The organism is Nonomuraea antimicrobica (assembly GCF_039536965.1).
GTDB lineage: Bacteria > Actinomycetota > Actinomycetes > Streptosporangiales > Streptosporangiaceae > Nonomuraea > Nonomuraea antimicrobica.
In genome coordinates this window covers 1-56,380 of sequence record NZ_BAAAZP010000100.1, presented here as the reverse complement: position 1 = coordinate 56,380, position 56,380 = coordinate 1, and the positions used below count along the sequence as shown (strand labels likewise).

The 56,380-nt window shown below is 70.9% G+C and carries 41 protein-coding genes, 1 tRNA gene and 3 pseudogenes; 22 read left to right on the top strand and 23 right to left on the bottom strand.

The features are described 5' to 3' along the window. Positions 1–769 precede the first annotated feature (769 nt). On the top strand, positions 770–1,420 hold the full coding sequence (locus ABD844_RS27790; protein WP_344884186.1) for a type VII secretion system-associated protein: 651 nt from the start codon (positions 770–772) through the stop codon (positions 1,418–1,420). Here the strand turns inward: ABD844_RS27790 and ABD844_RS27785 are convergent. Both ABD844_RS27785 and ABD844_RS27780 read right to left on the bottom strand, forming a co-directional pair. After that, entirely contained in the window at positions 1,408–2,646 is a 1,239-nt protein-coding gene (locus tag ABD844_RS27785; protein WP_344884183.1) for a CHAT domain-containing protein, read from the bottom strand. The two genes, ABD844_RS27790 and ABD844_RS27785, sit on opposite strands and share 13 nt — an antisense overlap. Positions 2,647–2,759: 113 nt before the next feature. Further along, complete coding sequence (locus ABD844_RS27780) at positions 2,760–3,812, bottom strand: integrase core domain-containing protein (protein ID WP_344884180.1); 1,053 nt, start codon at positions 3,810–3,812, stop codon at positions 2,760–2,762. A gap of 119 nt (positions 3,813–3,931) precedes the next feature. Here ABD844_RS27780 and ABD844_RS27775 point away from each other — a divergent pair, with 119 nt between their 5' ends. Together ABD844_RS27775 and ABD844_RS53275 are read left to right on the top strand one after the other, a co-directional pair. Continuing rightward, entirely contained in the window at positions 3,932–4,168 is a 237-nt protein-coding gene (locus tag ABD844_RS27775; RefSeq protein ID WP_344884189.1) for a DUF6444 domain-containing protein, read from the top strand. A 27-nt stretch (positions 4,169–4,195) separates the two neighbouring features. After that, positions 4,196–4,591: pseudogene (locus ABD844_RS53275) on the top strand (IS66 family transposase); the annotation flags it as partial. Here ABD844_RS53275 and ABD844_RS27770 read toward each other — a convergent pair. The 4 genes from ABD844_RS27770 to ABD844_RS27755 all read right to left on the bottom strand — a co-directional run bounded on the left by ABD844_RS27770 (position 4,484) and on the right by ABD844_RS27755 (position 10,552). Then, entirely contained in the window at positions 4,484–7,195 is a 2,712-nt protein-coding gene (locus ABD844_RS27770) for an ATP-binding protein (protein WP_344884177.1), read from the bottom strand. The pseudogene ABD844_RS53275 and the gene ABD844_RS27770 overlap by 108 nt on opposite strands. 916 nt (positions 7,196–8,111) lie before the next feature. Beyond that, positions 8,112–8,456, bottom strand: a complete 345-nt coding sequence (locus tag ABD844_RS27765; protein ID WP_344884174.1) for a DUF1801 domain-containing protein — start codon at positions 8,454–8,456, stop codon at positions 8,112–8,114. Positions 8,457–8,534: 78 nt separating this feature from the next. Next, positions 8,535–9,284 carry an SDR family NAD(P)-dependent oxidoreductase gene (locus tag ABD844_RS27760; protein WP_344884171.1) on the bottom strand — a complete coding sequence of 250 codons (750 nt, stop codon included), beginning with the start codon at positions 9,282–9,284 and terminating at the stop codon, positions 8,535–8,537. A gap of 665 nt (positions 9,285–9,949) precedes the next feature. Then, a complete protein-coding gene (locus ABD844_RS27755) occupies positions 9,950–10,552 on the bottom strand; it encodes a dihydrofolate reductase family protein (protein WP_344884168.1) in 603 nt (200 codons plus the stop codon). 172 nt (positions 10,553–10,724) lie between these two features. Here ABD844_RS27755 and ABD844_RS27750 point away from each other — a divergent pair, with 172 nt between their 5' ends. Next, positions 10,725–13,505 carry an ATP-binding protein gene (locus ABD844_RS27750; RefSeq protein WP_344884165.1) on the top strand — a complete coding sequence of 927 codons (2,781 nt, stop codon included), beginning with the start codon at positions 10,725–10,727 and terminating at the stop codon, positions 13,503–13,505. A 151-nt stretch (positions 13,506–13,656) separates the two neighbouring features. Here the strand turns inward: ABD844_RS27750 and ABD844_RS53270 are convergent. The 5 genes and pseudogenes from ABD844_RS53270 to ABD844_RS27730 form a co-directional block, all read right to left on the bottom strand. Continuing rightward, positions 13,657–13,824 (bottom strand): annotated as a pseudogene (locus ABD844_RS53270) (hypothetical protein); the annotation flags it as partial. A 97-nt stretch (positions 13,825–13,921) separates the two neighbouring features. Continuing rightward, positions 13,922–14,287 (bottom strand): annotated as a pseudogene (locus ABD844_RS53265) (recombinase family protein); the annotation flags it as partial. A 113-nt stretch (positions 14,288–14,400) separates the two neighbouring features. After that, positions 14,401–14,706 (bottom strand): hypothetical protein, encoded by a 306-nt coding sequence (locus ABD844_RS27740; protein ID WP_344884159.1) that lies wholly within the window; start codon positions 14,704–14,706, stop codon positions 14,401–14,403. A 21-nt stretch (positions 14,707–14,727) separates the two neighbouring features. Further along, the gene (locus tag ABD844_RS27735) at positions 14,728–15,276 is read right to left on the bottom strand and encodes a hypothetical protein (RefSeq protein WP_344884157.1); all 549 of its coding nucleotides are present in this window, start codon (positions 15,274–15,276) and stop codon (positions 14,728–14,730) included. 354 nt (positions 15,277–15,630) lie between these two features. Beyond that, the gene (locus tag ABD844_RS27730) at positions 15,631–16,656 is read right to left on the bottom strand and encodes a hypothetical protein (RefSeq protein WP_344884154.1); all 1,026 of its coding nucleotides are present in this window, start codon (positions 16,654–16,656) and stop codon (positions 15,631–15,633) included. Positions 16,657–16,757: 101 nt separating this feature from the next. On the opposite strand from ABD844_RS27730, the gene ABD844_RS27725 reads away from it, so the two are divergent. Both ABD844_RS27725 and ABD844_RS27720 read left to right on the top strand, forming a co-directional pair. Continuing rightward, positions 16,758–17,393 carry a TetR/AcrR family transcriptional regulator gene (locus ABD844_RS27725; RefSeq protein ID WP_344884151.1) on the top strand — a complete coding sequence of 212 codons (636 nt, stop codon included), beginning with the start codon at positions 16,758–16,760 and terminating at the stop codon, positions 17,391–17,393. A gap of 49 nt (positions 17,394–17,442) precedes the next feature. Further along, positions 17,443–17,922 carry a cupin domain-containing protein gene (locus ABD844_RS27720; RefSeq protein WP_344884148.1) on the top strand — a complete coding sequence of 160 codons (480 nt, stop codon included), beginning with the start codon at positions 17,443–17,445 and terminating at the stop codon, positions 17,920–17,922. A 21-nt stretch (positions 17,923–17,943) separates the two neighbouring features. Here ABD844_RS27720 and ABD844_RS27715 read toward each other — a convergent pair whose 3' ends face one another. Beyond that, complete coding sequence (locus ABD844_RS27715; protein ID WP_344884145.1) at positions 17,944–19,002, bottom strand: integrase core domain-containing protein; 1,059 nt, start codon at positions 19,000–19,002, stop codon at positions 17,944–17,946. 429 nt (positions 19,003–19,431) lie between these two features. Continuing rightward, positions 19,432–19,505 (bottom strand) — tRNA-Ile (locus tag ABD844_RS27710). A gap of 356 nt (positions 19,506–19,861) precedes the next feature. Between ABD844_RS27710 and ABD844_RS27705 the strand changes: the two genes are divergently transcribed. From ABD844_RS27705 to ABD844_RS27690, 4 genes are all read left to right on the top strand, one after another. Beyond that, a complete protein-coding gene (locus tag ABD844_RS27705) occupies positions 19,862–20,707 on the top strand; it encodes an endonuclease/exonuclease/phosphatase family protein (RefSeq protein ID WP_344884142.1) in 846 nt (281 codons plus the stop codon). Next, entirely contained in the window at positions 20,707–20,901 is a 195-nt protein-coding gene (locus tag ABD844_RS27700; RefSeq protein WP_344884139.1) for a hypothetical protein, read from the top strand. The genes ABD844_RS27705 and ABD844_RS27700 overlap by 1 nt, the downstream gene beginning before the upstream one ends. After that, positions 20,891–21,979: an exo-beta-N-acetylmuramidase NamZ family protein gene (locus tag ABD844_RS27695; RefSeq protein WP_344884137.1), complete on the top strand. Its 1,089-nt coding sequence runs from the start codon at positions 20,891–20,893 to the stop codon at positions 21,977–21,979. The genes ABD844_RS27700 and ABD844_RS27695 overlap by 11 nt, the downstream gene beginning before the upstream one ends. Positions 21,980–22,326: 347 nt before the next feature. Next, positions 22,327–22,704: a DUF2255 family protein gene (locus ABD844_RS27690; RefSeq protein WP_344884134.1), complete on the top strand. Its 378-nt coding sequence runs from the start codon at positions 22,327–22,329 to the stop codon at positions 22,702–22,704. Between the two features lie 723 nt (positions 22,705–23,427). On the opposite strand, the gene ABD844_RS27685 is transcribed toward ABD844_RS27690, so the two are convergent. From ABD844_RS27685 to ABD844_RS27675, 3 genes are all read right to left on the bottom strand, one after another. Beyond that, a complete protein-coding gene (locus tag ABD844_RS27685) occupies positions 23,428–26,388 on the bottom strand; it encodes an AfsR/SARP family transcriptional regulator (protein WP_344884131.1) in 2,961 nt (986 codons plus the stop codon). Positions 26,389–26,576: 188 nt separating this feature from the next. After that, complete coding sequence (locus ABD844_RS27680) at positions 26,577–27,875, bottom strand: hypothetical protein (RefSeq protein WP_344884127.1); 1,299 nt, start codon at positions 27,873–27,875, stop codon at positions 26,577–26,579. A 156-nt stretch (positions 27,876–28,031) separates the two neighbouring features. Beyond that, complete coding sequence (locus tag ABD844_RS27675; RefSeq protein WP_344884125.1) at positions 28,032–28,619, bottom strand: TetR/AcrR family transcriptional regulator; 588 nt, start codon at positions 28,617–28,619, stop codon at positions 28,032–28,034. Positions 28,620–28,768: 149 nt separating this feature from the next. Here ABD844_RS27675 and ABD844_RS27670 point away from each other — a divergent pair, with 149 nt between their 5' ends. The 12 genes from ABD844_RS27670 to ABD844_RS27615 all read left to right on the top strand — a co-directional run bounded on the left by ABD844_RS27670 (position 28,769) and on the right by ABD844_RS27615 (position 48,242). Further along, entirely contained in the window at positions 28,769–30,304 is a 1,536-nt protein-coding gene (locus tag ABD844_RS27670) for an MDR family MFS transporter (RefSeq protein ID WP_344884122.1), read from the top strand. Between the two features lie 166 nt (positions 30,305–30,470). Beyond that, the gene (locus ABD844_RS27665) at positions 30,471–32,165 is read left to right on the top strand and encodes an HAL/PAL/TAL family ammonia-lyase (protein ID WP_344884119.1); all 1,695 of its coding nucleotides are present in this window, start codon (positions 30,471–30,473) and stop codon (positions 32,163–32,165) included. Positions 32,166–32,170: 5 nt separating this feature from the next. After that, positions 32,171–32,797 (top strand): YoaK family protein, encoded by a 627-nt coding sequence (locus ABD844_RS27660; protein WP_344884115.1) that lies wholly within the window; start codon positions 32,171–32,173, stop codon positions 32,795–32,797. Between the two features lie 268 nt (positions 32,798–33,065). Then, positions 33,066–35,249, top strand: coding sequence for a VWA domain-containing protein (locus ABD844_RS27655; protein WP_344884112.1), 2,184 nt, complete (start codon positions 33,066–33,068; stop codon positions 35,247–35,249). 7 nt (positions 35,250–35,256) lie between these two features. Beyond that, positions 35,257–38,370: a tubulin-like doman-containing protein gene (locus ABD844_RS27650; protein WP_344884109.1), complete on the top strand. Its 3,114-nt coding sequence runs from the start codon at positions 35,257–35,259 to the stop codon at positions 38,368–38,370. After that, positions 38,363–40,267 carry a hypothetical protein gene (locus ABD844_RS27645; protein WP_344884107.1) on the top strand — a complete coding sequence of 635 codons (1,905 nt, stop codon included), beginning with the start codon at positions 38,363–38,365 and terminating at the stop codon, positions 40,265–40,267. Before ABD844_RS27650 ends, ABD844_RS27645 begins: the two co-directional genes overlap by 8 nt. Beyond that, a complete protein-coding gene (locus ABD844_RS27640; protein ID WP_344884103.1) occupies positions 40,257–41,243 on the top strand; it encodes a protein kinase family protein in 987 nt (328 codons plus the stop codon). Before ABD844_RS27645 ends, ABD844_RS27640 begins: the two co-directional genes overlap by 11 nt. Further along, positions 41,243–42,244, top strand: a complete 1,002-nt coding sequence (locus tag ABD844_RS27635; RefSeq protein WP_344884100.1) for a hypothetical protein — start codon at positions 41,243–41,245, stop codon at positions 42,242–42,244. Before ABD844_RS27640 ends, ABD844_RS27635 begins: the two co-directional genes overlap by 1 nt. After that, positions 42,244–43,977: a hypothetical protein gene (locus tag ABD844_RS27630; protein WP_344884097.1), complete on the top strand. Its 1,734-nt coding sequence runs from the start codon at positions 42,244–42,246 to the stop codon at positions 43,975–43,977. The genes ABD844_RS27635 and ABD844_RS27630 overlap by 1 nt, the downstream gene beginning before the upstream one ends. Before the next feature lie 290 nt (positions 43,978–44,267). Then, on the top strand, positions 44,268–47,243 hold the full coding sequence (locus ABD844_RS27625; RefSeq protein ID WP_344884094.1) for a nitrate- and nitrite sensing domain-containing protein: 2,976 nt from the start codon (positions 44,268–44,270) through the stop codon (positions 47,241–47,243). Beyond that, on the top strand, positions 47,240–47,590 hold the full coding sequence (locus ABD844_RS27620; RefSeq protein ID WP_344884091.1) for a DUF742 domain-containing protein: 351 nt from the start codon (positions 47,240–47,242) through the stop codon (positions 47,588–47,590). The genes ABD844_RS27625 and ABD844_RS27620 overlap by 4 nt, the downstream gene beginning before the upstream one ends. Continuing rightward, on the top strand, positions 47,571–48,242 hold the full coding sequence (locus tag ABD844_RS27615) for a GTP-binding protein (RefSeq protein ID WP_344884088.1): 672 nt from the start codon (positions 47,571–47,573) through the stop codon (positions 48,240–48,242). The genes ABD844_RS27620 and ABD844_RS27615 overlap by 20 nt, the downstream gene beginning before the upstream one ends. Here ABD844_RS27615 and ABD844_RS27610 read toward each other — a convergent pair. The 7 genes from ABD844_RS27610 to ABD844_RS27580 all read right to left on the bottom strand — a co-directional run. Further along, a complete protein-coding gene (locus ABD844_RS27610) occupies positions 48,232–49,161 on the bottom strand; it encodes a LysR family transcriptional regulator (protein ID WP_344884085.1) in 930 nt (309 codons plus the stop codon). The two genes, ABD844_RS27615 and ABD844_RS27610, sit on opposite strands and share 11 nt — an antisense overlap. Positions 49,162–49,239: 78 nt before the next feature. Beyond that, complete coding sequence (locus ABD844_RS27605) at positions 49,240–49,908, bottom strand: proteasome activator (protein WP_344884082.1); 669 nt, start codon at positions 49,906–49,908, stop codon at positions 49,240–49,242. 134 nt (positions 49,909–50,042) lie between these two features. Beyond that, positions 50,043–51,626: an ABC-F family ATP-binding cassette domain-containing protein gene (locus ABD844_RS27600; RefSeq protein WP_344884079.1), complete on the bottom strand. Its 1,584-nt coding sequence runs from the start codon at positions 51,624–51,626 to the stop codon at positions 50,043–50,045. Positions 51,627–51,772: 146 nt separating this feature from the next. Beyond that, a complete protein-coding gene (locus tag ABD844_RS27595) occupies positions 51,773–52,609 on the bottom strand; it encodes a hypothetical protein (protein ID WP_344884076.1) in 837 nt (278 codons plus the stop codon). 291 nt (positions 52,610–52,900) lie between these two features. Further along, on the bottom strand, positions 52,901–55,315 hold the full coding sequence (locus ABD844_RS27590) for a M4 family metallopeptidase (protein ID WP_344884073.1): 2,415 nt from the start codon (positions 55,313–55,315) through the stop codon (positions 52,901–52,903). A 190-nt stretch (positions 55,316–55,505) separates the two neighbouring features. Beyond that, complete coding sequence (locus tag ABD844_RS27585) at positions 55,506–56,045, bottom strand: hypothetical protein (RefSeq protein WP_344884070.1); 540 nt, start codon at positions 56,043–56,045, stop codon at positions 55,506–55,508. Positions 56,046–56,144: 99 nt separating this feature from the next. Beyond that, positions 56,145–56,380, bottom strand: a 236-nt coding sequence (locus ABD844_RS27580) for an aromatic-ring hydroxylase C-terminal domain-containing protein (RefSeq protein WP_486348544.1), incomplete at its 5' end; no start/stop codon positions are given.

Genomic DNA, 56,380 nt, shown 5'->3' with positions numbered 1-56,380 from the left:
TCAGCTACCGGGAGCCCGCTCCCGTTCACGGGTTAACAGCCCAACGATGACCACACCCCGCGGCTCTCCTGACTCACGCCCCCACACCAAATCCCTTTGTCAGCAGGCTCTTACGGGACTGAGACGGTCGTCGCCCCTAGCTTCGGAGAAGCACAGGATCCGGTGGTCGGGTGTGGCGGCAGCGCAAGACCGTGCTGGCCAGCCGGCATCTTGGCCGCGATTCCGGGGAGGGCGCCTGCCATGCAGATGCATCTCAGCACTGCCTCCGGGCCAGGTTGGGCCGAACCGGGACAGACAAGAGGTCAAAGGCTTATCATCAGGACGACGGGACGCCAGCGAATCCCACGTTCACGTGCTCGCCGCATGCTCTTCGGCTATTGGCACGCACGAACACTTCGTGGCATCTTTGGACATATTTGAGAGTGGCAAAACGCGCAGAGCAATACAATTGAATACGCTAAAGTCCGATCCGGCATAAGAGCTGCCGACTTTTAATCCGTAGGTTCCGGGTTCGAACCCCGGGCGCCCTGCCAGTCAACATCCTATCTGACCTGGGCCTTCTCGATTCTCGACCCTGTGGGGCTCATGACGCGGATCGTCGGCGATTGGATGGCGTCCGCCACGTCGCCTGGTAGCCGGAGGCGATCGTGATGTTCGGCTTTGGTTGGGCATTCTCATGGCTGGCGAATATCGACGATAATGAACCCGGTTTGCCGGAGCATGTCGGCTAACGAACTGGCCGTGGTTCGGCGCAGAGTGTGAGGGCGGGATGGCTGAAACAGCCGACAAGCCGGTGAACGCCGCCGGCGCGGAGATGTCGCTTGCCGGTTATCTGGTGCCGTCCAGGTTGCGCAAGGCGTGTCTCATGCCGGGGATGATCCGACAGTACAACGTTGGCGTCAGCGGGACCATGTGGTTCGCTCTGATTGATCCGGCTTGGCGGCCGAGCGCACCGGAGGACTCGCCGCCGAGCAGTCAGATGGTTGGCGGGTGGAGGTTAGACACCGAGGGGCGGCCTGGTCCGTTCGAGCCGAATCCCCAGTACCTGCCCGCGAACGGTGAGGGTCCTACCGATCCCATTGATTATGGGCTCCGCATGGCCGCTAGGGGTGAGCCGGTCGGCGACCAGTTGATCGCCATGGTCCGGGACTCTGTTGTGGAAATCGTCTGTGATGAGCAAGGCCGACCGCGGGTGGGGCCCGCGCCAGGCGAAGCGCCCTGCGTGCTGGTCGCCACCTCCCCCCTGCAGCGGGACCAGTCGCCGCTGGATTTCCACTGGGTGCGGGTGGTAGGTAGCAAGCTGCCGGACATCGTCCCTAGTGGCGTGGACATTCTGCTGAATCTCGGTGGCCCCGCCCCGTTGCGACTCTTCACCGACCCGTTGCGCGCAGGCGAGCAGGGCCGCACTCAAGAACCTTGATGATGGTGCGCTGCCCATCGGGTTGGCAGAGCGGGGTAGCGATCGCGCAGCCGGAGGGTGGCTTCGCTCAAGGCGAGGGCACTGTGCGCAACATCTGGTAGCTCTGTGCCGCCATTGGTGAGGTAGGCGTAGAAGTCAGTGGCGATGGCCGTTGCGGCGAGGTCGTTGACCGGCCACAGAGTGCCCACGACATGCCCGTAGCCCGCAAGATGGATCGCACCGGTGAGGTGGATCGCTTCATCGGCCAGATCGGGGCTGGTATGGGTCGTACTGCACGCGGAGAGGTAGGCCAGGCTTGCGTCAGCCAGGTGCAGCCGCGCCAGGGCGGCGACAGTGAAAGGGGCGGTGGCGTAGTCGTACAGGAGCAGTTCACTGGCTGCCGGGTCAATAAGGTTGGCCAAGCCGTGGCAGGAGAAGTGCGCGACCGGGTGTCGGGCGAGCGCTTCGGCCACAGCGTGATGCGTCGCGGCGGGACCAGTGATTATTCGCGTGTCCGGCAGGACGCCAGAGAGCGCATGGATTTCCTTATCCACCTGGGGTAGATCTGGGGCGTCCGGAGTGGTGGGCATGGCGATGATCGCCGCCGAGTCGGCGGGTGCGGCAGGTCGGGCGCGGGCATGTTCCAGAGCGCGGATGGTAGTCAAATACGAGGAGACGGTGCGGTCAAGTACGCTCCGCTGGCCGGCCTGGTTGTGATGCCCGGCGGCGTGGATCGGCAGGTAGGCCAGCACGCCGACGAGGCCCCACCAGACTCGTGGCCGCGGGCCGGATGGCTCGGCAATGCCCAGCTCGCGTAGGACAGGCCCGGTTATCGCGTCCCACAGCCAGCCCAGCAGCGCGTGCATCTCCTGCTGGGCGCGTGCACGGCCAGTGAAATCACCGTCCACGGCGCGGAGGGCATCCCACAAGCGGTTGACCTGCTGGGCGGCGGCCGTCGGGGTGAGATCCGGCAGGGGCACGACGCGCACGCGCTGCTCGGGATCGCCCGTCACGATCGAGGCACCACTGCCCCAGCGGCTGCTGTACACCATGATGATCGGGCCATCGGCCGCCTGCTCGTGAAGCCGGTCCATTCCCGGTGGGCGCAGGAACTGGTCGAAGCCCGCGGTGGCACGGATTCGACCGAGTAGCGAGGTCCATTGCTCAGCTAACATCCGACGTTGCTCGCCGACCTCGATTGTCTGGCGGTGTGCGGTTTCGCCAACGACGTGAGTACGACTGGCCACTGCCTCGGCTCCCGTCGAGGCAGTGGCATGCTCCCGGAAGTCCTCGAGTTCTCGTGCCAGTGCGGGCGCAGCCTGTACCGCTCGAATATGGCGTTACGTGCCCTGAGCTGCGGTTAAGCCGCGTGGTGGTACTCGCTGATCATTCCTGCAACTACGGGTTTTCGGCGGATGGATCGCAGGTTGTTGAGGTCGATCACGTCGCGGGCGGGCTGCGTTGCGACGTCCGGGGGACGTTGGTGTCGGGACTGGTGCGGCCTATGCCGGTTGTAATGGATCAGGTACTCGTGGAGTACGAACGCCAGGTGGCGTTCATTGAGGATCAGGACCCGGTCCAGGAGTTCACGGCGCAGGGTACCGATGACCCGCTCGCAGATACCGTTCATCCTCGGCGTCCGCGACATGGTAGTGACGACCCGCAGCCCTTCGGCGGCGAAGACCTCTCTGAAGGCGGAGGTGAAGAGCGGATCCCGATCGTGGATCATGAACCGCAGCCCGGCGAGACGGTCACCCAGATCCATCGCCAGGTTGCGGGCCTGCCGCACGGTCCATGCTCCGGTCGGGTGCGCGGTCACTCCGGCCAGGTGCAGTCGCCGGGTGCCGTGCTCGATGAAGACCAGCACATACAGCCGTTTGAGCAGCGCGGTCTCGACCACCAGGAAGTCGCACGCGATGATCGCGTGGGCTTGCGCGGTCAGGAACTGCCGCCAGGTCGGCCCAGCCCGGCGAGGTGCCGGATCGATACCGGCGGCGCGCAGGATCTCCCACACCGTGGAGGCCGCGATGCTGTAGCCCAGCCGAGCCAACTCGCCCTGGATCCGCCGATGCCCCCATGTCGGGTTATCCCGTGCCATCCGCACAATCAGTACCTTGACCGGCCGACGGGTACCGGGCCGTCCCGGGCGCCGCCTGTCGGTGAAGGTCCACTTCCGCGCCACGAAGCTACGATGCCAACGCAGGATCGTCGCCGGGGTGACCGGGAACACCTCCGCCCACCGGCAGCGATGGACCAGACGCGACAACGCCAGAAGCCAGAGCCGGTCGGCATGACCCCACCCCAGCCGGCCGCGGAGCTGACGGCGCAGGACCTGGTTCTCGTGACGGAGCACCAGCAGCTCAACATCCTTCGACAGATCAGCGCGCACCAGCACCGCCAGCAGGCCGAACAAGCCCCTCACCAACCCGTACACAAGCGACAACAACACCCCGCTATGATCGCAGTCGCCATCCTGATCGCGTAGCAAAACCCCAGCTCACAGCACGAAACCGTGTTTTCGAGCGGCACACGATCGAGGCCCAGCGCGAGACGATCGCGCGGCTGGAGGAGACGGTCGACCGGCTGACCGCTCGGGTTGGCGAGCTGGAGCGCAGGCTTGGCCGCAACTCCGGGAACTCGTCCTTGCCGCCATCCAGCGACACGTTCGTCCGGCCGGACAAGAAGCCGCCGGTCAACACCAGGAAGAAGCGTGGCCGCCAGCCGGGGGCACCCGGCGCGGGCTTGGCCATGGTCGAGACCCCGGACTAGGTCGAAGAGCACCTCCCGGACGCATGCGGTGGCTGCGGGAAGGCGCTGTCGGCCGCCGGTAGCGTCGGCTTCGCGCGTCGTCAGGTCCGCGACATTCCCCTGGTTACCGTGACGGTGACCGAGCATCGCACGCACCGGTGCCGGTGTGGGGGCTGCGGCCGGGTCACCGCAGCGGTCCTGCCCGAGCAGGTGGCGGGGTCCCCGTCGTCGTACGGCCCGAACCTGCGCGCGCTGGCCGCCTACCTGCTGGTCTTCCAGCACATCCCGGTAGAGCGCTGCGCTCAGCTGATCGCCGACGTCACCGGAGCCCGCGTGTCACCCGGCTGGGTGAGTTCGATCCTCGCCGAGGCCGCGATGCTCGTCACCGACAGTGTCAAGCTGATCCGTGCCCTTCTCACGCTCGCCCATGTGCTGCACGTCGATGAGACCACCACGAGGATCGCGACGACGCGGCGCCGGCTGCACGTGGCCTGCACCAGTCGGTTGACGCTGCTCGGCTTGGGCGAGCGCGGCGGTGAACAAAGCACGACCGGAGTCCAGGCGGCGTCCGTCGGCCTCCAGCCGCCCAGCCGACTTGACGGCGAGAGCCGCCCCTGCGGAGGGATCGGGCCCTAGCAGGGCGTGCGCCTGGGCCAGAGTCGCCAGGCCGAAGGAGACGGGCAGGTCATGATCGGCGAGGCGGGCCGCGTCCGCGGCGCGGGCCGCCGCCTTGTCGTTCCTGCCGCGCGAGGCCTCCACGCAGGCCACGAGTTCGCAGCCGGCCAGCATGGTACCGCGGTCCATACGGCGCGAGGTGAAGCCCTCACTCACCTCGATCACCGCCTGAACGCCTTCGTCCAGCATGCCGCGGTTGATCAACGCCACACCACGGGCGTACCTGGCCTGGTTGCTCCATACCTCCCCATCACCGACCCCGGTTCGCCGGGCCTCGTCGGCGGCGGCCATGGCAGCGTCGTGATTACCCGCCCAACTGGCCGCCAGGCACTGCTGGGTGAGCGCGAAGACGAGTTGCTGTCCTGACCGCAGCGAGCGCGCGTCAGCGACCGACTCCGCAGCGGTGGCCGCGGCCTCGGCCAGCCGGCCCAGGTGGATGAGCGTCCTGGCCTTTCCCGCGAGCAGGTGAGTCAGAATGTAGTTTTGCCCCGTCATACGGGCGATCGTCGCCGCGCGCTCGAACAGACCGAGCGCGCGGTCGTAGCGGCCCATGACTGTTTCTCCCCAGCACAGCCACGCGATCGAGTCCAGCCAGTCCACCAGGTGATCGTCTATGGTGTTGGCCAGCAGGCGGCCGGCCTCGTCGGCGTGGCGAAGGGCTTCGGCCGTGCGCCGGGCGGCGTAGGCGGGCATCGAGCGGAGCGCGGCCACCGCGGCGGGAAGCCCCGGGTGACCCGCGCCGTCGGGTTCGCCCACCTTAGCCAGCACGTCGTGGGCCATGCGGAAGTCCCCGCGCATCATGCTCTCAGCCACCAACCGCATCCGCAGGGGAACCGCCGCGGACGCGTGGGGCTCGGGAACACGACGCAGCTCGTCCAGAAGAAGGGCACGTGCCTCACAGGGCCGGTCGAGCTGGCGCTCCAGCAGGGCGCACAACGTGGCGGCCCTCGCCCGGCGCTCGTAGTCGTCGTAAGGCAGCAGCCGCAGCAGCTCCCGCACGGTGTCGCGGCCTTGCCGCAACTGCCCGCTGACGCCTTGTGCTCTGCCGAGCTCCATCAGCAGAGTGCAGCGGCGTTCTGCCGTGGAAGGCTCCTCGGGGAGCAGCGCCAGCGCCGTGCGCAGCCAGTGCGCCGCACTGGCGGGGGCCGTGGCGGCGACCGTACGTGCGGCGGCGACCAGAACCTCGATGGCCCGCTGGTCTGCGAAGCGGGCCGAACGTTCGACATGGGGAGCCGTCATCACCGCGGAGGCGCCTTTGCCGATCAGATGAGCGGCCAGCCGGGCATGAACGAGGACTCGCCAGCCCATCCCGGAGGATTGGTGGGCGGCATGCCGGACCAGGGGATGCCGGAAGCGGAATCGGTTGCCGGAGCCTTGCCGGATGATGTCGAGCCTGACGAGCTCGTCCAGCGCGTCGAGCACGCTCGGCTCGGACACCCGTGCGGCCACCGCGGCCGATTCGGGATCAAACTCGTCGGCGACGAGGGCCGCGCCCCGGGCGACCGTCATCGCCACGGGCGACAACTTGTCCAGCTCGTGTTGGATGGCCGCGCGCACGGTGGCGGGCAACTCGCCGATCTCCAGCCGGTTCATGTGGGCCAGGGCCTCCAGGTAGAACGGATTGCCCTGGCTGGCCTCCCATAACGCGGCGCGGCGGGCGCTGGGCACACCGGGCCCGAGGAACTCCTCCACCTCATTTTCGGTGAGCGGACCCACCTCGATCTCCGTGAGATGACCGGAAACGTCCCGTAGGAGGGCCGACAAGAGTACAGAGACCTGCGCCGGGCGGTAGGCGATGGCGATCAGCATCCCTCCGCGCGGCGGGTGACGGACAAGGTGGTGCAGGAACTCCATTGAGCTGTCATCGGCCCAATGCAGGTCGTCCAGGACGAGCGCGAGCCCAGGCCCCGTGAACTCGCCGATCAGCCGGCGCAACGCGCGGAAGAGCCGGTAACGAGCCATCACGCCCTGCTCGCCGCCGTTCTGCGGGTCGGCGGTGGCGGCCAACGCCGGGAACAGACCCGAGAGCACCTGGGGATCCACGCTGCCCGCGAACGGGCCACGGTGGAACCACCGTGTCTCCACCCGATCGTCCAGGGCATCGGCGAGCACGCTGAAGGGCACAATCCGCTCGTACTCAGCGGCCCTTCCCCACAGGGTGCTCACCTCGCGTTCGCGGGCGAGTGCGGTCAGTTCGTGCAGTAGCCTCGTCTTTCCCACGCCGGGATCGCCCGCCAGAGCGATGACGCGGAAACCCCCGTCGACAACGCTCTGGAGCACGCGACCGAAAGCCTGGATCGTGTGATGACGGCCGACCAAAGCAGCACCTTGATCGGCCAGTTCCCCGTCCCGTCGTGCTCCGCCGCTGTCCACGAGTGGCCCCCATACGTGACATCGCCGTGCTCACCCTCACACAACTACAACAACCATCCGCGATCAAGGCGGCGCGTGGGCGCCAGACGTCACGCCCATCGGCTGCACGCCTGCCGAGAACGCCCTTCAACGCCTTGGACGCCTATGTCTGGAGACTCATCTACCGGTGGGCATTACGCGGGCACCGCAACAAGTCAAAGTGGTGGGGTCGTTGGCCACTACTTCGACACCTTTCACCCGGCCAGGAAGGACAAATGGGTCTTCGGTGACCGCGTCAGCGGCACCTATCTGATCAAGTTCTCCTGGACCCGGATCGTCCGGCACCAGATGGTCAAAGGCGGGGCCTCACCCTACGACCCCGCTCTGGCCGAGTACTGGAACCAACGGCGTACCAAGAATCAGCTCCCGATGGGCCGATCCACGCTCCGGCTACTGCAGGCCCAGCAGGGCCGCTGCCCGCTCTGCGGGGACTACCTTCTCCACGCCGATCACCAGCCGAGATCCCCCATCGAATGGGAACGATGGCTGGCCGCCACCCGCAAAGCGATCACGAAACACGCGATCGCAACCGCCGAAGGCGACACGCTGGATCATCAAGTCCGTCTCATACACGCTCACTGCCAGCCGGACCGAACTCGACCCGACGGCCAGAGCCCCAGTTCGCTTCAATATGCCAGCTTGCCCTCGCGGCTTGCCTGAGCCGTGTGCGGCGACGAATCGCACGCACGGTTCTTAGGGGGACCGCCGCAGCAACGGCGGTCCTACCCGACCCGGAGGTGAGACCCCTCCGGGCAACCCGACTACGCTTGCCGGTCATCGGGCTGCGGCATCCGGGGGCGACTTATGTCGCTACGGACAGCTACTGATCCTTACCGACAAAGGCTCAGTGATCGCAGCCGCTGTTCGGGTTCCGTCCCTACAGGGCGATCGTGGTCTTCTGGAGAATCTCGGCAAGTGCTGCGTAGTCGGTCTCTTGCCCTTCTGCGATGTCAGCGCACTTGCGGTCCCCTTTGCCCATCGCTCGGATGAGGCCTTTGACCGTGGGGACGTCCGTGGCGTTGAACACCATGAAGGAGACCTTGCCCCGGGCAACCGCTATGACGGCCGCGTGATTCCCGTTCTTGAGGAAGTGCGGCTTGCCGTATTGAAGCTGCTCTTCGACGCCGGGAACGGTTTCATGGATCATCGAACGCAACTCCTCGCAAACCGCCTTCTGCCATGGTGCGGTGTCACTGATGTACTGGGTGACTTCGTCGTTCATACTGTTCTCCCAAATGTCGTTTCGTGAATCCTTGGCAGCGCATTGCCGCGCTTCCAGGGAGATCGGGGTTGTCCTGTGTCAGTCGACGAGGGCCCCGCCGGAGATGTTCACCTGCGTGGAGGTGATGCTCCGGGCCTGGCCGGAGGCCAGGAACGCGGCGACGCGGCCGACGTCGTCCAGGGTCGTCGCCCGCTGGAGCAGCGTGGCGTCGATCATCTTCTGCTTGTAGGGCACCGTCTCGGGAAGGTCGGGGAGAGTCTCGGGGATCCCGCCGGTCCGCATCGAGACGACGCGGACGGAGTGCGGGCCGAGCTCGCAGGCCCACTGGCGGCGCATCGCCTCGACCAGGTCGAAGCCGATCTGTACGGTGCCCAGGCCGGGCGTGGAGTTGGCCGGACCGGAGCCGCCGAAGTGCAAGATGACTCCCGAGCCCTGTTTGACCATGTGCCGTGCGGCGGCCTGGGCGGTCAGCAGGAACGAGCGCGCGACCTTGTCCATCGCATGGCCGAAGTCGGCGACGGGCATGTCGAGCAGCGGCACGAACAATGCGTCCTGGGAGATGACGTTCACCGAGATGTCGACGCTGCCGGTCTGCGCCGCGATGGAGTCGACCCAGCCGTTGACGGCCGTCTCGTCCAGGGCGTCCACGATCGCCGTCTCGGCCAGGCCGCCGGCGCGCCGGATGTCCGCGGCGACGGCGTCGAGCTTGCCGGGAGTGCGGCCGGCGAGGAAGACCCTCGCTCCCTCGGCGGTGAAGGCCCGCGCCATCGCACCGCCAATGGCGCCGCCACCCCCGTAGATCACCGCTGTCTTGTTTTCCAGAAGCATGGCTGTCTCCGTCCGTTGGTTGTCCGTCGGTTGATGGCTTGAATGCAGGAGCGGCACGGCAAGGCGGAATGGGTGGCGCGGTTGGGCGCCGAAGGCCGCACCGTGTCATCGGCCCCCCCGCTTGTTCGATCGGGCCTGATACGGCGGGCCGACCCGGTTCGGACGGCCACGTAGGCCAGCGTGAGCCCTCCGATGGCCGGCAGAGCAATCGCCTGCCGGCAGCAGGAAGCCGAAGCGAAGGCCCACCGAAGCGGATATGCCCACGCCTGGAGAGTCGTCGAGGCGCATCACCACGATGGGCCAGGCGCCGTACGTCGGCTTGTCCCATTCCAGTTCGCGGACACCCGACCCCGCGGACGCGGCGGCCCCGATCAGGACAGCTGAGGCAGCGTCATGATCGGCTTCATCCCACACTTATAGCACGGCCGTGCTACTTGAATGTCATAATAGTACGGCCGTGCTATAAAAGGGAAGTGTGCACGTTGGTGGATCGCACATGGTCATCGACCGGATCGAGAACCGGATCGCGGCCCTGCCCGCCGAACTCGATCCGATCCGATCCGCCGCGCCGCGAAGGTGCTGGTAGAACGGCTGCCTCTGAATGCCGAGCGTGCCATTGAGAACCGGGTGTGATGTACACAGCGATGTACACCGCAGCCCCGGTCTTATCCCTCGGCGTTCTCCGTCGCCGTGTGCCGCGCGGCCGCGGGGTCGATCAGCCCTTCGGCGGTCGGCTCGTAGGTCAGGGCCACGACTCCCGAGGAGAAGGCCTGTGATCCGGTCAAGCGGAGCACGGTGGTGTCCATCGACTCGTCGAACAGTCGCGCGCCCTTGCCGGCCACGACCGGGTAGGTGACTAGGCGCAGTTCGTCGATGAGCCGCTCGCGCAGCAGCCACCGGACGAGGGCGGCGCTGCCGAAGATCAGGATATCGCCCTCGATCTCTTCCTTGAGCTGCGCGATCCGCTCGGCCGGGTTGTCGCGGATGACGGTGGTGTTGTTCCACTCGCCCTTGTTCAGGGTCGTCGTGACGACGTACTTGGGCAGGGAGTTCATCCTGTCGGCGTAACCGGCCTCGTCGGTCATGCTCGGCCAGGCCGCGGCGAAGCCGTCGTAGGTGACCCGGCCGAGCAGCAGCGCGTCCGCGGCGCGAATCTGGTCCAGGCCGGTCTTCATGGCGTCCGGGCTGACGAACTGGAAGGTCCACTCGTGCGGGTTCTCGATGACGCCGTCGATGGTGGTGAAGACGGAGAGAACGACTCGTCCCATGGTGATGCTCCATTTTCCGGTGTTCTTGCTGATGTGCCCATCCTGGCGATACGGGACCATGCGGACATCGGTGGCCGGTACCTAGCTCGCCACCCAAAGGACCACGCAACGGATCACGCAGACCGGGGAGGCAGGGCATGATGGGGCGGTGTCTGTCGCGTATTCAGGGGCCGTGTCCAAGCGTGAGGCAGAGGTGCTGGCTTTGCTCGGCGCGCACTTGTCCAACGCGGAGATCGCCGCTCACCTGCACCTGTCGGTCCGTACCGTCGAGAACCACGTGTCGTCGCTGCTGCGCAAATGCGGGGTCGCCGACCGGCGGGAACTCGGCAAACTGGCCGGGCAGGGATCGGCCGAGCCTGACGGCATCGCCGCTCTGCCCGCGCCGCTGACCACGTTCATCGGCCGCACCGCCGAGCGCGAGCGGCTGCTGGAGGCGCTGCGGGCCGCCCGCCTGGTGACGCTGGTGGGTCCGGGCGGCGTCGGCAAAACGCGGTTGGCGGCCGAGGCGGCCGGCAGCGCCCAGGGCTCCTTTCCCTCAGGAGGGGCGTTTGTCGACCTGGTGCCCGTGAGCGAGGCGTATGTCGCCCAGGCAGTGGCCGCCGCGCTGGGCGTCACCGAACGCCCGGACCAGCACCTGCACGAGGCCATCGCCGAACGGCTCGGCGACGGCAGGGCGCTGCTGATCCTCGACAACTGCGAGCATGTGATCGACACCGTCGCCCGGTTCGCTGAGCAGACGCTCAGCCGCTGCCCCGGCACCCGGATCCTGGCCACCAGCAGGGAGCGCCTCGGCGTGCCCGGCGAACGCACTCTTGCCTTGCTCCCCTTCCCCCCGGCCTCGGCCACGGCGGCCCCCGTGCCGCTCACCACTCACGCTGAACTGCTCTTCCTCGACCGCGCCACCGCGGCGGATCCGGGCTTCACCGCCGACCCCGCCACGCTCAGGCTGCTGTGCGCCCGGCTCGACGGGATGCCGCTGGCCATCGAACTGGCCGCGGCCAGGGTGGCCGCTCTGGGGGCCGATGGTCTCCTCGCCGCACTGGACGACCGCCTGCGCCTGCTGGCGGGCGGCCGGGGCGCCGACGAGCGGCACCGCTCGCTGCGCGCGGTCATCGGATGGAGCCACGAGCTCCTGGACGGGGAGGAGCGGGCGCTGTTCCGGCGGCTGGCCGTCTTCGCGGGCCCCTTCGACCTGGACGCCGTCGTGGCCGTCAGCCCTGGCGTGGCCCGGAGCGCCGCGGCCGACGTGCTCGGCCGCCTGACGGACAAGAGCCTGGTCACCGTTCACCGCCGCTCCGGCGCGGACAGGTGGAGACTGCTGGAGACCGTGCGTGCGTACGCCGCCGAGCGGCTCGATACGGCGGGCGAGGCGGAAGCGGTCAGGGAGCTGCACCTCGAGTGGGCCGCGGGCATGGCGGCGAATCTGGAGACGGCGCTGGACGGCCGGGCGGCCGGCTCGTGGCGGGACGACTTCGACGCCGTGGCCGACAACCTGCGTGCCGCACTGGCTCGGGCACCGGACGTGCCCGGGGACGTGCCGCACCGGCTGGCCCGGGCGCTCGGGCACCTGATGTACGCGAGAAGGTTCCTCATGGAGGCGCTCGGCCACTACGAGACGGCTGCGCGGCGGGCGCCGACTCCGCTGGAGGCGGTTGCCGACCTGCGCGCGGCGTCCGACTGCACCTACGCGATCGGCGACGCCGGGCAGCAGCCGTTCGGAATGCTGCTCGAGGCCGCCGGCCGGGCACGCGAGGCGGGTGACAGCGACCTGACGGCCATCACGCTGGCCTCCGCCGTCAGCATCGCCTGCCGCCATCACGCCGGTTTCGAGGAGGAGATACCGCACGCCAGGAAGCTCGAACTCCTGGCAGAGGCACGAGCCGCCGGCGACACGGCCGACCCGGTGGTGGCCGCCCATCTGGCGGCCGCGGCAGCCTGGATAGCGAACGAGGACGGGTCCGCCACCGACGCCACGCCGGCGGCCACGGACGGGGATGGCGAGTGGGCAGATCCGGCGCCGGTCGCGGCCGCGGTGGAGGCGGCGCGGGCGAGCGGGGATCCTGTGCTTGTCAGCGCGGCACTGGACACCGCGGCTTTCGCCGCCCTCGGCGCGGGAAGGCGACGCCACGCCCGCCGCGTCGCCGGCGAGCGTCTGTCACTGCTGGAGAGCCTGCCACGGCACGCCCCCGATGCCTGCCCCGAGATCGTGGACATCTTCAGGATGGCGTTGTACAGCTCTCTCGGCGTGGGCGACCTGCCCGCCGCCCTGGACGTCGCACGCCAGGCCATGGACGACGACCTGGTGGGAGGCTCCTACCTGGCAGCCGCTCAGATGATCACACCGCTGGTACTCGCCGGCCGCTTCGACGAGGCGCTGACCCTGGAAGCGGCGGTATGGGAAGGCTGGCAACGGGTGGGCCGGCCGTTCGGCGCACAGCTCAGCGCTCCTGTCGGCGCCCTCTCGCTCGCCCACGGCCTGCGCGGCGACGACGACGCCTCGCGCCTGTGGCGCTCTCGCGCACTCAACCCACCTGACCGGCAACGGTACGGCCAGTTCATGGCGTTCGCCGACGTCAGGCTGGCGCTGCACCACGGGCGCTTCGACAACGCGGCCGAGCTCGTGGAGACCGCCCTGATCGGCCGCTCGAGCTCGGCGACAGCACCGTACCGGGAGGCGGTTGCGGCAGAGCTGGCGGTTGCCGCCGCTCTGCCGGGAGCGGCCGACCGGCTGACCGCCACCAGTATCGGCGAGAACAAGTGGGCCGCCGCCTGCCTGGCCCGCGCCAGGGGCCGCCTGTACGAGGACGAGGGCCAGTTGCACACGGCCGTGGTGGTCTGGGAGCGGATCGACGCCCGCTTCGAGCGCGCCTGCACTCTGCTCCTCCTGCCCACCCGGGCGGACGAGGGGATGCGCGAGCTGGCCGAGCTGGGCTGCATGCCGCCCAAGACCTGACCCGGCGGCCGCGCCACGCGTTCAGACGACTCCCTAGCCAGTCGTTGCTGTCACGGACGACCCGGCCGGTACTGGGCCGGCCCGGCTGCTTGTTACGCGGCTCGACCCGGCGCCGCCCGTAGGCGTGGTACCCGGCATAGATCGGATTGTGCAGCATGATCTGCAATGTTTCCCGGGTCGGGCGCCGCCACTCCAGCTCCCCCTTGGCCGGACCGCCACGCACCCGGACCGGCAGCTGGATCTGGTGGTCGACCAGATAGCGCAGCACCGCGTTCAGCGTGCCCAGCCGGGTGAAGGTGTCGAAGACCAGGCGAACCACCGTCTGGGCCTGCTCGTCGGGGGTCGAAGACGACCTCTCCCGAAGGGCGGCGCAGGTACCCGATCGGCAACTGGAAGGCCAGCTCCCCGAGTTCGGCCTTGGCAAGGCGACCCGACAGCATCCGCTGCCGGATCAGATACAGCTCGGCCTCGCTCATCGTGCCCTTCAACCCCAGCAGCAGTCGGTCGTTGTAGAAACCCGGGTCGTAGACGCCGTCGTTGTCGGCCAGCAGCGCCCCTGACAAGGAGCACAGCTCCAGCAGTTGGTGCCAGTCCCGGCCGGTGCGCGCCAGCCGGGACAACGCCGGCGTTGAGGGCGCGGATCTGTGCCCAGCGAGGGATGTCGATATCGGCAACCCCAGCGGACCCACCGGGCGGATGTTGATGACCGAGTCCTGATCCTCACGCGCCGTCAGCTGCACATCCGAATGTATGTCAGGGATGTCTTCATCGAACCGTTTCATGGCTGTCCGCTCTGTTCCGACGCCGCCTTGATTGTGCAGCAAAACCCCAGCTCACATTACGCAGCCGTGTTTCGAGCGGGACAGGCTCACTTTGAAGGCCCGCTCTCACGCGATCAAGGACGTGGAGATCCTGGCCCTGCGCCCTCAGGATTCGGGCGCGTGTTCCTGCGGGGTTGCAGCACGCGGATAGCGGCCCTGGGATCGTCAGCGAAGAAGCGGATCGTGCGGGTCTTGACGCGGCGGCCGAGAGGGCGGACGGCGGTGATCGGTTCAGTCAGTTCGAGGATCAGGTTGGTCTGGGAGGCCACCGCCACGGCCAGCCGGTCGTCCTCCACCTTGACCATGCCGTTCTCGTTGAAGTTCCGGATGTGTCGTACCTGGGCGATCTGCGTGTGCGGGACGCGCAGGTCGAAGAACACGCCGTAACGGATGCGTACCTCCTAAGCGGAGACGACGTGGGGCCGGGTAATGCAGGCCGCGATGACCGTTAGCACGATCAGGACGCTATAGGCGTCAGCCACCAGAATCACGGTGCGTAGGCCGACCGGTGCACCGAGCGCCCGCAGCAGGATCTCCGCGACCACCAACTCCACGACCATCGCGAACACGAATATCATCATTGCGGAGGTCTGTGCGCGTGAGTAGGAGATGGCGGTGGTGCCGTACGGCACGCCGTGGTGGCGCCGGGCGACCCACAGAGCCAGGCTGACCATGCCGTTCACGTCGAATCCCACGAGTCGGCGCACCTGATCGGGGACAAGTTGGCTGCAGCTCGCCCGCAACACCGTCCGTCGGTTCGCGCCGCCCCGGCGTTCGGCTCCGAACAGCCGGTACAGGGTCGCCGCCTCAAGGATGAGCACCGTGACGGCAGCCGCCCCGGCCATCGCGATCAGCGGGCTGGGAGGTGACGCGCCGGACACGAGCAGGACCGCAAGCATAAGCTCCACGGGAACCATGGCGAACAGCGCGGCGCGTGCGATCCTCAGCATCACCATCGCTCCTTCAGTATGATCACGATTGGCCGGGACACCTCGGGCGGGTGAAACCTCGGTGTACTTCGTGCTGAGCCGCTGCCTGCCGGCCGCGTTCTCCGCCCAGGCGGTGCATGGCGGGCCCATGTGATCGGGAGCCAGAGTCCAGGTTCGCAACCATCGCGGCCTCCATCTCGGGCGATGTCGTCGAGTTGGGATGCGAGTCCGCCTCCGCCGGCAGCGCGGCCGGCCGGTTCCGTCTGATGCCGATCGTCTCCTGCTGTCGGGCCAGGTCAGCGTCCGGTTCCACGAGCGCTTCCGGCGACTCCCGGCCCTGGTCGTCGGCCATGGCGGTGCGGTGGCCGGTGGCTTCTATTTGAGGTGGAAGACGTGGACCATGTGTGGTGCGTCGATGAGGGTGTGGGGCACTAGCGCGTGGTAGCCCCAGACGTGAACCCATGCGTTGCCGGTGCGCAACGTGAGTACCGTCTTGAACATGCCCGGCGCGAAGTAGGTCAGCAGCAGGAAGACGATTGACAGGGCGGTGTTGCCGGGCGAGGTGAACACCGTCCAGGCGTCCCAGATGTGCAACGCCGTGTAGGTGAGCCCGCCCAGGATCACTGTGGTGGCGGGCGATCCGGTGAGGCGGAGAAAGCGCGGCACCAGGATCGCGTAGATAAAGATCATGGCAGGTAGTACCGCGCCGGCGAGGTACAACGTGAAGGTCAGGGGAACCCCGAGCGCGAACTGGCCGGGGGCCAGCTCGAAGATCCTGGGGGCGAGCGCGGCGACCTGGACGAGCGACTCGATCAAGAGGACTGCGCCGATGAGGACGATGTCGGCCCGGCGATTGCTTGAGCGGAGGTTGAGCGCCTCGGCGGAGTAGCGCCGCCGAAAGAACAGCAGCGGGATCACCGCGTAGATGAGGAGGTTGTAGGCCGCCCACGCGATGGACTCGGCGGGGCTGACGTGTTCGTGCGTTCCGTAGATCGAGCCGGCGAGATGCAGCCCGAACGGATGCCATCCGGCGAGTCGGCCAAGGAGGAAGCCCAGCCCCAGCGCGCCGGCCCCGTACAGGAGCAGGAGCAGCGTCTCGCGGGCGGCCACCGAGCGTTCGGGCGCGCGGTCGGCCAGGTTGGGTAACGCTCGTTTGCGGGTGAGCCAAAGTGTCAGCGCGGTGAGCAGGAGCACCTCGGCCAGGGCCAGGTTAGCGTCCAGCAGGCGGCTGGCCGGCGTCTGGGTCGCAGCGGCCAGCCAGTCGAACGGGAGCGTGTCGCCCGCTATGGCGAGGACGACCGCGTTGCAGCCGAGCCATCCGAGGGCGGCGAGTTGGACGCTGCGATTGCGGAGCAGTGCGGTCGGGCCGCGCCGGGGTGGGCGTGGCCTGTGGTCGGTCATGCGGGAAAGCGTCACCGTCTGGCTCCAAAGTTTGTAGTACGACTGTGCTAACAGCCCGTACGGTAACACGACTGTGCTATAAAGGGGCAGTGCCCAAAGTGGTGGATCCGGCGGAGCGTCGACTGCTGCTGGCCGAGGCCGTGTTGCGGGTGATGCGCCGCGACGGCCTGGAGCAGGCCTCGGTCCGCAACGTCGCCCGCGAGGCGGGACTGTCGATGGGCTCGCTGCGGCACTACTTCGCCAGCCAGTCCGAGCTCATGGTGTTCGCGTTCCGGACGGTCATCGACCGGATCGAGTCTCGCCTCGCCGGATTGGAGCCCGAGCCCGACCCCCGGCGAAGAGCTCAGCGCGTACTGAACGAACTGCTCCCGCTCGACGACGAACGACGGGCAGAAAACGAAGTCTGGCTGGCCTTCACCTCCCGGGCCATGGTCGACCCCGCGCTTCGGGCCCTGCGCGATGAGGGATACGACGCCCTGCGGGCCGGCTGCCAAACGATAGTCGCCGACCTGTCCGCAGCCGGTCTGGCTCCGACCGACGTACCGGCCGAGGCCGAACGCCTGCATGCTCTGCTGGACGGCCTCGCCGTGCATGCGGCCATGCGCCCGGACATCCACACCGCCGAGTCGTTGACCGCCGCCATCGCGCGTCACCTCGACGCCCTCGCAACCGAACGCGCCTCACGAGACGCATCCGACCGAGGCGAACGAGCGGCCGCGCAAGGTGGCGCACCGTAGCCCACATTCGATCAAATGGCGACGATCAACCAGCTGGAAGGATCCGAGGTTGTCATATCCGCCCCCACACTACGAAGGCGACATCGGCGTGGTCAGCGCGACCTTCCGATCGGGAACGCAGCCAGCCGACCTGTCATATGGCGGCCGCAACATCCACTACCTCGCGACGGGACGTTCCACAGGCGGCGCTTTCGGGCTCTATCGCTGGAACTTCGGACCTGACGAGAGCGGTCCTGGACCGCATTTTCACCGGGTCATGTCCGAGTCCTTCTTTGTCCTGGAAGGCACGGTCAGCTTGTACGACGGTGAGCGTTGGCGCGAAGGCCGCGCCGGAGACTTCTTGCACGTCCCGCCCGGTGGTGTCCACGCCTTCCGGAACGTAATAGGAGCGCCGGCATCGATCTTGCTGCTCTTCACGCCTGGCGCGCCACGCGAAGCGTATTTCGAGACTCTGGCCGAACTCGCCGCGGGCAGGGAACTGGGCGAACAGGAGGCTTGTACCGCTTCAGAACTCGTGCACGTGGTTTGAGCTGGTGTTTCTTCAGGTTGGTCAGGCGACTCGGTGGTACTCGTTGACGGCTCCGCTGAGCACCTTTCGGCGCTGAATCCGGCCTTCCAGCGGCACGACGTGCTCATCTTGATCGGGAGTACGTTGTTGGCGGGACTGGTGCGGGCGATGGTTGTTGTAGTGCTCGGCGTATTCGTTCAGGACTGATCGCAAGTGGCGTTCGTCGTAGATCAGCATGCGGTCGGTGCATTCGGCTCGGACGGTTCGGACCCAGCGTTCGGCGTAGCAGTTGGCTCGAGGGGTCCGTGGCGGTGTCTTCATCACCGTGACGCCCAGACTGGTGAAGACCTCGTCGAAGACGGCGGTGAACTTGGTATCCCGGTCACGGATGAGAAACCTGAATGACCTGGCCCGGTGCCCGAAGTCCATGAGCAGATTTCTCGCCTGCTGAGCTGTCCAAACCCCGGTGGGATGGGCAGTGGCACCCAGGATGTGCACACGTCGTGTTTCCACCTCCATCACGAACAACACGTACAGGCGTTTCAGGAAGATCGTGTCGATGTGGAAGAAGTCGCAGGCGAGCAATCCTTTCGCTTGCAGCCGTAGAAACGTCCGCCAAGAGGTGTCGAAGCTTCGCGACACCGGGCCGTGCCGACGTGAACGCAGGATCCGTCGCACGGTCGCCTCGCTGACCTGCACGCCGAGCCGAGCCAGCTCGCCGTGGACCCGCCGGTACCCCCACCTGGGGTTCTCGCGTGCCACGCGGAGGATCAACTCTCCGACCTCCTTGCTCATCGCAAGACGGCCGGCGCGGTGTGGGTAGGCCCATGCGCGTTTGATCAAACGACGATGCCAGGCCAATAGGGTGCCGGGGGTTACGAGCCGATGAGCTCGCAGCACCGTCGGCAGGACGCGGGCCAAGGCCGCCAAGAGCGCCCAATCGGCCCAGCCCGGCTTCGGACGGACGACCTGACACTTCAACACGGCAACCTCATGCCGGAGCACCATGATCTCGACATCCTTGGACGCCTGGCTACGACCCAGCAACACCAGCCAGCCGAACACCCAAATCAAGGTCAGATACAGCAGACGAACCAGCACAGGCAGAGATCTTGCCCACACGACGTCTGGAGGTCAAAGCCGCAGATCAGGCACCACGCGATGAGTTATGAAGCGGTACAAGCCGATCGATCGTGAGCCTTCCGCCGTGAAGAGTCGAGCGGATCGCCGCGAGAAGCAGCGGATCTTTTATCTGCTGGTCACGGACGGCTTGGCCGGGGAGACGAGCCCACTTGGACAAGGCTTGACCGGCCGTCAGGCCGCCGCTGACCAGCGGCGCTGTGCAGACCTTCTGGGTTGATCTTCGTATGGTGATCTCTGGGGTCTGAACTGACAGTGACTATCTAAACGATCTACCGCGAAACACAGTCCGTACACAAGAGCAACCGCCGAGCAACCAATCATGATCAACAACGAGGCTGGAGGCCGACGAGAACCGAGAAAGCCCAGGTCGGATGCGGTGTTGGAGAGTAGGGCGGGTGGGACTTGAACCCACGACCCACGGATTATGAGTCCGATGCTCTAACCGGCTGAGCTACCGCCCCTGGATGAAGTTGTGTCGACGTGCGGCGGACGACGAGAGGATCATGTCGAGCCGCGCGCATGCTAAGGCTAGAGCATCGGATCCGGTCATGGCGCCCGCCGAGGAGAGATGTCTCCACCGACATCATTCCATGGTCCTCCGGGTTGGTGGAGCCCGAGTCGATCATATTCGGCCGGATGTGGTGCCCTTACGGGGTGGTTGCGGCCTGTACCTCCTCCGTAGTCGCGGGTGGGTGTGCGGGAGAAGTGTTTTGGGGGGTGTCATCTGGGTGATGTTTGCCGTCCGGGTATCGGTTGTCCGGATTATGGAGAGTGTCCGTTTGTGAAAAATAGAGATCATGAACGGAGACCGCAGCCGATGAGACGATTCTTCCTCACCACCACGCTCATAGCCGCCGCACTCGCCACCGTGCTTGCCGTGCCCTCGCCCGCCCTGGCCGAAGCTCAGGGGCGTGAGGTGCGGTTGCGGGTGGCGACGTACAACATTCATGCGGGGGCGGGGCAGGACGGGCGGTTCGACCTCGCGCGCCAGGTGGACGCGATCCGCGCGCTGAACGCCGACGTCATCGCGCTGCAGGAGGTCGACGCCCACTGGGACGCCCGCAGCGAGTGGCGGGACCTGGCCACCGAGCTGGCCGGCGCGTTGCGCATGCGGGTGTACTTCGGGCCCATCTACGACCTCGACCCGCCGCAGGAGGGTGCACCGCGCAGGCAGTACGGCAACGCGATCCTGTCGAGGTATCCGATCCTGCACGCCGAGAACCATTCGGTCACCCGCCTGTCGACGCAGACGCCGAACCCCGTGCCCGCCCCCGCGCCCGGCTTCCCCGAGGTCGTGGTGAACGCGAAGGGTGCCCGGGTGCACGTGTACGCCACGCATCTGGACTACCGGGCCGATCCGGCGGTCCGGCAGGCGCAGGTGGCCGACATGCTCAAGATCATGGCGGGGAAGGGCGCCCAGGTGCTGCTCGGCGACTTCAACGCCCGGTCCGACGCGCCTGAGCTGGCGCCGTTGTGGCGGGAGCTGACCGACGCGATGGCGGGCAGGCCGGAGACGACCTACCCGGCCGACGTGCCGGACCGGCGCATCGACTACGTGGCCGTCTCCCGGTCGGTACGGGTGCTGGCCGCGGAGGTGCCGCGTACCACGGCCTCGGATCACCTTCCTGTGGTGGCCGACATCGCGGTCGGGCGGGGCCGTTGATGCGTCGCAGGAGCCTGTTCGGCGGTCTCGTGGCCGGTGCGGCCGGGGCGCTCGCGGCTCCCCCGGCAGCGCGCGCCACGGCGACGGGCGGGCGGGTGTCCACCGGGCTCGAGATGCTGATCGGCGGCGGCTACCGCGACCTGCGCGGGCGGCGGGTCGGCGTGGTCACCAACCCTGACGGGCGTGCTGCGTGATCTGCGGCACGAGGTCGACGTCATGGCCGCCGACGACCGGATCGACCTGGTGGCCGTGTTCGGGCCGGAGCACGGCTTCCGCGGTACGGCCCAGGCGGGCGGCTCCGAGGGCTTCTTCGTCGACCCCAAGACGCGGCTGCCCGTCTACGACACCTTCGAGAAGACGCCCGACGAGCTGGCCGGGTTCTTCACGAGCGCCGGGGTCGACACCGTGCTCTTCGACATCCAGGACGTCGGGCCGCGTTTCTCCACCTACATCTGGACGATGTTCGACTCGATGATCGCCTGCGCGCGGGCCGGGCTGCGCGTCGTCGTCCTCGACCGTCCGAACCCGATCACGGCCCGCCGCCCGCTCGGCCCCGTGCTGGACCCCGCCTACGCCAGCACGATCGGCGGGGAGGCGATCCCGCTGGTGCACGCCATGACCGTGGCCGAGCTGGCCAGGCTGTTCAACGGCGAGTTCGTGCCGGGGCACGCGGGCCGGGCGGCCGAGCTGGAGGTCGTCGAGATGCGGGGCTGGCGGCGCGACATGAGCTGGGAGGACACCGGCCTGCCCTGGGTGCCGCCCTCGCCGAACATGCCGACCGTGGACACCGCGTACGTCTATCCGGGCACCTGCCTGTTCTCCGGCACCAACGTCTCCCAGGGACGCGGCACCACCCGCCCCTTCGAGATCGTCGGAGCGCCCTACATCGACCACCGCTGGGCTCAGGCGCTCAACGACCTGCGGCTGCGGGGGTACGTTTCCGGGAGGCGTACTTCCAGCCCACCTCTCCCTCTACCAGGGCCAGTCGTGCGGGGGCGCGCAGATCACGTGGACGATCGGCGCCGCCTCGACGCGGTCCGGCTCGGCATCGCGGTGCTGTCGACGGTCAGGAGCCTGTACCCGGACGGGTTCGCCTGGTCGGACGTCGGCAGCCCGGGGTCGCCCAAGTACTGGATCGACAATCTCACCGGCTCGCCGTGGGTGCGCACCGCGCTCAACTCGGGGAGGTCGGTGGACGAGGTGATCGAGGGGTGGCAGTCCGAGCTGGGCCGGTTCGCGGCCGTTCGCGAGAGATATCTGATCTACCGCTGACGGGGGTGCGAGAGCGGCTCATCTCCTGACGGCTCCCCTGGCACTTCCCCTGATAGCTCTCGGCTGGCTCCTCTGACGGTTCTCCTGACGGCGCGGGTGCCCCCGAGCGCGGGCCGGGCCCGCCCGGCGCCCCGCGGGCGCCCGGCCCCGCCATACGTCCGGGTGTCCGGGCGTCCTCGCTGATCCTCTGCCGCCTGCTTGACCTGCGGCTTCGCGGGGAATGGGGCCAGAGACGACTCTCCCCTCGACCGGGCCGCCGCGGCGGCCCACCGCGCCACGGGCGAACGCCGCGCCGTCAAACAGCGGCCCCGTCCCTGACCACGACACCAGCACAGAGAGGGAGACCGATGGGCACGTGGACGAACGAGGAACTCAACAGGATCGAGTCGACCGCCGAGGTGGCGATGGCGCCCCTCGACGACGACGGCTCCCAGCGCGAACCGGTGACGATCTGGGTGGTCCGTGATGGCGACGATGTGTTCGTCCGGTCCTACCGAGGCCTCGACGGAGCCTGGTTCCGCGCCGCCAAGGTCAGCCACGAGGGTCACCTCCAGGCCGACGGCGTGGACAAGGACGTCACGTTGACCGAGGAGGCCGACCCCGACCTGAACGAGCGCCTCGACGCCGCCTACCGCAGCAAGTACAGCCGCTACGGGGCCGAGTACGTCGAGGCGATCGTGGCCGAGCCGGCGCGGGCGACCACGCTCAAGGTCATGCCCCGCTGACCCGCCCCACCCCGCCCTACCGTGCCCCGCCCCGCCGCGAACGCGGTGCTCGGCGGCACTCCCACGGCGTACCCGAACCCGAGCGGCAGACGGAGGCAGGCGCGGGGAGGTAGGGAGGTGGTCCGCGCCAGATGATCGTTTCTGTGGTCTCTGTAGTGGCCCTGTAGGGACTTTCTGGTGAGGGCTCTCATTCTGGACCCAGACGGCGCCGACCGCGCCTAGAAGGAACCAGGGAGACCCCCATGGTCAAGACCGCTCGTCGCTACGCCAAGTAGGCCATCAGCACCCTCTGCACGGCCACCTTCGTCCTCAACGGCTGACGAAGGCACGAGTGACCCCCGGGAGGTCGCCTCCCGGGGGTCATCACGATCGGAAGGACGAGGCGTGTTCGGGAGCGGTACGCCGACCTGGTTACGCCTGGTCGATGCTGCCGGGGCACAGGGGAGACCTCGATCGCCGGGGACGCCGTCCACGATCACTCCACGTCCGAGGCGGCGGACCGGTGCGGCATGCGGGAACGTGCGCCACCGCGAACGCGCAGACCATCATCGAGCGGGCCGCCACCACTACACCGCGCACTCTTGGCCATGGGCGGCCCTGTCGCCGCGGGGCGTGCTCGTCGGCGAGGACACCAGGCCGGGTGGGAGGAGGCGCCCGTCGTCGTACGCCTCCTCGATCGAACCACCCGCCCCTGGCTGCCCGCCCCGGCCCACGGCGTGCGGGTCACTCGCCCAGGAGGCCGGCCACCTCCTTGGCCTCGACGGTGTCGCCGAACAGGGCGAGCGCCTCGCGCCAGGCCCCCTCCGACTCCTCGTGCCGTCCCAGCAGGGCGTAGGCCCGGCCGAGTTCCCTGAGCGTGCGGGCGCGCCACACCCGGGACCCGCCGTCGCTCAGCCCCGCCAGCGCCACGTGCAGGTGGCGGAGCGCTCGGTCGGGGTCGCCCTGCTCCAGCCGTACGACGCCCAGGGAGTGCCCGGCCAGCGCCTCCCCCACCATCTCCCCGCACTCCACGAACAGCCGCCGGCTCGCCGTCAGCGTCTCGACCGCCTCGTCGAAGCGGCCCAGCGCGCCCAGCGCCTCGCCCAGCCGGCGCAGCACCTTGCCGGCCTCGACGCGGTCGCCGTTCGCCTCGGCGGTCACCAGGCTCTCCCGGTAGCGGACGACGGCCTCGGCCGTCTCGCCCCTCTGGTGGAGTGCGGCGCCCAGAGCGCGCAGGAGGTGGCCGCGGACGACGTGGTCCTCCTCGCGGGTCACCGCCAGCCGCGCCCGCGCGATCTCGGCGGCCCGGCCGTACTCGCCGCGTTCGGCGTGGATCCAGACGGGCCAGGTCCACGCGTAGGCCAGGCCGGCGGTGTCTTCGTGGGCCTCCAGGAGGTCGATCGAGGCGTAGGTGTCGGTCAGGGCCTCGTCGACGCTGCCCGTCATGTGGCGGGCGGCGGCCCTGGCGACGAGCGCGTACGCGGTGCCGTGCGTGTCGCCGTCGCGGCTGAACTCCGCCAGCAGGTCACCGCACAGCTCCTCGGCCGGCAGGAAGTCGCCGCGCTCGATGTACACGCTGGCCAGCAGCAGCCGGGCCCGCCGCGTGGCGCGTTCGTCGCCGAGGGAGGTCACGATCTTCTGGACCTCCTCGGCGTCGTCCAGGAACCTGTCCATGATCAGATAGCCGGTGAAGTGGTGGGCCAGCTCGGTGGCGGTCTTGGCCAGGCCCAGCTCGGCGGCGCTGGTGAGGGCGAGCATCAGCGTGCGCCGCTCGGCCGCGAGCCAGGCCGCGCCCGCCCGTACGTCGGGGGCCGGGCCCGTCTCCGGCTCGCGCGCGTACGGCGGGGCCAGCGGGATCGGAATGCGCCGGGTGCCGTCCCTGGTTCGCCGCAGGCACTCCAGCACGTGCCGGGTCAGCGCCTCATCCCGCCGCCGGGGGGACTCCTCGGCCTCGGCCCGTTCGCGCGCGTACACGCGCAGCAGGTCGTGCAGGCGGTAGCGGGGCTGGCCGGCGCCGTCCACCTCGGTCGAGGTGAGCATGCCGCGGGTGACCAGCGTCTCCAGAGCCGCGTCAGCCTCCAGCGCGGGCACCCCGAGCAGCGCCGCGATCGACCACTCCGCGGCGCTGTCCAGCCCGGCCAGGCCCAGCAGCCGGAACGCGCGCCGCGCCGGATCGGGCAGCGCCGCGTAGCTCGGCTCGAACGTCGCCCGCACGTCCAGCCCGCCGACGACCAGCTCGTCGAGGCCGCGCCCAGCCAGGCGGGTGGCGAACTCGCTGACCGGCCAGACCGGCCGGGTGGCCAGGCGGGCGCCGACGACCCTGATGGCCAGCGGCAGCCGACCGCAGGCGCGCAGGATCTCCTCGGCCGCGCCGGGCGCCATGCCGATGCGGTCGGCGCCCGCCACCCGTTCCAGCAGCAGCAGGGCCTCCTTCTCGTCGGGCGGGTCGAGCGCGAGCCGTACGGCGCCTTCCAGAGCGGGCAGCCACGAGCGGGACGTCACCAGGACGGCGCCGCGGGCCGTGCCGGGCAGCAGATGGCGGAGCTGGGCCTCCTCGACGGCGTCGTCCAGGACGACCAGCACGGCCTGGTCGGCCAGGCGCTGGCGCAACAGCCGGGCGCGTTCCTCGATCGGGGCCGGGATGACCGCGCCGTCCACGCCGAGGGAGCGCAGCAGCACCTCCAGCAGTTCGCCGGGCTCGCGGGGGCCGAGCGCGTCCTGGCCGAGCCGGACGAAGAGCTGCCCGTCGGGGTAGTCGGCGCGCAGCAGGTGCGCCAGACGCACGGCCAGCGTGGTCTTGCCGACGCCGGGCAGCCCGGAAACGAGGACGATGGGCGGGCTGAGCCGGTCTGTGGCCGCCCGCATCAGCGACAGCAGCTCGGCGATCTCCGCCTCGCGGCCGACGAAGTCCGCGGTGTCGGCGGGGAGCTGGCAGAGCCGCTGGAACGGCGCGGGCATCGCCGGGCGCGCGTCGAGCTCGGCGTCCCCGGCCAGCAGCGCGGCGTGCAGGCGGCGCAGCTCCGGCCCCGGCTCGATGCCCAGCTCGGCGACCAGGATCTCGCGGGCCCGGCGGAACGCCTCCAGCGCCTCGTCGCGCCGCCCGCTCTGGTGCATGGCGACGACCAGTTGCTCCCACAGCCGCTCGCGCAGGGGGTGGGCCGCGACGAGGGCGCGCAGTTCGCCGACGAGGTCGTCGCGGCCGAGCGCGAGCCGTACGTCGATCCATTCCGACCTGGCCACCGCCAGGCGTTCCTCCAGTTCGGTGATGCGCGGGGCGAGGACGCCGCCGAGCGGGACGTCCTCGGCCGGGGCGCCCCGCCACAGGGCGATGGCGGCGGCGTACTCGCGATCTGCGGCGGACAGGTCGCCGGCCGCCTGGTCTCTGCGCGCCCGGCGCAGCCCCTCCTCGAACACCAGCAGGTCCAGGCTGCCTGGCGGCACCTCGCACACGTATCCGGAGCCTTCTGTGCGCAGCCGCAGGCCGCTGCCCTCCAGTCCGCGGCGGAGCTGGTGGACGTAGGTCTGGATGTTGGCCAGGGCCGAGCGCGGGGGATCGTCCCAGACGGCGGCGATCAGGCGGTCGGTGGAGACCGTGGTGTTGGGGTGCAGCAGGAGGGCGGCCATCAGGGCCCGCTGCTTGCGGCTGAGGCTGACCAGGCCGGAGGGGCCGCTCAGGCGGACGGTGCCCAAGATCTTGAAGTCCACTGGTCCTCCTCGTGCTCGATCGAAAGATCAGCTTTCCGGAAGGCAGTACACCCTTCGTTATCGGGTTTTGACAAACGCGGACGGCCGTGCGTTCGCTCCCCGGCATCGGCGACACCGGCCCGACCCTGATGTTCCGAGCAGTATAGGGGTCGGGCCCGCCTTGGAGGCGGCCATGAGCGCCCGTCGGGTCAGCGGACCTGGCGCACCCGGATCCCGTGCGCGTCGGCGCGCTCGACGCCGCCCGCGTCCACGTTCGTGATGGGGACCAGCCCGCGCACCTGACCGGTACGCCCCCCGTCCGTCATGCGGACGATCAGCAGGCCCGGGTCCATGCCGTGCGAGGAGTGCGGGTCGCCGGAGAGCGGGTTGGGGCCGCGGGTCGAGGCGAACACCCACGCCCGGTCGGGGGACGAGGCGAACAGGTCGACCGTCGGATCGGCGCTGAACGGCGACGTCAGCGACACCGTGCCGGTGTGCGCGCCGGTGCGGCCGTCGAAGACCTCCGCGACGTTGGCGTCCCTGTCACCCACCCAGACGTGGCGGTCTCTGGCGCTGACCGCGGTGCCGTGGGCGTCGCGCTCGGGCGCGTCGTCGTCGTAGAGGCGTTCGACGGGAGGCGTGTTGGGCGGGTTGGCGGCGGAGTAGCCGCCGCGCGGCAGCCGGAACACGCTGAACTGGTCGAGGTTTGCCGGTGTGCCGCCGCCCCCGTCGCCGAAGACGGCGCCCTTGGCCTCGACGAAGCCGCAGCCGTTCGCGGGCACGTGGGCGGCGTCGTACTCCCCCACGATGGCCATCGGTGTGGCCCGCCAGTCCACCACGAACAGGCCGCCGCCGCGCAGGCTGATGAACACCGGGCCGTTGTCGGAGGCGATGAACGGGCAGATCGGCGCGTTGTCGGGACGGATCGCGGGCGACTGGCAGGGGGCGCCGGACGGCGTGACGCAGGTGGCGAGGTCGAGCGTGGCGGCGGGCTCGTGGGTGAACGTGGCGGCGGCGTAGTCGGTGCGGACGCGTTCGAGCTTCTTGCCGTTCTGGTTGGCGATGACGAGGTAGCGGTCGTCATCGGTGGGCCACAGGGCGTGCGCCTGACGGGCGCCGCCGGCCCCGGCCTCCGTGGACAGGCAGGCGAGCGGCTGCCGGGAGGCCGCGTCGAAGACGACCACGTGGCCGCTGGCGACGAAGGCGAGCGCGGCGTGGGTCTCGGCCTTGTTGAACACGATCATGTGGGGCCTGACCGGGTTCCGTCCGGTGCGGGCCAGGCAGAGTGACGACGTGGCGCCGCCGAGGTCGATCACGTGCGCGGGGCGGGCGGCCGACAGGCGGCTGGTGACGTTCTCGCCGTCGTAGACGTTGATCGTGCCACCGTGGGTCAGGCCGTTGGTGTCGGACTGGTCGACCAGCCAGATCTCGTACGCGTCCCGTGGGGTTCCGGCCGCGCCCACGGTGAACGTCATCACGAGGGCGGCGATCGCGGCCGGCCATCTCATGGCGCCTCCCAGCTCGTCTTCTGCGGCGCGGGCTCGGCAGCGGGTTCGGACGGTGCGTGTTCTGCTCGGCCCCCTTCGGAGTGTCTCCGCCATCTCGTGACCGGACAAGGGATTGACATTTCACGACAGAAAGGTCAAGCGGGCGGCTGGGTGGTGTCAGGTGAAGCGGCGGGCCATCTGGTCGAGGGCCTGGGACGAGAGTTCGAGCAGGGTGCGGGACTCGTGATCGGCGCACCAGCGCTGCGTGGCGACCCTGAGTGCGGCCAGGAAGGCGGCCGTGGCCAGCTCTGGATCGACGCCGTCCCGGCCCGGCCCGCGTCCGGCCACCGCCCGGCTCAGCTCGCTCTCCAGGTGGACCCGCGCCGCCAACTGCCGGGCCAGCAGGGAGGGGTGGCGCATGGCCAGGCGGGCGCGCAGGTGCCACTCCCTGTCGGGGCCGCCGGACTCCTCGTACAGGCTCTCCAGGGCGCCGCGCAGCGCCCGCCAGGTGGAGTGCGCGGGCGGCTGCTCGCGTACGCGCCGCACGAGGGTGCCCAGGCGCCGCTCGTCGCCGTAGAGCAGCGCGTCCTCCTTGCCGTCGAAGTAGTTGGAGAACGTCCGCCGCGAGATGTTGGCGGCGTCGGCGATGGCCTCGACGGTGACGTTGTCGAGGCCGCGTTCGACGGTGAGCCGCAGCGCGGCCTCGTGCACCGCCTGGCGGGTCTCGGCCTTCTTGCGCTCACGCAACCCTGCTGTCGTGCCCATGATGAGTAACATCTTACCCATGGGGAATAAATTCTCAATGCGCAAAGTTGCCGCTTGAGCATGTATGGTGTCCGAGTCCTAACACTTCATCCCATGATCGGAGGTTGCGTGTGAGTGCCCAGCCGGCAGCGCCGTCCGCGGCGGAGCCGATGACCCACCGCCAAGTCCTCGAAGCCCTCAGCGGCCTGTTGCTCGCCCTGTTCGTGGCCATGCTCAGCGGCACCATCGTCTCGGTGGCGCTGCCGCAGATCATCGGCGCGCTCGACGGCAGCCAGTCGCAGTACACCTGGGTCGTCACCGCATCCCTGCTGGCCTCGACCGCCTCGACCCCCATCTGGGGCAAGCTCGCCGACCTGTTCAACAAGAAGCTGCTGCTCCAGATCTCCATCGTGATCTTCATGGTCAGCTCGCTGGCCTGCGGGTTCGCGCAGAACACGAGCCAGCTCATCGCCTTCCGCGCCGTCCAGGGCCTGGCCATGGGCGCGCTGCAGATCCTCGCCACGGTCATCATCGCCGCCATGATCACGCCCAAGGAGCGCGGCCGGTACAACGGCTACCTGGGCGCCGTCATGGCCGTGGCCACGGTCGGCGGCCCGCTGCTCGGCGGCCTCATCGCCGACGCCTCGTGGCTCGGCTGGCGCTGGTGCTTCTTCATCGCCGTGCCGTTCACCATCGCCGCGTTCGCGCTGCTGGCCAAGACGCTGCACCTCCCGACCGTCCGGCGCACGGACGTCAGCATCGACTACTGGGGCGCCACGCTCATCGCCGCGGGCGTCAGCGTGCTGCTCATCTGGGTCACCTTCGTCGGCAACTCCTTCGACTGGCTGTCGTGGCAGACCGCGGCCATGGCCGGTGGCGGCGTGCTGCTGCTCGCGGTGGCGACGTGGGTCGAGGCGAAGGTGCGCGAGCCGGTCGTGCCGCTGCACGTCATCAGCCGCCGTACGCCCGCCCTGGCCATCCTGGCCAGCCTCGCGGTCGGCATGGCCATGTTCGGCGGCTCGGTCTTCCTCGGCCAGTACTTCCAGATCGGCCGCGGGTACGGCCCCACCGCCGCCGGGCTGCTGACGATCCCGATGATGGCCGGTGTGCTGTTCTCCTCGACGATCAGCGGCAGAATGATCTCCAGGAGCGGCCGGACCAAGCCGTACATCCTCGCCGGGCTCGTCGTCCTGCTGGCCGGCTTCGTGGGTCTCGCGACCATCGATCACGAGACGAACCTGGTGCTGGTCTCGGTGTACATGCTGGCGGTCGGCATCGGCGTCGGCATGTCCATGCAGAACCTCGTGCTGGTGATCCAGAACACCGTTCCGCTGCGCGAGGTCGGGGCGGCCAGCGGGGCGATCACGTTCTTCCGCTCGCTGGGCGGCACGGTCGGCGTGTCGGTGCTCGGCGCGGTGCTGGCCAACCGGGTGGCGACCAACATCGCCGAGGGGCTGGCCGCGGCGGGCATCCCCGCCGGCGGGAGCGCGGCAGCGGGCAGCCTCAACATCGCCGCCCTGCCCGAGCCGGTCAAGGAGATCGTGCGCGCCGCGTACGGCGACGCCACCGGGCACATCTTCCTCATCTCGGCGGCCATCGCGGCCGTGGGGCTCGTCGCGGCGGCCTTCCTCAAGCCGGCCAAGCTGCGCGACAGCCTCGACCTGCCCGAGCAGGCCCCGCAGCAGGAGGCCGCCGCCCGCGCGTGACGCGCCCCGCCACAGCCCGGCTCGGGGCCCGGGTCGGCGGCTCGTCCAAAGGCCGGTCGAGAGCGGGTCAGCACTCCTCCCGACCGCGCCGAGCCGGCCCCCGAGCCTGTACACCACCGGTTATAACGGAGCGAAGTCGATCTTCCCCGTGGCGCCGGAGGGTACGTTGATCACCAAAGTCGCGCGGACGACCACCGGCCTGGGCCTGGTCGCCGCCCTGTGCGTCGTGCCGGGGCAGGCGGTCGCCGACCCCGTCGCGCCGCCGGCGGCCCCGGCCGTCCCCGCGAAGGTGCTGGACCTCGTGCTGGACGGGCGGTCGTTCTCGCTGCGTGACGCGTTCGCGATCCTGCGGGGCCGTCCGGTCTCCGCGCGGCTGACGCCGCAGGCGCGGGAGATCATGGCCAGGACACGGGCGGGCGCGCTGGCGGCCCTGCCCGGCCAGCGGGTGTACGGCTGGAACCAGGCGCTCGGGCCGCTGAAGGACCGTCCGCTCACGCCCGAGCAGGCCGAGCAGTTCCAGCGGAACGTGCTGCGCTCCCACGCCGCAGGAGTCGGCGACCCACTGCCCGACCACGTGGTACGGCTCGCCCTGATCCTCAAGGCCAACCAGATGGCCAGGGGGAAGGTCGGAGTCCGGCCCGAGGTGCCCCAGCGGCTGCTCGACCTGGTCAACGCCGGGGTCGTGCCGCGGATGCCGCAGATCGGCTCGCTGGGCACCGGCGACCTGCAACCGCAGGCCGCGGCCGGCCTGGCGGCGATCGGCGAGAACGCGCCCGTCCGCTTCATGGGCCAGGAGGGACCGGCCTCGGAGCTGCTGCCCAGGGCCGGACTGCCCAGGGACTTCACCCTCCAGGCCGGGGAGGCGCTGCCGATCGTCAGCGGCAGCACCGTGCTGGCCGCCACGCTCATGCACGCGGTCGACCGGGCCACCGTGCTGGCCGACCAGGCGGAGGCGGCCTTCGCCCTGTTCATGGAGGCGACCAGGGCCGAGCGGGGCTCGCTGGACGCCCGTACGCACGCCGAGCGCCACATCCCCGAGGAGAACGCGGTCAGCGCGCGGCTGCGGGCGATGGTGGCGGGCTCGCGCTGGATGACGGACGAGGGCCGCCGCAAGCTCGACCCGGCGAACTACGAGCCGCGCATCCAGGACTCGGTGGCGGTGCGGGCCGCGCCGCACATCCTGGCCGGGCTGCGCCACGAGATCGCCGACGCCCGCCGCACCCTCGTACGCGAGGCCAACTCCTCGAACTCCAACCCGCTGATCTTCCGGCGCGAGCAGGGCGAGGGGTACGAGTTCGTGATGGGCGGCAACTGGGACGGCTCCATGATGGGGCACGTGGCCGACAGCCTGAACGCGGAGATCACCGACGTCGGGGTGCTGTCGCAGGAGCTGTCAGGACGGCTGCTGTCGCCCCGCTGGAGCTACGGCCTGCCCGCGAACCTGGCCGGCGGGTCGGTCGGGCTCAACTCGGGGATGGTGCAGGTGCAGACGGTGGCCGCGGCGCTGATCCCGGAGATGCAGGCCAGGGCCACGCCCGCGGGGACGCTGTCGCGCCCGGTCAAGGACGGGCAGGAGGACCACAACACGATGGCCATGGCCTCGGCGCGAGACCTGCACGAGAACCTCGACCGGCTGGAGACCGTGCTGGCGGTGCAGTACCTGATGGCGGCCCAGGGCATCGACCTCATCGCGGGGAGGATGGCGCCGCTGCCGCTCGCCGCCGCCACGCGGGCGCTGCACGCCGAGCTGAGGAGGTACGTCACCCCGCTGGGCGACGACCGTTACATGACGCCCGACCTGGAGCGGGTCATCCGGCTGGTCCGCGAGCGCCGCCTGACGCGGCCCGCCGACGCGGTCTGAGGAGCATGTCGTCCGGCCGCCGCCTGCCCGTCCTGAGCCTCGCCTTGGCGTCCGGCGCCGTGGACGCCTTCACCTTCCTCTCCCTGGGTGAGGTCTTCACCGCCAACATGACGGGGAACCTGGTGCTGCTCGGCGTCTCGGCGGGCCATTCCCGGCTCTCCGACGCCGTCGGCTCGCTGGTGGCGTTCGTCGCCTTCACCTGCGCGCTGGCCACCGTCCTGCGTCTGACCAGGACGGCGGCCAAGGGCTGGAGCGCCCGTACGAGGCTGTCCCTGGGCGCGGAGCTGGCCCTGCTGGCCGTGCTGGCCGTGGGCTGGGCGGCGGGCGCGCCCCGGCTGCCGCTGATCGCCACCGCCGCGCTGGCCATGGGCGTCCAGAGCGCGGTGACCAACCGGCTGCACACCTTCGTGGGCTCGACGACGTTCATCACGGGCGCGCTGACCAGCGCGCTCGCCCGGCACCTCACCCCGGGCACCGGGCAGCCGCACGTGCCCGAGCTGGTGGCCGTGCTGGCCGCGCTGGCGCTCGGGGCGGCGGCGACCACGGTCGTGCTGCGGGTGTTCCCGCCGGTGGCCCCGGTGATCGCGCTGCTGGCCGTGGCGCTCGCCCTGGCCTCCAGCGACCGCGCATGAGAGGTGTTTCCGCATCAGGCCGGGCCGATCCCGTGCGTGCCGCGTATCCCGTGCTTTTTCCCCGGCCTGGAATCCGTTCCAAGTCGTAGGATCTCTTTATGCGGGGCAGGTTATTTCAATTTCGGACACTCATTTTCCGGCAATCGTTAAGACCGTAATCGCGGCAGAAACTTCTCGGGGCCTCTCTCCGTTCAGCGGATAAGAAAAACGGCAACTGCGAGGAAATGTGCGCGTCACTTCATCCCTCAGGTTCCTTTTCGCGTCGGCTGTGGCCGCCGCCGCAGTGCTCGTCCCCGCCGCCGCGCAGGCGGCTCCCTCCCACGCGCCCTCCGACGTCAAGCCCGTCCGCGTGGTCGTCCTGGTCGACGAGTCGGGCAGCCTGAGCGGCCAGGACGTCACCCGCGAGCGGGCCGCCGCGCAGCTCATCGCGCTCGGCGAGCTGTCGCCCCAGTCGCAGGTGGCGGTGGTGGGTTTCGGCAGCTCCAACGGTCCCGGCCAGTCGGCCGTCGACATCGTCTGCCCGCTGACCGGGGTGGAGACCGCGCAGGATCGCGAGTCGCTCAGCCGGTGCGTGGAGAAACTGCGCCGCCGGGGCACGGAGGACGGCAACGACACCGACCACGCCGCCGCGCTCGATCAGGCGCTCGACATCATGAACGAGCCCGACGACCAGCAGCGGGCCAAGATTGTCTTTCTGCTCACCGACGGCGTGCTCGACGTCCGCAACAGCCCTCAGTACGGCGCCGACGGCCAGTCGCGCAACCGCAACGCCCAGACGCAGATCGCGGGCAGCCTCCAGGACGCCCAGCGGGCCAAGGTGCAGATCTGGCCGCTGGGCTTCGGCTCGGCCGACAAGGCCAGCCTCGACGCGTTCGCCGCCGGCGGCTGGCGGCAGCCCTGCGGCGAGCAGGAGACGGCCACCCCGCGGGCGAGGGTGGTGGCCGGGTCGGCGGACGTCGAGCGCTCGCTGCTGGAGGCGTTCGCGTACGCCAGGTGCGCCGGCATCGGCGAGTCGGTGACCGATTCACTCGAGGCGGGCGCCACGGTCGATCTCCATGTCAAGATCCCGATCATCGCGACCGACGGCTCGATCGTCGTGGTCAAGCGCGACCCGCGCATCCAGGTCACCTACTTCGACCCCGACGGCAACCAGGCGCCCGACGACGGCGAGGCCAACGAGTCGGGCTTCCAGCGCGTCGGCAAGTCCGGCCCGGTCGACTCGCTGCGCATCCGCAACCCGGTGCCCGGCGAGTGGCGCGTCCAGCTCAGGTCGCCGCCGGGCGTCAGCCGCCAGGACGTCAGCGCGACCGTGGTGTGGCAGGGCGCGCTGCGGGCCTCGATCTCCCTCGGCAACCCCCGTCCGCGGCCCGGCGATCGGGTGACCGTACGGCTGCGCCTGCAGACCAGGACGGGCACGATCACCGACCCGGCGGCGCTGGCGGGCCTGCGGTTCTCGGCGCGCGTGTCCGGCGACGGCTTCCAGGAGACGCCGGTCGAGCTGGGCGACACCGGCGACGACCCCGACCGGGCCAAGGACGACGGCGAGTTCTCCGGCCAGGTCGTCATCCCCGCCACCGCAACGGGCGCGCTGTCCTTCCTGGGCCGGGTGACGGGGCCGGGCGTGGCCGGCGACGAGCGTCCGTACGAGACCCGCATCGCGGGACCCGCCGACCGGATCCGTGCCCAGGTGCACCTCGGCACGGCCACCGTCGAGCCGGGCGGCGAGGTCTCCGGCACGGTCCGGGTCACCAACGACGCCGAGCCCGCGCCGCTCGACCTGCGGCTCGTGGACGTCCCCGGCACGGTGATCCTGTCGCCTCCTCAGCGGTTCCAGGCGCCCTCGGGGGCCTCCGAGCACGCCTTCACGATCCGCGTCGGCCCCGACGCGGCCGAGGGCCGCACCGGCGGCTCGGTGCAGGTGGTCGACGCGGCCGGGCAGATGGTGGCCGAGGAGTTCGTGGACGTGGAGGTGCGGGCGCCGACCCCGCTGTGGCGGCGGGCGCTCCAGGCGCTGCTGATCCTCCTGGTGATCGTGGCGGTCGCGGTGCCGATCCTGCTGGCCATGCGGCGCGCACGGCGCGAGACCGCCGACCCCAGCGACCTCACCCTCCACCTGCTCGAACGGCCCGGCGGCCCGTTCGTCAGCCGGCTCCAGGCGCCCATCGGCGCGGGCTCCGAGTTCACCTTCGACGTCAGGGACGGCAACCTGGTGGGCACGTTCGGCACCGGCTACGCGGTACGCCGGGGCGAGGGCGGGGCCGTGCTGATCCGCGACCCGTCGGGGCGGCAGCTCGGCCCGCTGTTCCCCGGCCGGTCGATCCCCCTGTCGGAGCACTACCACCTGGGCGTGGAAGACGGCCGGGTCGGCGGCACGGAGCAGCCCGCGTACGGCGTGGGCGAGCCGCGGCAGAGCAGGACCTCCAGACCGATGCCAGGCGACGACCTGTTGTGAGGAGCGCATGAGGATCTTCGATCCGATGATGTTCGTGGGGCTCGGCGGCACCGGCTGCCGGGTCGGGGTGGAGCTGGAGCGCTGGCTGCGTGACGAGCTGTGCGGTCCGGACGGCATGGACCTGATCAGGAACTTCAGATGGCAGAACTACCTGCCCTACGAGCTGCCCTCCTGTCTGCAGTTCGTCTACGTCGACCTCAACGAGGACGAGCTGAACCGTACGCGCCGCCGGGTCGTGCCCACCGAGAAGGAGCTCCCCGCGGCCGGCCGCACCGCGCACCTGATCTACGACGTGGTGCCGAAGTTCGACTCCTACCCGGAGGTGGCCCGCAACCTGCGCGCCACGCTGAGCGACCACGTCAAGGACTGGCTGCCGCCGCGCGAGCAGGAGCCGCTCATCGCGCCGCTGATGCGCGGCGCCGGGCAGCTCCCCACGGTGGCCAGGGCGGCGCTGTTCGAGCGCATGCGGCACGGCACCGGCCCGGTGGTGCAGGGCGTGGAGGACGCCATCGGCGCGATCAGCAACTCGGGCAGCGAGCTGGCCGCGCTGGGCGGCCGGCTGCGGCGCAGTTGCGACGTGTTCGTGGCCTTCTCCGTGGCGGGCGGCACCGGCAGCGGCGTCTTCTACGACTACCTGCACCTGATCGGCGACGCCTTCGCCCGCAGCGGCATCAGGGCGCGCGTCTACCCACTGGTCGTCATGCCGTCGGCGTTCGCCGAGGGCAGGGGCGGCGGCCGGCGGGCCCGGCTGAACGCCGGCTCCAGCCTGCTCGACCTGTTCCGGCTGGTCGACGACCAGAACGCGCCGCACGCGGGCACGCAGGTGGACGAAGAGGGCATCGCCGGCGAGCTGGGCGTGCGCTACCCCGTCAGGGGCGAGGTGCGCCTGGCCACCGGCACCGTGCAGACCGCGTTCCTGTTCACCATGCCGCCCGGCGTCGAGCGCGACGACCTGCACCGCTCGGTCGCCTCGCTGATCGTCTCCCTGGCCGCCACCCGGCAGGGCACCGCCGCGGAGGCCGCCGGCGGCATGGAGGACCGCGGCGAGGCGTCCTTCGCCGACGACTTCATCAACCGGGCCGTCGAGCGGGAGGTCCCGGCCGCCTCCGGCATCGGCAACCGGGGCGTCTCCACGTCGTTCGTCTCGTCCATGACCGTGCCCGTCGAGGAGCTGGCCGACCTGGTCAGCTCGCGGCTGCTGGCCCGCGCGGTGACGCAGCTCGACACGGTGCCGCCGGGCGCCGCCGAGACCAACGTCGACGAGATCCGGCGCATGTTCACCACCACCAACCTCGAACCGCTCCACACCCGCGAGGCGCTGCCGCTGCCGGAGACGCGGCCCGCCACCGGCGCGGCCGAGGTCCAGAAGGCGCTGGCCAACCGGATCAGGGCGATGGAGGACAACCTGGCCTCGCTGGAGCGGCGGCTCAGCCGGGTCGTGCCGACCATGGCCCAGGAGATGGACGTGCGCCGCGGGGCGATCGCGGGGCTCGGCCACGTCGACCCGTTCCGGCTGCGGCGGGTGATCGTGGGCCTGCCCGGCGACGTGCACGAGGCCGACCGGCTGGGCTTCGCCGGGCTGCTGGACCAGCGCAGGGCCCAGCCGCGCAAGCCGTACGAGAACATGTCCGAGGCTCCCCCGCAGCCGCGCCCGATGCGAGACCGGCTCTTCCGCAAGGTGCAGTGGTCCGACCCCGAGGTCCAGGGCTCGCTCGCCGACCAGGAGGCGTGGTATCTGTGGCGCAGCCAGGGGCTCTGGCACCGGGCGTGGGCCGACCAGATGCCCCGCTGGGAGCCGCGGCGCAAGCAGCTCCTGCGCGAGGTGCGCGAGTTCACGCAGGCGTTCGTCGAGCACGCCGAGGCCGACCCCGAGCGCTTCGCGCGCCGCGCGGGCGAGCTGTACGAGACCCGCGTGGGCGTCTACCACCTGCTGCCACCGGCCGGCGCCGAGGCGTTCTACGACACGGTGGTGCGCCGCTTCGTCGACGTGTTCGTCTCCCGGCAGTTGCTGCGCCCGACCGACGCGGAGGCCGGCGTGGTCAACGTGCTGGTCGGCGCCGAGGGCTGGCGGCACGCCTACGACCTGGCCTGGCGCACCGGCAAGCCGGCCGAGGCGCTCGACTGGGTGCGCGACCGGCTCAAGCTGGAGGTGAAGAAGCTCTTCAAGGACCGCGACGAGGCGTCCGCGCTGGGCGAGCCGCCGCTGCTGCCGTCGCTGGCCGACCTCCTGGCCCAGGCGGCGGGGGCCGGGGGCGACGACCCGCACGTGCGGCAGTTCCAGCTCAAGCTGGCCGACCTGGTGCCGGGCGGTTTCACCCCCGACGGCACGGGCGACCTGAAGGTGCTGGTCTCCTATCCCGCCCCGGCCAAGGACCTCGACCTGGAGCGGTTCCTGAAGGAGCGGATCGACCTGCCGGGGGCGCCCGACTTCCGCAACATCGACGCCGACTCGGTGACGGTCGTGCAGGTGCGTACCTCGATGAGCGTCACCCAGGTCCGCGAGCTGCGGGAGGTGCTCCATAGCTGGGGCGACGCGCTGCGCGACGAGCGGCCGCAGGACCACCTGAAGTGGCGCCAGCGGCTGGGCTACGACTTCGGCTACCTGGCCACGACGGAGGAGCACCGGGTCCGCATCCTGCACCGGCTGCTCTGCCTGCTCTGGAACGGCCGGGTCGGCGTGGTGGAGGGCGAGCCGGACTCGCCGTCACGGATCCGGATCGACGTCGAGGGCGGCTCGATGACGCTCCCGCTGACCGGGTACGGCAGGGCGTCGTCCTGGCCGAGCGTGCTGCGCGCGTACGAGCAGTGGGTGATCGGCGGCGACGAGGAGTTCCGCGGCCTCGTCAGCGACCAGCTCATGAACGCGCTCCCGACCGGCCTGGCGGGCGCACTGAGCGTGCCGCACCCGCTCTACCACCAGGTCACCGGCATGGCCGCCGACCAGCTCGGCCTGCTGGAGATCATGGCGCCCAAGCTGCCGTCGGGCGCGCGCAACCGCGCCGACCAGCTCATCGCCTTCTGGGCGCACACCCTGCCCGCGGCGCGCGACCTGCCGTTCGAGCGCGTCGGCGAGGCAGTGGCCTACAACCTGCGCGATCTGGAGGCGCTGGTCGGTGAATGAACACGGAGGAAGCACAGGAGAGTCCACGGTCGTGCTGCTCGACCTGCGCAAGGGCGAGCCCGAGCGGCTGGGCGGCCGGATGCTGGTCGTGGCCGGCACCGAGCTGCTGGCCGGCTCCCAGCAGGTGCTGCAAGACGTGCTCAGCTCGCGCCTGGTCAGGTCGGTGCTGGTCGTGGCGGTGGGGCCGGACCTGCGGCTGCCCCCGGCGCTCGACGGCGAGGGCCGCCGGGTGCTGTGGGTGGGCGACCCGTGCGGCATCCTGTGGAACGCCGACACCGGCGAGGCGGCGCACGGGCCGGGGGTCAGCTCCGAGACCATCCTGATCGACCTGCTGAGCCAGCCGGAGGTCTTCGACGAGGTGGTCGACGAGCTGGGCGACATCCCGTACGGCACCGCCTCGCCGGGCTGGCGCATCGTGGCCGGCCGCATCGACCCCGAGGTGCTCGCGCAGGCGTTCCACGAGGTGGCCGAGCGCTTCGACGGGCCCGTCCAGCCCGACACCGCCGCGTTCAGCTCGCCGCTGGCCGACGCGCTGCCCATGCTCAGCGGCACCGTGGACCTGCCCGCCGACCTGCTCGACGCGCTCGTCCCCGAGGGCCGGACGGAGCGCCTCTACCGGCGGGCCGCCGAGCAGATCGACCGGGCCACCCGCGCGCTCGACGACCTGGGCTACTTCCACGGGGCCCCGGTCCTGGCCGCGATCGCGGACGAGGTGGTCGCGGCGGGCCGGGCGCTGGCCGAGTTCCGCGAGGCCGTCGCCCGGCTGTTCGCGGAGATCGACCACACCGACGAGGCCGCCGCCGACCGGCTGGCCGAGTACGGCGTCAAGTTCGCCACCCCGGCCGGCATGGGGCACCGCGAGATCGTCGGCGAGTTGCGTACCGATGTGGAGTCGGCGCTGGCCGAGCGCAAGAGCCTGACGCGGCTGGTGTCGCGGCTGCGCCTGCTGGCCGACCACAGCGCGCCCATCGGCAGCGCCGCCTTCGTCGACGACCTGTGGCGGATCTGCCCCGACGAGCTGCTCAACGCACTGCACGCGCCGGCCCCGTTCCCGGCCGGGCTGATCGACCGCTTCGTCCTCTGGCGGCGTTCGCGGGCCTGGTGGCGCGAGCAGCTCGCGCTCGGCCACGCGAGGACGGCGCTGGACGAGCTGCGCTCACGGCTGGAGCGGGTCGCGGCCAGCGAGTGGATGCTCGGCGAGGCCCGGATGCACACCTCCGACGCCGCCCGCACGCTGGCGGCGTCGCTGGGCGAGATCTGCGTACGGGTGGCCGGCACGCTGAACGACTGGAGCAAGGCCGAGGCCGGTCAGGCCGCCGCCGCGGCGGCGCTCGACGAGGAGGTCACCGTACGCCTGCGCGACCGCGGCGGCCAGCTCCGCGAGGTCATCACCGGCGACCTGCTCGACGCGGTGACCGGCTGGCTGGAGCCCGGCTGGACCTCGCTGGAGCACGGCGACTACCGCGACGCCCAGGCCGGGCTGGAGCGCCGGGTGGACGAGACGCTGCGGCAGTACCGCTACCACCTGGTCCACAAGGGCGTGCAGGAACGCCCCGGCTTCGGCCCAGGAGACGGCCCAGGAGACGGCAGAGGCGACGGCGCCGCGTCCGGCGGGCGACAGGAGCTGGTGGACGCGGTGTGGCGGCAGTCGCAGCAGGTCGTACGGGCTCTGGAGGTCCCGCCGAGCGGGCAGATGCTGCAGTTGTGCGGTGACCGCGACCTGGCGGCGCTGCTGCGGCAGGCGTACGCGGTGCGCTTCGCGCCCAGGGCGGTACGCGGCCAGGGCAACCCGCCGGGCGTCGTGTGGACCAGGTCGGGCCAGTACGCCGGCACGCTGCGCCTGGTGCCGCTGCGTCCAGGGACGGTGGAGGAGAACTGGAGTGGGGATGGAACCTGAGCCGCTGACCTTCGTCACGCCCGAAGGTGACGAGGTGACCTGGGAGGTGGAGGCGGAGCCGTACCACGACCCGTTCGAGCGGCGGCTGACCCTCGTCGTCCAGGGCGCCAGGCTCGTGCAGCGGCGGGTGCCCAGGGCGGCGGGACGCGAGCGCGAGTACCTGTACGACCTGCTGGAGAACGAGGCCCGCATGGGCGCCCGGCTGCTCGCCCGGCTGCGCCGCGCCTACCCGCCCGAGCTGCCCCGGCTGATGGGCTACAGCATGGACGCGGAGGAGCCGTTCGTGCTGCTGTCCGACCGGCGGGGCGAGCCGGTGAGCCGCCACTTCGGCGCGCTGCTGATCGCCGAGCAGCGGGCTCTGCAGGCGAGCCTGTTCCGGGCGGTGCGCATCCTGGCCGCCTGCGGCATCGTGCACCGGCGCATCGAGCCGGGCACCGTACGGTGGGACGGCGCCTCGGTGCTGCTCACCGACCTGGGGCACGCCACGCTCGCCGGCGACCGGCGGCTGCGGCTGGGCGAGCCGCCCTACGCCTGCCCGGCCCAGCGCGAGGGCACCGGTCACGCCTCCTCGGCCGACGACCTGTGGAGCGCGGGCATGGTGCTCTACCGCACGGTCACCGGCCGCGAGATCGCCGGCCTGCCCGACTTCGCCGCCGCTCCGGCGCTCCAGCCCATCCACGACGTCTTCTCCGGCTCGCCGCCGTCGGCGCAGGAGGTGCTCAACCGGCTGCGGGTGCCCGACCCGATGCAGTCGATCCCGGTCGAGCAGGACCTCAAGCTGGAGGAGGGCCGGGCCGCCTTCGACCAGGCGCGCAAGGCCAGGCGCGACCCCGACGCCGTCGAGCGGACGGCCGTCCACCCCGTCAAGGAAGCAGCACCGCAGGAGGAGGAGCCGCCCCGGCCCCCGTGGGCGCGCTGGCTGCCGCTGGCCGTGCTGGTCGTCCTGCTCGTCGTCCTGTGGGTGGTGACCCGGTGATGCTCTGCCCGATCTGCCTGCACGAGTTCGACTGGAGCGAGGACGAGCTCTACGAGCGCACCCCGGCCGGCCAGTACCGGCGGCTCGACCTCGACGACGTGAGCGAGGCCCTGCGGGAGGACCTGCTGCGCGCCGCCCACGTACGCTGCCCGGCCCCGGTGTCCGACCCGAGCCTGGAGCACCACCTGCCCTACACCTATGTCCGGCACGGCCGCCCGCTGGTGATCGGGCTGGTCGGCGGGCCGGAGACGGGCAAGACCCACCTGCTGGCCGCCATGATCGGGGCCATCGAGCAGGGCGGGCTGCGGCCGTACGGGCTGACCGCGGACGCGGTGGACATCGAACGGCACGCCGAGTACGTCGACACGTACGTGCATCCGCTGCTGGTGGAGCGGATCGCGCTGTCGCGCACCACCCACCGGGCCACCGCGGAGCCGATGGACGCGCTGCTGGTCAACGACGGCCGGCACACCACCGCGGTGGCCTTCTTCGACATCGCCGGCGAGTTGCTGCGCAGCACCACCCACGAGGCGACCAGGTTCATCCCGGCCGTCGGCGGGCTGCTGTTCGTGATCGACGCCGCCACCAGGTCCGCCAGGATGGGCGACGACTCCTTCCGCGCCGTGCTCGACCGGCTGCCCAAGAGCGGCGGGCGGCTGGACGTCCCGGCCGCCATCGCGATCACCAAGAGCGACGCGGTGCGATTCCAGGCGCCGGTGGACGCCTGGCTCTACGCCGAGCCGGACGGGCTCGACCCGGACGCCGTCCTGGCCGAGAGCCGCGACGCGTACGCCTTCCTGCACCGGCGGGGCGCGCAGGCGTGGCTCAGCCCGTACGACAAGTGCCGCAGGTGCACCCTGCACTTCGTCTCGGCGACGGGGGGCGCCGCCGCCGAGGGGCGCTTTCCCCGGGGTGTCCGGCCCCGGCGCGTCCTCGAACCCCTGGTCTCGCTCTTCGCCATGACCGGCGTCCTGCGCGGCCATCCGGAGGTGGGAATCTGATGGGCCCTGACTCCAGCGTCGACTGGATCCAGTTCGCGTGGGACGAGCGGCGTACCGGGCTGGGCCCCGTGCGTTCCTCCCTGCGAGATGCCGACACCCGGGGTTGGTACGACCGGCTCGGGCCCTGGCTCGACCCCGGCCCCGCCGCGCTGGCGAGCGTGTGCCGGCTGCTGGTGGACGGGCGGGTGGCGGTGCTCTCGCGCACGCGGACCGACGGGTCGGACAGCAGGCGGACGATCCAGGTCCAGGCATACCTGGGCGAGCCGGCCACGCTGCCCTCGGCCATGCCGAACGTACGCCAGGCGCTGGCCCTGGCGCCCGGCTGGGCGGCCCGGCTGCCCGACGCCGACGAGCCGCTCGACCTGCGGGTGCTGCTCGAGCCGTTCAAGGAGGCCAACCGGGCGCTCAACCGGCGGGCCATGGCGGAGGCGGCGGCGCTGGCGCCGATCGTCTCGCAGTGCCTGCGCACGCCAGGGAAGGCGCTCTCGGTGGGCTCCCGCGGAGATACCGTGGTGCAGCTCTGGGGGCTGGTGGACATCCTCGACCGGGTGCTCGGGCACCATCCCGAGACGTTCTCCACGTACGAGAGCGACGATCTGAAGCTGGGCGCCGAGGTCATCTTCCTGCCGCAGTGGCCGGGGATGTCGGCGCAGGGGGCGTACCGGGAGCGGGTGGACCTGCGCTATCCCGACCTCGACGACACGTACGGCGTGATCGCGGTGATGGTCGTGGACGCGTACGCGCGGGACGAGTTGGTGCCGCTGCTGCGGCGGTTGGGCATCGGCGACGAGACGCCGCTGGAGGAGCGGATCCGGCGGCTCGACGCGGGCACCCACGACGCGACGGCGCTGATCGCCCGGCCCGCCCAGCCCGCCCAGTCCGCACGGCCCGCCGAGGAGGCGCCCGCGACGGCGGCGGCCGAGACCGGCGCGAACGAGACCGGGACGGGTGAGGTCGCGGCCGACGAGATCGGGACGGAGCAGACCTGGGCGGACGACACCTGGGCGCCACGCCCTCGGTCCCGCTCGCAGTCCGGCCCTCAGTCCGGGTCACAGCCCAGGTCACAGCCCGGATCACAGCCCGGATCACAGGCCGGATCACAGGCCGAGTCGCGGTCCCGCTCGCAGCCCCGTCCTCAGTCGCGCACGCGGCAGTCGCCGTCCCGCGCCCCGGCGGCGTCCTCGAACCCCTACCGCCGGACGTCCCAGCCCCGGCAGGCGGCGGCTGAGACGTTCCGGCCCGCGCAGGCGGCGCCCCAGGCCCCGGTGGAGGGCCAGGCGCAGGCGGGGACGCAGGCTCACCCGGCCGCCGCGCCGCCGCTGCCACTGCCGTCGCCATCGCCATCGCCATCGCCATCGCCGTCGCCGTCGCCGGACGACGGTCCCGGCGCGCAGTCTCTCGCCGCCCGCGACGACTTCGAGGGCTTCCTGGCCGACCTGGCCCAGGCCACCACCGCCAAGCACGCGTGGGCGATCCTGCGCGACGTACGCGTGTGGGCCGCCACCCGCCAACCTGCCGAGGTGCGCTCCCGAGTGTTCGTCCTGGTCCCCGACCTGGAGCGCCTCCTGCATGAGAGCCAGATCAACCCGGTGCTGAGCGACCTGCTCAACCCCGACGCCCCGTCCACCGCCGGGCCCCGCCGATCGGGCTGGCTCGACCCCAAGTGGCTGATCCTGGCCGCGGTGCTGTCGATCGTGCTCGTGCTCCAGATCGTGAACCTGATCCTCCCCTGACCGACCTGCCCCGAGCGATCGGCCGGGTGAGCGCGTTCGGCTGAGTGGTCACTCAGCGTGGAGACCGGAGGGGTTACTCACCGGTTACGAACACGAATTGTGTGCTGACAAACAGTCAACCCACCATTCGCGATGTTTCTTCGCATCCGTACCTTGAAGTACATCTGCCCCATCGGCATAGTGGACGAACCACAGGCGCACCCAGTCGTGGCCGGCAACCTCGGGGGGCGACGGCACGTTCACGGCTGCTCGGCAGCGCATCACCACACGCGCGGAATTGGACATGAAGGATGAGCTCGCCCCCGCCTATCCGTACCAAGCTGCTCAGGATCCTCCTGCTTCCGCTGGTCTCCATGGTGGCCTTATGGGGGTTCATCGCGTATTCGGGGGTGGATGAGATCGTCACGGTCTCCCAGACGCAGGACCGCTGGGAGGCCATCGGCTCGCCCGTGCTGCGGCTGATCGTCGAGTTGCAGCGCGAGCGCCAGCTCTCGGCGGAGGCCGTCGGCGGCACGGCCGGCCACAAGCCGCTCGCGGACCAGCGGCAGGCCACGGACGCGCAGGTCAAACGGCTGCGGGAGATCATCGGGGCCATGGACGTGGACGCCGAGGGCGGCGCGGCCCCCGCCCAGGTGCGCGCGATGGTGGAGGCGCTGGACGGCCTGCGCACGCTGCGCGACTCCGCCGACGGAGGCGTGCTGGTGCCGCCGCTGACCGTCATCGAGGCGTACAACAGCTTGATCTCCGTGGCCAACCGGCAGTTCACCGACCGGGACGCGCTGAGCGACGTCTCGTCCTACCGCGCCATACGCGGCATGGCGGCCTACCAGTCCACGGCCGAGTACCTGGGCCGCGAGCACGCCGTGCTCACCAGCACGATCGTGCACCGCAAGATGACCCCGACCGACCGGGCCGCGTTCGTCTCCGCCATGACCAGCCGCCGGCTCGTCTTCGCCAACGCCGAGCGCGACGCCGGGCCCGAGCTGCGGGCGGACTACGACAGGCTGGTGGACAGCCCCGAGTACAAACGCCTGGTGGCCGTCGAGGACGAGCTGTTCAGATGGGACACCAACGGGGCCCCGCCGGTGGACCCCCAGGAGTGGCGCAGTGACACCGAGACCATCCTGGGGGAGATCAACCGGGGCGCCCAGGCCGAGCTGACCCGCTCGGCGGTGGCGGCCGAGGAGCAGAAGACCGGGGCGTACTGGGGGGTCGGGCTGGTCCTGCTGCTGGGCCTGGCGGCGGTGCTGTTGTCGCTGACGCTGTCGTACCGGTTCGGCCGTTCGCTGGTCGGCGAGCTGCGGCGGCTGCAGGGCTCGGCGGTGGAGCTGGCCGAGGAGCGGCTGCCCCGGCTGGTCGAACGGCTGCGCCGCGGCGACGACGTGGACCCGGCCACCGAGGCTCCCGGGCTCGACCCGGCCGACACCGCCGAGGTCGATCGCGTGGTGCACGCCTTCTCCGCCGTAGGCCGCACGGCGGTGGCGGCCGCGGTGGGCCAGGCCGCGCTACGCAAGAGCGTCGGCCAGGTCTTCCTCAACCTGGCGCGGCGCAACCAGGCGCTGCTGCACCGCCAGCTCGCGATGCTGGACACCATGGAGCGCCGGGTGGACGAGCCGGAGCTCCTGGAGGAGCTGTTCAAGCTCGACCACCTGACCACCCGCATGCGGCGGCACGCGGAGAACCTGATCATCCTGTCCGGCTCCTCCCCCGCGCGCCGGTGGCGCGACCCGGTGCCGCTGTTCGACGTGGTACGGGCGGCGGTGCTGGAGGTCGAGGACTACACCCGCGTCACGGTCGTGCCCATGCCGGACGCCCCGCTGCTGGTCGGCGCCGCCGTCACCGACGTGATCCACCTGGTCGCCGAGCTGGTGGAGAACGCGACCGTGTTCTCGCCGCCCAACACCAGCGTCCACGTGCGCGGCGTGGTGGCGGCCAACGGGCTGGCGCTGGAGGTCGAGGACCGGGGCCTGGGGCTCAACGAGGCCACCATGGACGCGTTCAACGCCCTGCTGGCCGACGTGCCGGAGTTCGACCTGGCGGACAGCGACCGGCTCGGGCTGTTCGTGGTGTCCCGGCTCGCGGCCCGGCACGGGATCAAGATCATGCTGCGGCGGTCGCCGTACGACGGGACGACCGCGATCGTCCTGCTGCCCTCCGCGCTGCTCGCGACCGCCGAGCCCGCGGCCGTCACCGCCGGACCCGCGAACCTCCCCCGGCACGCGGCCCTCGCCCAGTCCCCGAACCGCACACCGTCCCAGGAACCGTCGCCGGACCCCACGCGACCTCCTGGCTTCGCACAGTTGCCTGACCTCACGCGATCTCCAGGCTTCGCACAGTCGCCTGACCTCACACGATCTCCAGGCTTCGCACAGTCGCCGGACCTGACGCGCTCTTCGGGCTTCGCACCGTCGCCGGACCTCACGCCGTCGCCTGGCTCAGGGCCGGTCCGGGCGTCCGGGCCGGGCCCGGAGCCCCTGCGGGAACGCGCCGCGCCGTCCGGCCCGCCCCGCGACTGGAGCGTCACGGTGCCGCCTCAGGAGGCCGACGAGGACCTCGACGGGTTGCCGATGCGGATACCACAGGCCCACCTGGCCCCCCAGCTCCGCACCCCCGAGCGCACCTCCGGGAGCGCCCCCGACGGCGCTCCCGACGGCGCCCCGGCCGTGCCCCGAGCGGCACTTCGGGCCGTGCTTCCGGCCGCACCGAGCTGCGCACGGGCCCGCGCCGCTCGCCGGAGGAGCTCGCCCAGCTCATGTCGTCCATGCAACGCGGCTGGCAGGAAGGCCGCCGGCAGGCGAGGCAGGAGCAAGACACGTGGAACGGAAAGGACGACCACCCCGATGGCTGACCCCAGAACCGAACTGAGCTGGCTGCTCGACGACCTCATCCAGCGCGTGCCCGGCATCCGGCACGCCATCGTGCTGTCCGCGGACGGCCTGTCCGTGGGCAGCTCGCGCGGGCTGACCAGGGAGGACGCGGAGCACCTGTCCGCCATCTCCGCGGGCAGCCACTCCCTCGCCATGGGTGCGGGACGGCACTTCGCGCTGGGCGGCGTCCGGCAGACGATCATCGAGATGGACGAGGGTTTCCTGTTCGTCACCGCGGCGGGCCAGGGCGCCCGGCTGGCGGTGCTCGCCACGGCGGACGCCGAGCTGGGCATGGTCACGTACGAGATGGCGCTGATGGTCAAGCGGGTCGGCGAGCACCTGTCCGCGCATCCGAGGGGAGCGGCACCGGCACCGGCCTGGAACGGCGCGAGACAGTGACCGGGGAGGATCCCGGGCCGCTGATCCGGCTGTTCGGGCTGACCGGGGGCAGGGCGCGCCCGCAGGGGGAGGCGTTCGACCTGGTGGCCATCGTCACGACGGTCGGCGACGCGGCCGAGCCCGCGGACCTGATCCCCGAGCACCGCGCCGCGCTGTCGCTGTGCCGTAGACCCACGCCGGTGGCGGACGTCGCCTCGCACCTCGGGTTGCCGCTGAACATCACCCGGGTGATCCTGGGTGATCTGCGGCGGGACGGCCTGGTCATCATCGAACGACCGCGTCCCGCCGCTCAGACGTTCGACGAACGCCTCTACAGGGAAGTGCTGCATGGACTACGCAGCCTCTGAGCCGGGGACGACCGCGGTCTCCTCGGCCTTGGCCATCAAGATCCTCATCGCGGGCGGGTTCGGCGTCGGCAAGACGACGATGGTCGGCACGATCAGCGAGATCCGCCCGCTGCACACCGAGGAGCTGCTCAGCGACCGGGGCGTCGGGGTGGACGACACCTCGGGCGTGGAGTCCAAGAGCACGACCACGGTGGCGCTGGACTTCGGCCGGATCACCATCCGGGACGGGCTGTGGCTGTACCTGTTCGGGACGCCGGGGCAGGAGCGGTTCTGGTTCATGTGGGACGAGCTGGCGCTGGGCGCGCTGGGCGCGGTCGTACTGGCCGACACCCGCCGTCTGCAGGACTGTTTCCCTGCGGTGGACTACTTCGAGCAGCGCGGGATCCCGTTCGTGGTGGGGGTGAACTGCTTCGACGGCGCCCGCCGGTACGAGCCCGCGAAGGTGCGGCGGGCGCTCGGGCTGAGTGAGCGCACCCCGGTCGTGATGTGCGACGTGCGCGAGCGCGGGTCGGTCAAGGAGGTGCTGACGACGCTCGTGACGTACGCGGTGAAGGGCGTCACACCCGGCGACACCATGGAGGGCGTGACGCCCGGCGGCGCCGTGGAGAGCGCGACGCCCGGCGGCACTGTCGAGGGCGGGGCTACCGGGTGAGCGCGATCCGGCGGAGCGCCCGGGCGAGGAGTGCCACGGGTTCCGGCAGCGGGCCGGGCAGCCGGGCCAGGAGGAGGCGGCGCTGCTCGTTGGGCCCGCCCCGTACGGGCAGCACGCGCACCCCGGACGGCACCACACCGGTCAGCAGGACGGGCACCGTGGTCAGCCCGCAACCGGCGGCCACGAGGCCGAGCTTGGCCAGCCAGTCGCGGGCGGAGTGCGCGATCTCGGGGCGTTCGTCCAGCCCCGGCCAGACGCCCATGCCGGTGCTGTCGCCCGCGCCTCCCCCGGCGGCGGTGCCCGAGCCCGCGATCCAGCGCTGCCCGTGCAGGTCGGCGACGTCGATGTAGTCGCCGCGGGCCAGGGGGTGGCCGGACGGCACGGCCACGCACAGGCCCTGTTCGTCGAGGATCTCGGTCTCCAGGGCCGGGGTCTCGGTGTCGGGCGGGCGGAACGGCGGCCCCGAGCCAAGCAGCGCGAGGTCCACCGTGCCCGCGCGCAGGGCGCGGACCAGCGCGGGCGTGCCGCCCTCCCGGCTCTCGACGGTGATGGCGGGATGCGTGGCCCGCAGGGCTTCGAGCGCGCGGGGCACGAGGTCGGCGCCCGCGCTGGCGAACCAGCCGAGGCGTACGGTGCCGGGCTCCTGGGGTAGCCCGGCCAGTTCGCGCGCCCCGGCGTCGATCCGGTCGACGATCGCGGCGGCGTGACGGAGCACGACGCGCCCGGCCGGGGTCAGGCGGACGCCGTCGTGGCGGCGTTCGAGGAGGGGGGCGCCCGCCGCGCGTTCGAGCGAGGCGATCTGGCGGGAGACGGCGGACTGTGTGTAGCCGAGGGAGGTGGCCGCGGCGGTGAGCGTGCCGCGCTCGGCCACCTCGCGGAAGACCCGCAGCGCGGTGAGCGAGGCGTCGGTGAAGGCCATGACGGTTACGCATACTATCGCTCCGCCCATCCCGCCCACCTCATGGCTGTGCGCCGCGCTACCGGGCCGGGGAGTCGGTCAGAGGTATCCCGCGTCGGGCCTCGTCTGCCGGCCGTGGGGATCGGACGAGTGCGGGGCGTCCGGGTGGTGTATGCCCCGTTGCACGGTCATCCCGACCCTGATGCCCTGGAACACCCCTTCCAGCCATCCCACGAGCTGGCTGTGGGCGATCCGGACCTCCGACTGGCTGAGGGTGTGGGACGGCTCGGGCAGCAGGCGGTCCAGCTCGTCCCGCAGCTCGGGGGCGACGGAGTCGCCGATCTCCGCGACCACCCGCGCGTGGAGGTGCCAGAGCTGCTCGCGGGTGTGCTCGTCGAGGGCGAGCCCGCGGGCCTCGTCGAGCAGCGAACGGGCCATGGTGCTGACCCGCAGCAACCTCGCCGGCTCCCTGACCCGCCCGATCTCGGCCTCCAGCGACGCCACCCGAGGATCGCCCGCACCATCCGCGTCCGCCCCGCCGCCCACCCGATGACCGGACGCACCATCCGCTTCCGTCTCGTGGTCCGTCCGGCCGCGCTCTTCCGGCCGGTCGGGGACTCCTGAACCATCGAGCAGGGCCGGACCGTCACGCCCGCCCGCCCGACGCTGGCCGTCTGTGCCCTCGTCCGGCACGGCACCGTCCCTCCCGTCGGGCCGGTGAGGGGTGTCGGGGCCTTCGCGGCGGGGCGGGTGGGGTGTCGATGTCATGTCGCCGTCCTGTGGGTCGCTGATCGCCCGAAGGCGCCGGTCACGAGGGACCCCCTGCCCGCGTATCCACGGCTCACGCCCGTACGGTCGGGGTACGCCCGGCCAAGAAGCTCATACCGTGCGGAGGCCGGTCACTAGGCCAGGGTGATCAGGTCGGCGTACCCGTCGTTCCACAGGTCCTCGACCCCGTCGGGCAGCACCAGCACCCGCCCAGGACGCAGCGCCTCGACGGCCTCCTGATCGTGCGTGACCATGACGACCGCCCCTCGGTACGCCGACACGGCCGCCAGCACCTCTGCCCGAGACGCCGGGTCGAGGTTGTTGGTCGGCTCGTCGAGCAGCAGCACGTTGGCCCGCGAGCTGACCAGCCCGGCCAGCGCCAGCCGGGTCTTCTCCCCGCCCGACAGCACCCCGACGGGCTTGTCCACGTCGTCGCCGCCGAACAGGAACGATCCCAGCACCGCCCTGGCCTCACCGTCGCTCAGGTGCGGGGCGGCCGCCGCCAGGTGCCCGCCGACGGTGTGTCCCGGGTCGAGGGTGTCGTGCTCCTGGGCGAAGTAGCCGAGCCGCAGCCCGTGCCCGCGCACGACCCGCCCGGAATCGGGCCGCTCCTGCCCGGCCAGCAGTCTGAGCAGCGTGGTCTTGCCCGCGCCGTTGAGCCCGAGTACGACGAGCCTGCTGCCCCGGTCGACGGCCAGGTCCACGCCGGTCAGCACGGGCAGGTCCCCGTACGACTTGGCCAGGCTGATCGCGCCGAGCGGCGTGCGCCCGCTGGGCGCGGGCTCGGGCAGCCGGATGCGCGCGACCTTGTCGGCGCGGCGCACCGGCCGGGCCTCGGTCAGCATGCGGTCGGCGCGGCGGGCCATGTCCCTGGCCCGGACCGCCGTGGACGACCTGGCGCGCATGCGGTCGGCCTGGGCGTGCAGCGCGGCGGCCTTGCGCTCGGCGGCGGCCCGCAGCCTGGCCCTGCGCCGGTCGCCGGCCTCGCGATCGGCCAGGTACGCGTGCCAGCCGGTGTTGTGCACCTCGAGCGCGCCCTGCTCCAGGTGCCAGACCCGGTTGACCACCCCGGCCAGCAGCCCGGTGTCGTGGCTGATGAGCACCAGCCCGCCGGAGTAGCCGGTCAGGAACGTACGCAGCCAGGCGACGGAGTCACCGTCGAGGTGGTTGGTCGGCTCGTCGAGCAGCAGGACGCCCGGCTCGGCGAACAGCACGCGGGCCAGCTCGACGCGCCGCCGCTGCCCGCCGGACAGGGTGCCCAGCGGCTGGTCCAGGACCCGTTCCGGCAGGCCGAGCCCGGCGGCGACGCGGGCCGCCCCGGCTTCGGCCGGGTACCCGCCGCGGGCCTGGAACTCGGCCTCGGCCCTGGTGTAGCGGGCCATCGAGCGTTCGTCGCCCGACGCGGCGAGCGCGGCCTCTGCGGCCCGCAGGTCGCGCAGCGCGCGATCCAGGCCGCGGGCGGACAGGATGCGGTCGAGCACGGCGGTGCCCGCGCCGGCGGCGGCGGGGTCCTGCGGCAGGTAGCCGACGGGCCCGGTGCGGACGATGTCACCGGCCGCGGGCTGGAGCCGCCCGGCGAGGGTCTTGAGCAGGGTGGTCTTGCCCGCGCCGTTGCGGCCGACCAGGCCGACGCGGTCGCCGGGGGCGACGTGGGCGGTGACCCCGGACATCAGGAGGCGGGCGCCGGCACGCACGTCGACGCCACGGAAGGTAAGCATGAGAACTCGCTCCGGAACAACTAGAGGACACACGGGTGGCGTGGAAGCTGGTGTCCTGGCTAGGAGATCCGGGGCGTTGACATGCGGTCAGTTTATGGGCGGGCCGCACGGGCCCGCCACGAGATTTCCGGCCGCCGGGTGCGGCGTCAGTTCCAGATGCCGGGCATCTTGCCGGGCACGCGGTCCTTGACCTCGCTCTGGTCGATCGCGTCGCCCTCCAGCGGGAGCTGCACGGTGACCTCGCGGCCCCAGTCCGCGTAGCGGGTGTCGGACTCGACGTGCACGGTCCGGTTCTGGATGGGCAGGGACGCCTTGGCGGACACCCGCTCGACCAGGCCCTTCTCACCGAACCAGAGCGTGTAGGTGATCTTGCCGTCGCGCTTGGCGGTGAACGACTTGCCGTAGAACGCGGCGAAGGGCGCCGACGCCTTGGCGAGCTTGCCGGCCTTGACGCTGCCCTTGAGGATGCCGCCGCTCCAGGAGGTGCGGGCGGCGATGAGGGTCTTGAGCGTGGCCGGGTCGAGCGCCTCTACCACCAGGTTGCTCGGCGGCAGGATGACCTTCCGGTAGCGGACCCAGCTCTCGCCCTGGATCAGCGCCTGGTCGACCACCGGGCCGGAGACGTAGCTCAGGCCGCCGGAGGAGACCATCCTGATGGGTCCCTCCTGCAGCGCCTCGGTCTCCTCCGGGCTCGACTTCTTCAACTGGCCCAGCAGCTTCTCGCTGTACTGCAGGGTCTGCCCCAGGTCGGAGGCGACGGGGCCGCGCGGGCCGAACCCGACCGTGCCGTCCAGCGCGGAGGTGGCCACCAGGCCGGCCGCGTACGTCACCTTGGCGGTGGCCGTCAGGTTGACGGCCTTGCCGCGGGCTAACTGGGACTGGAGCGCCTTGACCGGGTCGCTGGTCAGTGCGGCGTGCGCGGGCGCGGCGGAGAGCTGCACCATACCCGCGACCACGGCGACACCGACGATGGTTCGCTTCATGGTTTTCCTTGGGAACGGTCCTGAAAGACCCGAACAATCTGGTGCATCAAAGATCGCCAGTCAAGCCGAATCGGATTATCCGGGCGAACCGGTCTGGATGGCCCCCGCCTCCGCTGCCAGCCGCCGCCGGTGAACCGCGGTCGCGGGCCCAGGAGAGGCAGGGCCGCGACCGCGGCGTGCCACCGCGTACGGGCTGGTCATGGCAGGTCAGCCGGTACGCGGCGGCCGGTTTCGCCGGGCCGGAGGCAGCCGGCCCGGCGAAGACCGCTCACCGGGGATGAGCCCGGGAGATCAACTACGTGCCCAGAGGGCGGGCACGCCGGGCGGCTCCCAGCCCGGCAGGCTGGTGTGCCCCTGCAGGCACCGGTACGACACCCCCTCGTACGTCACCACGTCACCCGCCGCGTACGCCGTGTACGGAGCCCAGGTGGTGCCCTGTCCCCCGGCGACCGTCAGGCTGAACGTGGCCGACCGGTCCACGCCGGCCCCGTCACCGTTGAGCCTGACGGCGTACGTGCCCGGGGAGACCCCGGCGGCGGTCGAGAGCGTCACCGTGGACGACTGCCCTGACGTGATCGTCTGCGGGTCGAAGGCGACCGTCACGCCCAAGGGCACGTCGCCCGCCGACAGGGTCACGCTCTGCGCCTGCCCGGAGGTGACCTGCGTGGCGATGGTGGCGGTGGCCGCCTCGCCCGCCGACAGGGTCACGCTCTGCGCCTGCCCGGAGGTGACCTGCGTGGCGATGGTGGCGGTGGCCGCCTCGCCCGCCCGTACCGAGGCCGAGGCGGGGCTCACGGTGAAGGAGTAGTCGTTCTGCGAGGTCTGCCCGATCCGCAGGTTGTAGGCGGCCTGCCGGTCCACGTCGACCCCGTCGGCGGTGACGGTGACGGCGTGGTCGCCCTGCGGGCTGGACGCGGAGGTGGCGAGCGTCAGCGTGGCGGTCTGGCCCGCGGTGATCGTCTCGGGGGTGAAGGAGGCCGTCACGCCGGCGGGCAGCGTCCCGGCGCGCAGGGTGATCGACTGCGCCGAGCCGCCGGTGACCGCGGTCCTGACCGTGGCCGTGGCGCTCTGTCCCGGCGTGACCGTGCCCGAGGCGGGATCCAGGGTCACCGAGAAGTCGTTGCCGGTCTGCGCGCACGTCGGCTCGCCCGTCTGCGCCCGTACGCTGACGCCGTCCCAGGCGCTCTTGACCACGTTGAACTCGGCGCAGCTACCCGGATAGAGCGTCTTGGCCGCCTGCAAAGTCGCGACCCTGGCCTTGGCGTGCGTCCACGGCTGCGTCTTGGTGTTCAGGGCGGACATGAAGACCTCGCCCGCCTTGCGGACGCCGATGCCGGTGATGGCCGCGCCGCCGTCGCACCGGGTGCTGGCCGGTTCGCCGGACGGGTTGGTGCCCTCGGCGGCCAGGTAGAACCAGTGGTTCTGCGGCCCGGCCGCCGCGTGCACCTCGGTGCCGGGGATGGAGGCGCTGTAGCAGTTGGGGTGCCCGAGCGCCGACGGGTTGTACATGTTCCTGATCGGGCCCTGCCCCGAGAGGTTGACCTCCTCGCCGACCAGGTAGTCCGGCGGGTCGTTGGGGTTGGCCGCGTACGCCTCGGTGAGTGCGCCGAAGATGTCGCCGGTGGACTCGTTCAGCCCGCCGGTCTCGTTGCCGCTGCCCGCGCCGCCGCCGGTGAACTGGAAGATGCCGTGCCCGAACTCGTGGCCGACCACGTCCATGGAGGTGAGCTGCTGGGTTCCGGCGGAGTTGCGGCCGAAGGAGGCGTAGGAGCCGTTCCAGTACGCGTTGACCGCGTTCAGCCCGACCCGGGAGGGAAAGCCGCCGCCCTGGCCGTTGATGCCGTTGCGGCCCAGCCAGGTGCGCAGCATGTCCCATTCGCGCTGCGCGCCGTAGAGGGCGTCCACACAGGCGGTCTCCAGGTTCGCGCCCTGGCCGTCGCCCCAGGTGTCGGTGGTCTTGGTGTACGGGGTGCCGTTCTGGCCGCCGCACTGGACGCCGGGCCTGCCCGGGTCGCGCATCGTGTACGACGGCGACGTGTCGATGGTGACGGTGCCGTTGTAGTAGCCGTTGCCGGTGCCGTCGCGGACCTCGTCCCATTCGTCGATGACCTTGCCGGTGAGCGCGTCCACGTACACGTGGAGGCGAGTCTCCCGGCCGGCCCCGGTGGCCCCTGACACCACGGCCTCGTACGCCAGGCGGGGCTCGGCGGTGGCGGCGTGCACGGACAGCACGGGAGTGGCCACGCTCGCGGGCCTGGCGACCCTGGCCCGTGCCGTGACCGCGGCCGCCGCCGCGCTCACCTTCGGCCGGGTGCCCACGGCTATCTCGGTGCGCTGGCCGGTGGTGACCGTGCCGATCACCGATCCGGTGGCGTCGGTGGTGACGATCGCCTCGCCGCCGTACACGGGCAGGCCCGCGTGGGTGCGGGCGTAGGTGAGGTACTGCAGGCCGCGGACACCCTCGACGGCCGAGGTCAGCGCGAACGCGTCGTGCTCGGAGGCTCGCAGCGCCGCCGGCTCCGCCAGGACCGCGGCGCGCGCGGTGGCGATCGCGTTCCTGCGCTCGTCGGGGCTCGGGGGGTCGGCCGCCTGCGACGCCCGGACCATGGCGCTCGTGGCGCTCGTGGCACCGGCCGCCCAGGCTTGGCAGACAGGCAGGGCTAACGCGAGCAGTGCGGCAGCCCCCAACCTGAGTTTGGGGTTCACTCTCTGGCTCCTCAGGGGGGTGTGGAGTGGAAGAGCCCCGGCCGGCTGGGGATGCCCTCAGGTTGTCATCGGTCAGGTGGGCCTCGGTAGCCAACAATTTCCCATAACACCGTGATATGACGGCTCCGAACTGGGATTTCGCGGGCCCCGAGGCCGAAAGAAAGGTAAAGAAGCTTTCCAGTAAGGGGCCTCAGGCGGGGAAGTCCTTCGGGTTGATGTGCCGGGTCCGCGCGTTGCCGCCCTTGACCGCCTTGAGGGTCAGCGTCCAGATGGTGCTGGACCTGGACGTCGTGACGAACTTCAGCCGGTCGTCGAAGCGCTGGTAGGCGGCGGAGCGCGCGAACCGGCCCTTGGAGGTGTTGAAGCGGTAGCCGGTGGTGAAGTAGATCCGGTAGGTGCCGTCCTTGACGTCCTTGATGCTCGCGGTGGACTTGGCGCGCACGTAGATGCTGATCGCCTTGGAGCTACCGCGGACCAGGGCGACGACGCCGTCCTTGGTGGTGCCGTTCTTGATCTTCAGGACGCCCTCTCCGCCGCTGATGCGGTCGTAGAGGATCTTGCCGTTGCTCGGGCGGGCCGCCGCCGCCGAGGCGACGGTACGCTCGCCCGCTAACGCGGTGGCGCCGGCAGCGGCGGCGCCTGCCGGAGAGGCGGTCACCAGGCTGCCCGCCAGCGCGACCGCGGCGATGACGCCGGTACGCAGCGCGGTTCCGTCGAGTGGTCTCTTCACGATCAACATCTCCTTCGTGACGCTTGGTCACGGGTAAAGATAGAAGATCCCCACCTGAACCGATACCGAGTATTTCGACGGCGTGGTCCGTCGGGGACGTCAGTTGCGGGCAGGGTGGGCGCCCGACGGGGAGCCGCCCCACCGCGCCACCGCCGCCGCCGTCCGCGCGGGCAGATCGGCACGGTCGTCGCCGGCCCAGGCCACGTAACCGTCGGGGCGGACCAGCAGCGCGCCCGGCAGTCCTGGTACGGGCGGACCCGCGTACCGCGCGACCGTGACCCCGCCGACCTCGCCGACCCCGGCGACCCCGCCGACCCCGAGCCCGGCCGCCGGGG

What these genes read in the sequence shown, in the direction of transcription:
- ABD844_RS27790 (WP_344884186.1), top strand. Translation starts at nt 770, where the DNA reads ATGGCTGAAACAGCCGACAAGCCGGTGAACGCCGCCGGCGCGGAGATG.
- ABD844_RS27765 (WP_344884174.1), bottom strand. Translation starts at nt 8,456, where the DNA reads ATGAACGACGAAGTCACCCAGTACATCAGTGACACCGCACCATGGCAG.
- ABD844_RS27760 (WP_344884171.1), bottom strand. Translation starts at nt 9,284, where the DNA reads ATGCTTCTGGAAAACAAGACAGCGGTGATCTACGGGGGTGGCGGCGCC.
- ABD844_RS27755 (WP_344884168.1), bottom strand. Translation starts at nt 10,552, where the DNA reads ATGGGACGAGTCGTTCTCTCCGTCTTCACCACCATCGACGGCGTCATC.
- ABD844_RS27735 (WP_344884157.1), bottom strand. Translation starts at nt 15,276, where the DNA reads ATGCTGAGGATCGCACGCGCCGCGCTGTTCGCCATGGTTCCCGTGGAG.
- ABD844_RS27730 (WP_344884154.1), bottom strand. Translation starts at nt 16,656, where the DNA reads ATGACCGACCACAGGCCACGCCCACCCCGGCGCGGCCCGACCGCACTG.
- ABD844_RS27705 (WP_344884142.1), top strand. Translation starts at nt 19,862, where the DNA reads ATGAGACGATTCTTCCTCACCACCACGCTCATAGCCGCCGCACTCGCC.
- ABD844_RS27700 (WP_344884139.1), top strand. Translation starts at nt 20,707, where the DNA reads ATGCGTCGCAGGAGCCTGTTCGGCGGTCTCGTGGCCGGTGCGGCCGGG.
- ABD844_RS27690 (WP_344884134.1), top strand. Translation starts at nt 22,327, where the DNA reads ATGGGCACGTGGACGAACGAGGAACTCAACAGGATCGAGTCGACCGCC.
- ABD844_RS27680 (WP_344884127.1), bottom strand. Translation starts at nt 27,875, where the DNA reads ATGAGATGGCCGGCCGCGATCGCCGCCCTCGTGATGACGTTCACCGTG.
- ABD844_RS27675 (WP_344884125.1), bottom strand. Translation starts at nt 28,619, where the DNA reads ATGGGCACGACAGCAGGGTTGCGTGAGCGCAAGAAGGCCGAGACCCGC.
- ABD844_RS27670 (WP_344884122.1), top strand. Translation starts at nt 28,769, where the DNA reads ATGACCCACCGCCAAGTCCTCGAAGCCCTCAGCGGCCTGTTGCTCGCC.
- ABD844_RS27660 (WP_344884115.1), top strand. Translation starts at nt 32,171, where the DNA reads ATGTCGTCCGGCCGCCGCCTGCCCGTCCTGAGCCTCGCCTTGGCGTCC.
- ABD844_RS27650 (WP_344884109.1), top strand. Translation starts at nt 35,257, where the DNA reads ATGAGGATCTTCGATCCGATGATGTTCGTGGGGCTCGGCGGCACCGGC.
- ABD844_RS27640 (WP_344884103.1), top strand. Translation starts at nt 40,257, where the DNA reads ATGGAACCTGAGCCGCTGACCTTCGTCACGCCCGAAGGTGACGAGGTG.
- ABD844_RS27635 (WP_344884100.1), top strand. Translation starts at nt 41,243, where the DNA reads ATGCTCTGCCCGATCTGCCTGCACGAGTTCGACTGGAGCGAGGACGAG.
- ABD844_RS27630 (WP_344884097.1), top strand. Translation starts at nt 42,244, where the DNA reads ATGGGCCCTGACTCCAGCGTCGACTGGATCCAGTTCGCGTGGGACGAG.
- ABD844_RS27625 (WP_344884094.1), top strand. Translation starts at nt 44,268, where the DNA reads ATGAGCTCGCCCCCGCCTATCCGTACCAAGCTGCTCAGGATCCTCCTG.
- ABD844_RS27615 (WP_344884088.1), top strand. Translation starts at nt 47,571, where the DNA reads ATGGACTACGCAGCCTCTGAGCCGGGGACGACCGCGGTCTCCTCGGCC.
- ABD844_RS27610 (WP_344884085.1), bottom strand. Translation starts at nt 49,161, where the DNA reads ATGGCCTTCACCGACGCCTCGCTCACCGCGCTGCGGGTCTTCCGCGAG.
- ABD844_RS27605 (WP_344884082.1), bottom strand. Translation starts at nt 49,908, where the DNA reads ATGACATCGACACCCCACCCGCCCCGCCGCGAAGGCCCCGACACCCCT.
- ABD844_RS27600 (WP_344884079.1), bottom strand. Translation starts at nt 51,626, where the DNA reads ATGCTTACCTTCCGTGGCGTCGACGTGCGTGCCGGCGCCCGCCTCCTG.
- ABD844_RS27595 (WP_344884076.1), bottom strand. Translation starts at nt 52,609, where the DNA reads ATGAAGCGAACCATCGTCGGTGTCGCCGTGGTCGCGGGTATGGTGCAG.